We start from the raw sequence: 56412 nt of genomic DNA, 5'->3' as shown, positions 1-56412 counted from the left end.
ACGGCTTCGCCCTGGCCGAACTCGACCTAGCCCAGCGCCGCGAGGGCGACGTGCTGGGCGCCGAGCAGTCCGGCGGGCGCAGCTCCCTGCGGCTGCTGCGCGTCCTCGACGACGCCGACGTCATCGCCCGGGCCCGCACCGTCGCCGAGCGCTTCGCGGCCGCCCCCGTCGACGAGCTGCCCGACGGGCCCGCCGACATGCTCCGCAGGGGCCGCGGGCTCAGCGCCGACGAATGGCTCGAGCGCGACTGACCGCGCCCCGAACGGCCCCGGGCCCCGACGCGGGCCGACGGCCGCCGCCCGGTCCGTCAGTCCTGCGGCTCGGGGCCGAAGGCGAAGCGGCGGGCCGTGATCCTCGTGGGGGTCACGCGCACCCAGTTCCTCTTCACGGTGGGCACCCAGGGGCGCAGCGGGGCCTTCGCCAGACGGGCCAGCTCGTCGGCGTCCTCGATGAGCGCGGCGGTGCCGCGCACCAGCACGCTCCAGCCGCCCTCGTCGGTCCAGCCGTCCGCCTCGAAGGCGACGTGGGAGTCGAGCACGAGCTTCTCGAGCTTGCTGCCGGGGGCGCTGCGGAAGACGACGCTCTCGCCGTCGAGGCAGAAGTTCACGGGGTAGATCTCGGGCGTGGAGTCCGAGAACACCGCGATGCGGCCCACGTCGACGCTGGCGAGGTAGCCCCAGGCGCTCTCCTCGGGGATCTCAGACACAGGATTCGTAGTCTCAACCATGGACCCATCTAACCCCAGAGGGGCTCCGCGGCGCCGGGGGAGGACCCTCTGAGAGCGTCACACCGCTAACCTTGAGCTGTGGGCAGAATCATCGCGGGCGGCGCGCGCGGCACCAGTCTGGTCGCCCCCGACGGCAGGGCGACCCGGCCCACCACGGACAGGGTCAGGGAGGCCCTGTTCAACGCGCTGGCCGCCTGGAACGGCACCGCCGGGGGGCCCGCCGAGGACCAGTGCCGGGGCCTGGCCCTGCTCGACCTGTTCTCCGGCTCAGGCGCCGTCGGCCTCGAGGCCGCCAGCCGGGGCGCTGACCCGGTCCATCTCGTCGAACGCGACCGTCGGGCCGCCGGCGTCATCTGCCGCAATCTCGCGGCCACCGGCCTGGGCGCCCGGCTGCACGTGCGCGACGTCGCGGCCTTCCTGGCCGCCCCGGCACCGGTCGTCTTCGACGTCATCGTCGCCGACCCGCCCTACGCGCTGCCCGGCGACGAGCTCTCGGAGCTGCTCGGGGCGGCCGTCTCCGGCGGCTTCCTCGCCGACGACGGCCTGCTCGTCGTCGAGCGCTCGAGCCGCGATCCCGAGCCCCGCTGGCCGGACGGCTTCGGGCCCGGTGCCCGCCGGGACTACGGTGAGACCGCCCTGTTCCTCTGCCGACCAGCGAAGAGGTGAACCGATGACACTGGTGCGCGCCGTCGTCCCCGGCTCGTTCGACCCCATCACCCGGGGACATCTCGACATCATCACGCGCGCCCGCGCCGTCTTCGGCGGGGTCGTCGTCGCCGTGGGCCGCAACACGACGAAGAACTACCTCTTCGACCCGGACGAGCGCCTGGGCCTCGTGCGCGACGCCGTCGCGGAGCTGGCCGGGGTGAGCGTCGAGCCGATCGACGGGCTGCTCGTCGACTTCTGCCGCGACCGCGGCATCTCCGTCGTCGTCAAGGGCGTGCGCTTCGGCTCGGACTTCGACTACGAGCTGCAGATGAGCCAGCTCAACCGCATGCTCTCGGGCCTCGAGACCGTGCTCCTGCCGGCCGGCCACGAGTACGGCACCGTCTCGAGCTCGATGCTGCGCGAGGTGGCCGCCAACCACGGCGACATCGGCCCCTTCGTGACGCCCGCCGTCGATGCGGCCGTGCGGGCCAGGATCGGCTACTGACGGGCGCCCGCCGTCCGGATTGGCGCAGGGCCCTAGGCTGGCGGGGTGAGCACTCATCTGGACGCCCGCGACCCGCTCGTCGTCAACACCCACGAACTGGTCCGCCGGGCCGGGGCGACGAGGCCCTTCCACGGCACCGCCCCGGCCCCCGCGGACCTGGGCATCGAGGTCATCGGCGTGCCCGAGGGCGCCCCGCTGAGGCTCGACCTCGACCTCGAGTCCGTCGTGGAGGGCGTCCTCGTCGTCGGCACCGTCCGGGCGCCGCTGGTCGGGGAGTGCTCCCGCTGTCTGGAGCCCGTCTCCGACGAGGGCGTCCACCGGATCACCGAGCTCTACAACTACCCTGGCCGCGAGGCCGACGAGGACGAGCTCTTCCTCGACGACGAGCTCCTCGACCTCGAGCCCGCCGTCCGAGCCGCCATCGTCCTCGACCTCCCGTTCAGCCCCCTGTGCCGGCCCGACTGCCGGGGCCTGTGCCCGCGGTGCGGCCTCAACCTCAACGAGCACCCCGAGCACGAGCACGCCGACGACCCCGATCCTCGCTGGAGCGGGCTCTCCGGACTCGACCTCGGCGGGGACCGGGCCGCCGACGAGGGCCCCGCCGCGGGGGATTAGGCCGTTGCGCCGGGCCGGGGTATGATGACGCGTCGCGTGCCCGTGCCAGGCGTGCCCAAACGACCATTGACCGAGGAGAACTAACGTGGCTGTCCCGAAGCGGAAGATGTCCCGCAGCAACACGCGGTCGCGCCGCTCGCAGTGGAAGGCTGCGCCGGTGACACTGGTGACCTGCCCCAATCCGGCGTGCCGTGCCCAACACCTTCCCCACACCGCGTGCCCGAAGTGCCACCAGTACGGCACCGGCCGCAACGCCCGCACGGTGACGGGGAGCCTGAACATCCGTGAGTTCGAGTGAGTCCCCGAGTCGATTCATCGCACTGATCAAGGAGCTCGGCATCCACGTGGACGCCGAGCTCCTTGAGCTTGCGCTGACGCACCGCTCCTACGCCTACGAGAACGGGCAGATCCCCCACAACGAGCGGCTGGAGTTCCTCGGCGACGCGGTGCTCGGCGTCAACGTCACCGACTACCTGTACAACGCCTTCCCCGATTTCCCCGAGGGCCGCCTGGCCAAGGTCCGCGCCTCCGTCGTGAGTGCCGTGAGCCTCGGCGAGGTGGCGCGGCTCCTGGGGATCGGCGGGCTCGTCAGGCTCGGCCACGGCGAGCTGACGACCGGCGGGCGCGACAAGACGAGCATCCTCGCCGACACGACCGAGGCCCTCATCGGCGCCGTGTACCTCACCGACCCGGCGGGCGCGGCCCTGTTCGTTCACCACATCTTCGACCCATTGGTCGACCGGGCGGTCCGCACCGGCGCCGGGCTCGACTGGAAGACCTCCCTCCAGGAGATCTGCGCCTGTCTGGGCGCCGAGCCGCCGGAGTACGAGATCGAGGAGTTCGGCCCCGACCACAACAAGCACTTCGTCGCCACCGCCCTGGCGGCCGGCCAGCGGTTCAACGCCGGCAAGGGCCACAACAAGAAGCAGGCCGAGCAGCGCGCTGCCGAGTACGCCTTCAAGGCGCTCGAGCGCGGCTGTCGGCGGGCCGAGGCGGACGAGGGCTGATGCCCGAACTGCCCGAGGTGGAGGTCGTCCGGGCCGGGCTCGAGCCCTTCCTGACCGGCCGGCGCATCGCCGGCGTCGACGTCCTCGACGAGCGCGCGGTGCGCCGCCACGAGGCTGGTGCGGCCGACTTCGTCCGGCGTCTGACCGGACTCGAGCTGGGCCGACCCGCCCGTCGCGGCAAGTACCTGTGGCTGCCCGCCGTCGGCGGCGACGCTGTCCTGGCCCATCTGGGCATGAGCGGGCAGTTCCGCGTCGACGCGCCCGACGCCCCGCTGGCGCGCAACACCCGCGTCCTGGTCGACCTCGACGACGGCACCCAGGTGCGGTTCGTCGACCAGCGCCTCTTCGGCGGGCTCTCGTTCAGCCCGGGCGGGGCGCAGCTGCCGCCGGAGATCGCCCGCATCGCCCGCGACCCCTTCGACGAGCGCTTCGACCTGCCCGCCGTCGCGGCGGCCATGACGGCCCGCCGCTCCACCGTCAAGCGCGCCCTGCTCGACCAGCGGCTCGTCTCGGGCATCGGCAACATCTACGCCGACGAGGCCCTGTGGCGCGCCCGCACCCACCCCGGGACGCCGACCCGGCTGCTCGGCGCCCGCAGGGCCCGCGCCGTGCTGCGCGCCGCGCGGGCGGTGATGGCCGAGGCCTTGGCCGCCGGCGGCACGAGCTTCGACGCGCTGTACGTCCACGTCGACGGGGAGCGCGGCTACTTCGACCGAGAGCTGGCCGTCCACGGGCGCCTCGGGGAGCCCTGCCCCCGCTGCGGGGCGACGATCGTCCGCGAGGCCTTCATGAACCGGTCGAGTCACCTCTGCCCCCGCTGCCAGCGCGGGCCGGGCACGGCGGCGATCCGTCCCGGAAAAGCGTCGTCGACGCCGGGCCGGGGCCGCGGGGAGTAGGTTGAGCAACCATGAGCGTCCAGACCGTCAGCGCTCGCGGGAGCCGGATCGGCCGCCTGCTGGGCCAGTTCGTCCGATTCGCCGTCGTCGGTGGCTCGGGCGTGGTCGTCAACATGGCCGTCGCCGTCGTCATGAACAAGATGCACGGCGGTTCCGCGAACGCCACACGGGTCATGTTCCCCATTCCGGGCACCGACCTCAACTTCCGCTTCAGCTCGCTGGTGTGGATCGTGTCCTTCCTCATCGCGAACACCTACAACTACCAGCTCAACCGCAGCTGGACCTTCCGAGGCACCGGCCGCGGCTGGTGGAAGGGCTTCTGGCAGTTCCTGGCCATCGGCGCCGTCGCCGCCCTCATCGGCATGGTCCTCAAGGCCCTCATGATGAGCCCCGGCAATCCCCTCAGCTTGCGCGGCCCCTGGTTCGACGCCTGGACCTGGCGTCACGGCGGCAGCCTCCTCGCCCAGCTCGAGGACGCCTGCCACTCGCCCGAGTACGTCGCCCACGCCGCCTCGATCCTCATCACGATGCCGATCAACTTCATCGTCAACAAGGTGTGGACCTTCCGGGGCAGGGGGGCGGCCGCTGCGGACGTCGTGGCCCCCGAGCCGGCGGACGGCCCGGCCGGCGCCGTCGACGAGGCGCCGCAGGAGCGCGTGTGAGGGCCGCCGTCGGCGCGCCGGGCCCGGGGATCGGGGCGGCATGTACCTGAAGTCGCTCACGCTCAAGGGCTTCAAGTCCTTCGCCTCGGCCACCACCCTCACCTTCGAGCCGGGCATCACGGCCATCGTCGGCCCGAACGGCTCGGGCAAGTCCAACATCGTCGACGCGCTCGCCTGGGTCATGGGCGAGCAGGGCGCCAAGCACCTGCGCGGCGGCAAGATGGACGACGTCATCTTCGCGGGCACCGCCGGCCGCGCCCCCCTCGGCCGCGCCGAGGTCACCCTGACGATCGACAACACCGACGGCGTGCTGCCCATCGACTACACCGAGGTGACGATCTCGCGCACCCTGTTCCGCGCCGGCGGCTCGGAGTACGCGATCAACGGCCAGACCGCCCGTCTGCTCGACGTGCAGGAGCTGCTGTCCGACACCGGCATGGGCCGTGAGATGCACGTCATCGTCGGTCAGGGCCAGCTCGACCAGATCCTCCAGGCCACGCCCGAGATGCGCCGGGGCTTCATCGAGGAGGCCGCCGGCGTCCTCAAGCACCGCCGCCGCCGGGAGAAGGCGGTCCGCAAGCTCGACTCCACCGCCGCGAACCTCGACCGGTTGAACGACCTCATCTCCGAGATTCGCCGCCAGCTCAAACCGCTCGGCCGCCAGGCCGCCGTGGCCCGCCGGGCGGCCGTCGTCCAGGCCGAGCTGCGCGACGCGCGGGCCCGTCTCATGGCCGACGACCTGACGGCCGCCACGCTGGCCCTCGAGTCCGGGACCGCCTCGGCCGCCACCCGCGAGGAGCAGAGGAGGCGGGCCGAGGAGCGGCTGGAGGCCGCCCGCCGCGTCCAGGCCCGGGCCGAGACGGAGGCCGCCGCCGCCCAGCCGGCGCTCGCGAGCGCCCAGGAGCGGTGGTACGCGGCCTCGACGCTGCGCGAACGCGTCGCCACCGTCGTCTCGATCAGCGCCGAGCGCATGCGCCACCGCGTCGACGACCGGCCCGGCACGAACGGTCGCGATCCCGACGAGCTCGACGCCGAGGCCGCGCGGGTCCGCGAGGCCGAGGCCGACCTGCGCGCCGAGATCGAGGCCGCCCGCTCGCGGCTCGCCGACGCCGGGGACGAGCGCTCCCGCCTCGAGGACGAGCACGCCGAGGCCGAGAAGGAGTACGCGGCCCGGCTGCGCGCCGTCGCCGACCGCCGCGAGGGCCTGGCCCGGCTCGGGGGTCAGGTCTCGGCGCTGCGCTCCCGCCTCGAGGCCGGGGCCGAGGAGACCGAGAGGCTGAGCGCCCGCCGCGACGAGGCGCTCGAACGCGCCGCCGAGGCCGACCGCCGGTACCTGGCCCTCGAGACCCGGATCACCGGCCTCGGCGAGGGCGAGTCCGATCTGGACGCCGCCTACGAGGACGCCGACTCCCGGGTCGCGCAGGCCCGGGAGCGGGTCGAGCGCTGCGAGGCCGAGCGCGTCGGGCTCGACCAGCGGGTCGCCACGCTGAGCGCCCGCATCGACGCCCTGGAGCTGGGCCTGGAGCGCGGGGACGGCGCCGCGGCCCTCGCCGGGCGCGACGGGCTGGGCGTCCTCGGCCCGCTCGACGGGCTGGTCGCCATCGAGCCCGGCTGGGAGGCGGCCCTGGCCGCGGCCCTCGGCCCGGCGTCCGAGGCACTGGCCGTCGCGGACCTCGACGGCGCCCAACGGGCCCTGGCCCTGCTGGGCGACGAGGAGCTCGGGACCGCCTCGCTCCTCGTCGCCGACGCCCCCGACGGGGGCCGGGGCCCGCACGGGCCGGTCGCCGGGGCGCGCCGCCTCGACGAGCTCGTCACCGCCGGCCCGGAGGTGGGCGCCTCCCTGCGCAGGCTGCTGGCCGGCGTCGTCGCCGTCGAGGACCTCGCCGGGGCGCGCGCCGTCGTCGAGGAGCACCCCGATCTGGTGGCCGTCACCCGCTCCGGCGAGCTGCTGAGCAGCTGGTTCGCCGCGGGCGGCTCGGGCCCCGGCAAGAGCGCCATCGAGCTGCGGGCCGCCGTCGCCGCGGCCCGCGAGGAGCTCGAGGAGGCCCGCCGCGAGGCTGAACGGGTCCGCTTCTCCGCGGCGCGCGCCGACGAGGCCCTGGCGGAGGCCGAACGGGCCGCCGACGAGGCGCTGGCCCGGCTCAACGAGTCGGACGCGGCGATGTCGGCCCTCGCCGAGCAGATCTCCCAGGCCGGCCAGGACGCCGAGAGCTCCCGCGCCGAGGCCGAGCGGCTCGCCGCGACGATCGACCGGACTGCGGCGGGCCGCGAGGCGGCAGAGCAGGAGCTGGAGGTCCTCACCGAGCGGCTGGCCCGCGCCGGCGACGAGGCCGAGCTGACCGAGCCCGACCCGTCCGTCCGCGACGAGCTGGCCGCCGCCGCCCGCCTGGCCCGGCAGAACGAGATGGAGGCCCGTCTGGCGCTGCGCACCGGTGAGGAGCGCGCCCGCGCCCTGGCCGGCAGGGCCGACTCCCTGGCCCGCTCCGCCGCCCGTGAGCGGCGCAGCCGGGCCGAGGCCGCCGCCCGCGCCGAACGGGCCCGCCGCGAGGCCGCCGTGGCGGCCTGCGTCCACGAGGCCGCCGTCTGGCTCGCCGCGCGGGTCGCCGCCGCCCGCGAGGCCGCCGACGCCGAGCGGCGCCGCGCCGACGCGGAGCGCGTCGAGGCCGAGACGGCGCTCGTCACCGCCCGCCACGAGGCGCGCGACCGCGCGGCCGAGCTCGACGAGCTCGTCGAGGGCTCCCACCGGGATGAGATGGCCCGCATCGAGCAGCGGATGCGCCTGGAGCAGCTCACCGAGAAGGCCATGTCGGAGCTCGGCATGGAGGCCGGGACCCTCCTCGCCGAGTACGGCCCCGACAAGCTCGTCCCCGTCCTCACCAGGCCGGACGGCTCCGCCCTCACCGCCGACGACGAGGTGCCCGAACCGGTGCCTTTCGACCGCGAGGAGCAGACCCGTCGCGCCCGCCGCGCCCGGCGCACCCTCGACCAGCTGGGGCGCATCAACCCGCTGGCCCTCGAGGAGTTCGACGCCCTCAACGAGCGCCACCAGTTCCTCGCCACCCAGCTCGAGGACCTCAGGAAGACCCGCAAGGACCTCCAGGACATCATCACCGAGATCGACGACCGCGTCCAGGAGGTCTTCACCCGGGCCCACGCCGACGTGGCGCGGGCCTTCGACGAGGTCTTCCCCCGCCTGTTCCCCGGTGGCGAGGGCCATCTGGTCCTCACCGAGCCCGACGACATGCTCGCGACGGGTGTCGACATCGAGGCGCGCCCGGCCGGCAAGAAGGTCAAGCGCATGTCGCTGCTGTCCGGCGGCGAGCGCTCCCTCGTCGCGGTGGCCTTCCTGTTCAGCCTCTTCATCGCCAGGCCCAGCCCCTTCTACATCCTCGACGAGGTCGAGGCGGCGCTGGACGACATGAACCTCTCGCGCCTGCTCGGCATCTACGAGGAACTGCGCAAGGACTCCCAGCTGCTCGTCATCACCCACCAGAAGCGCACGATGGAGAAGGCCGACGCGCTCTACGGCGTGACCATGCGCGGCGACGGCGTCACCACCGTCATCTCGCAGCGGCTGGCCGAGTGAGTCCGAGCCGGTGCGGCACGCGGGTCGAAGGCCCGCTCGTCGATGTGGTGCGCATGAGTGAGTCCACGCCGGCGCGGTGCGCGGGGGTCACCGGTGCGGCGCGGTGCGCGGTTCAGCGGCAGGTGGGCACTAGGGTGGACGCGTCCGCTCTGACGACCGGCGCTGGAGGCCCACCGTGTTCCTGTTCATCATCGTCACGATCCTGATCCTGGCCATCGCCCTCGGCATCGGGCTGGTCGTCGTCGTGGGCATGCAGGGCTACCGCCGCGAGGAGAACAGGAAGCTCTACGAGCGCCTCAACCGGATCGCCGTGCGGATGAACGGCGATCTGCCGCGCGAGCGGCCCTGAGCCCCGGCCGCGCCGCCGCCTGTCCGGCGCGTCACGGCACCGGCGCCCCGACCCGGTGGCGGGCTCCGCGCAGAGGCCCGCGGGGGACGGCCCGTCTCCGGAGGGCGGATCGGCCGGGGCCGGTCGGTAGACTCGCCCTGTGAGTCCAACGATCTGGGTAGTCATCGTCACCCTCGCCTGTGCGCTCGTCATCGGCGGCGTCGTCGGCGGGGTCCGCCGCGCGCGCCGCTCCAGGGGCGAACTGGCCCCCTCGGCCGAGCCGTCCACGATCCCCGCGCCCGCCCCGCCGCCTGCGCTCGGCGGGGCCGAGGGGGCGCCGGGGGCCGGCGAGTCCGAGGAGGCCCCGTCCGAACCGGCCGCCCCGCAGCTCGAGATCCCGGAGGCTCCCGCCGGCCGCATGGTGCGGCTGCGACGCAGACTGGCCGGTTCGAACAACCATCTGGCCCGTGCGCTCGCCGATCTGCTGAGCGCCGACCGCCTCGATGAGGACGTCTGGGACGACTTCGAGACCACCCTCATCACCTCCGACCTGGGCGTCGGCCCCACCGCGGAGCTCGTCGAGAGGCTGCGCCGCGAGCTGGCCGTCGAGGGCATCAGCGAGCCCGCCCGGGCCCGCGAGCTGCTGCGCCGCGAGCTCATCGGGCTCGTCGACCCGAGCCTCGACCGGGGCCTGGCCCTCGAGCACGCCGAGGGCGTGCCCGCCGTCATCATGCTCGTCGGAGTCAACGGCACCGGCAAGACCACCACCGTCGGCAAGCTCGGCCGCATGCTCGTCGCCCAGGGCCGCAGCGTCCTGTTCGGCGCCGCCGACACCTTCCGCGCCGCCGCCGCCGAGCAGCTCGGGACCTGGGGCGAACGCGTCGGCGTGCGCACCGTCCGGGGCGCCGAGGGCGCCGATCCCGCGTCGGTCGCCTTCAACGCCGTCGACGAGGGCATCACCGAGGGCGTCGACGTCGTCCTCGTCGACACCGCCGGTCGGCTGCACACCAAGGTCGGCCTCATGGACGAGCTCGGCAAGGTCAAGCGCGTCATCGAGAAGAAGGCCCCCGTCGGCGAGGTCCTGCTCGTCCTCGACGCCACGACCGGCCAGAACGGGCTGGCGCAGGCCCGCGTCTTCGCCGAGGCCGTCGACGTCACCGGCATCGTCCTCACGAAGCTCGACGGCTCCGCCAAGGGCGGCATCGTCGTCCAGGTCCAGCGCGAGCTGGGCGTTCCCGTCAAGTTCATCGGCCTCGGCGAGGGGGCCGACGACCTGGCCCCCTTCGACCCGGAGGGCTTCGTGGACGGCCTGCTGGGCGAGTAGCCCGCCCGGCCCCGGCGGGCGGGGACCCCACGTATTGTTGACCCCACATCCGCAACCGAGGAAGAGCCAGTGTTCGACACCCTGCAAGATCGTCTCGCCGCCACCTTCAAGTCGCTGCGCGGCAAGGGCCGCCTCACGGACGCCGACATCGACGCCACGACCCGCGAGATCCGCATCGCCCTGCTCGAGGCCGATGTCGCCCTGCCGGTCGTCAAGGAGTTCGTCTCCCACGTGCGCGACCGCGCCAAGGGCGCCGAGCTGTCGAAGGTCCTCAACCCCACCCAGCAGATCGTCAAGATCGTCAACGAGGAGCTCATCGCGATCCTCGGCGGCCAGGAGCGCCAGATCCGCTTCGCCCCCGCGCCCGGCCCGACGGTCATCATGCTCGCCGGCCTCCAGGGCGCCGGCAAGACGACCCTGGCCGGCAAGCTCGGCCACTGGCTGTCCGAGCAGGGGCGCAGTCCGATGCTCGTCGCCGCCGACCTCCAGCGGCCCAATGCCGTCGAGCAGTTGCGGATCGTCGGCGAGCGCGCCGGCGTGCCGGTCCACGCCCCCCAGCCCGGCAACGGGGTCGGCGATCCGGTGGAGGTGGCCCGGGGCTCCCTCGAGGAGGCCCGCCGCGGCCTCCACGACGTCGTCGTCGTCGACACCGCCGGCCGGCTGGGCGTCGACGAGGAGATGATGGCCCAGGCCCGCGACATCAAGGCCGCCATCGCGCCCGACGAGACCCTCTTCGTCGTCGACGCGATGATCGGCCAGGACGCCGTCAACACGGCGCGCGCTTTCGAGGAGGGCGTCGGCATCGACGCCGTCGCCCTGTCCAAGCTCGACGGCGACGCCCGCGGCGGCGCGGCCCTGTCCATCGCGCGAGTGCTCGGCAAGCCGATCATGTTCGCCTCCAACGGCGAGCAGCTGACCGACTTCGACCTCTTCCACCCCGACCGGATGGCCAGCCGCATCCTCGGCATGGGCGACATGCTCACCCTCATCGAGCAGGCCGAGAAGGCCTTCGACGAGGAGCAGGCCCGCGCCAGCGCCGAGAAGCTGCTCGCCGGCAACGGGGAGTTCGGCCTCCAGGACTTCCTCGACCAGCTCAAGCAGCTGCGCACGATGGGCCCGCTCACGAAGATCTTCGGGATGCTGCCGGGCGCGGGCGGCCAGATGAAGGAGGCCCTCGACAACCTCGACGAGCGCGAGGTCGACCATCTCGAGGCCATCATCCTCTCGATGACCCCGGCCGAACGCGCCGACGTGGGCATCCTCAACGGCTCGCGGCGCGCCCGCATCGCCAGGGGCGCCGGCGTCACGGTGCACGACGTCAACTCCCTCGTCAACCGCTTCGTCGACGCCCGCAGGATGATGCAGTCGATGGGGCCGATGATGGGCATGGGGGGCGGCGCCCGCAGGCCCCGCCCGCCCAAGACGGAGCGCTCATCCCTGGCCATGGACCGCTCCGCGAAGAAGGGCAGGGGCAAGAAGGGCAGGAAGAAGAAGGGCACCGGCCAGCAGGTTCCCGCGCAGCTGGCCGGGGGGGTGCAGAACCCCTTCGCCCAGGCGGGTCCGGCCCGGCCCGGCGCCCAGGCGGGCGACTTCGAGCTGCCCGGCGAGCTGCGCGGCATGTTCGACGGGTGAGCCGACGATGAGTGGCCGCGACGATCGGGGCGTCTGGCGCCTGCGCGGCGTGCTGCTGCCGGCCGGCGAGACGGCGGAGCTGTGGGTCGCCGACGGCGTGCTCGTGCCCGGCCCCGTCGACGGGGCCACGACCCTGTGCGACGGCGGCTGGATCATGCCCGGTCTCGTCGACGCCCACTGCCACGTCGGGCTGGGCCGTGGCGGCGCCGTGAGCATGGACACGGCCCGCGAGCAGGCCCTCGCCGACCGCGACGGCGGCGCCCTCCTCCTGCGCGACGCCGGCTCGCCGACCGACACCCGTGCTTTCGACGACGACCCGGAACTGCCGCGCATCATCCGCGCAGGACGCCACATCGCCCGCCCCAGGCGCTACATCGCCGGGTACGCCGCCGAGATCGAGCCCGGCGAGCTCGTCGCCGAGGTCGAGCGCCAGGCCCGCGCCGGGGACGGCTGGGTGAAGATCGTCGGCGACTGGATCGACCGCTCGCTCGGCGACCTCGCGCCGCTGTGGGACCCCGCGGAGGCCGCCGAGGCGATCGCCCGCGCCCACAGGCTCGGTGCCCGCGTCACCGCGCACTGCTTCGCCGAGGAGTCCGTCGCCCAGCTCGTCGACGCCGGCATCGACGGCATCGAGCACGGCACCGGTATGAGCGAGGACGTCATCGGCGCGATGGCGGCCCGCGGCGTCGCCCTCGTGCCCACCATGATCAACCTGGCCACCTTCGGGCGCATCGCGGACGCCGGCCAGGCGAAGTACCCCCGATACGCCGCCCACATGCGCGTGCTTGGCGCCCGTCACCGGCGGGTGCTCGCCTGCGCCCGAGAGGCCGGGGTGCCGATCTACGCGGGCACCGATGCCGGGGGCACCATCGTCCACGGGCGCATCAGCGACGAGATCGCCGCCCTGGCGACCATCGGCCCGGCCGAGTTCGCGCTCGGCGCGGCGAGCTGGCGGGCCCGCTCCTGGCTCGGCCGCTCCGGGCTCCAGTACGGCGCCAGCGCCGATCTCGTCGTCCTGGGCGCCGATCCGCGCCGTGACGTGGGCGTCTGCGCCCATCCGGAGCTCATCGTGCTGTGCGGGACGCCCCGGCGCCCATGAACCCGCCGCGCCCCGCCGCCGGCCGACGGCGCCCGTCCATGATCCGGCCCCGGCGGAGGCCGTGGCGGCCCGTGAAAGAATCGGTTCATGAGTGAGCGCCCTGAGTTCGTTGGACCCGCCGACTCCGAGGAGTCCGTCTTCTCCCGCGGCGGGCAGGATGCGTCGGTGCCGCAGGACCCGCCCCCGCCCGACGAGGGCGACCTGCCCGAGACCGTGCTGGCCTCCCGGCAGAATCCCCCCGCCGGGCCGGACGGCCCCGATGCTCCGGCGGCTCCGGGGTCGCAGGAGGCCCCTGCCGGGGCGGACGGGCCTGCCGCACAGGGGCCCTCGGCCGCCCCGGCGGCTCCGGAGACCCCGGCCGGCGGCGCCCGGGACGTCCCCGACGAGCCGACTGCCCGGGCCTCCAGGATCATGCCGCCGTGGACCGCCCAACCCTTCCCGAATGCGAGCAACTACCGCCGCGACCCGGCTGCCCGGGAGGCCCCGTCGTTCGTCGATCCGGGCGCGTCGGGTGCGCCGGTCGCGCCGCCGGGGAACCACTGGCAGCCCCGGCAGGCCTCCTCGAACCGGTTCCAGACCGGCGCCCCGGGTTGGTACGGCGCCCCGGCGACGAACCCGCCTCCGCCGTCGGCCGGACGCGCCACCGGCCACGCGCAGGGCGCCGATCCGGCGGCGGGGGGCTACGCGGGGTGGCCCCAGGGCGGCTACGCCGGGCAGGCCCCCGTGCCGGTCGTCCCATCCCCGGCGGCCCCGGGCCCCTGCTACGAACTCGGCCCCATCCTCATCCGAGGTGACAGGGTCATCACGCCGAACGGCACGATCCCGCTGTCGCAGGCCCAGTTCTCGTTCCAGGACATGTCGCAGACCGTCAAGAGCACGCCGACGTGGGCGATCGTCCTGGCGATCGTCCTGGTTTGGTTGCTGCTGCTCTCGCTGCTGCTGCTCATCGTCCAGGAGGAGCGGACCACCGGCCAGGTCGTCATCTCGGTGGTGGGCGGCGAGGGGGCCTTCACCATGACGGTTCCGGTGACCAGCCGGGCTCAGGTCGGCGTCTGGGCCCAGCAGGTGCAGTACGCCCAGATGATCGCCGCCCGGGCGCGCGGCTGAGCCCCGTCCCGCATCGGGCGTTTTCACGATGATCCCGCCATCTGGCACAATGGACGCCGCGTCTGCGTCGCGGTGCCCTCTCACGCCGCCCCGCCGACCCCGTCGAGCGGCATCGCCGTGTCCCCACGCGCGCGAGGCCCGCCCATCCACCAGCCCCGGGCGCGTCCCGGGCATTCGTACAGGAGAGAACCACATACCGTGGCCACCAAGATTCGTCTGAAGAAGCTCGGCAAGATCCGCGAGCCGCACTACCGCGTCGTCGTCATGGACTCGCGCAAGAAGCGCGACGGCCGCTCCATCGAGGAGATCGGCCAGTACCACCCCAAGGACGACCCGTCGGTCATCGCCATCGACTCCGAGCGCGTTCAGTACTGGCTGTCCGTGGGCGCCCAGCCCACCGAGGCCGTCGTCGCCCTGCTCAAGCGCACCGGCGACTGGCAGAGGTTCACCGGCGACGACTCCGTCCCGGCGGGCCTCGACGTGAGGGCCCCGAAGGCCGACAGGCTCGAGCTCTTCAACGCCGCCCTCGCCGAGGCCGATGGCGAGCCCGTCACGAGCGCCGTCACCGCCAAGAGGGGCAAGGAGGCCGACGGCGAGAAGGCCGAGGCCTGATCGTGCTCGCCGACGCTCTGGAGCACCTGGTTCGGGGCATCGTCACCCATCCCGAGGATGTGCGCATCCGCGACAAGGAGCTCCGTCGTGGCCGCATGCTCGAGGTCCGGGTCAACCCCGAGGACATCGGCAAGGTGATCGGCCGTCAGGGCCGCACCGCGACGGCGCTCCGCACCGTCGTGTCGGCCCTCGCCGGGCCCGAGCAGGTGCGCATCGACTTCATCGACGTCGACCGCCGCGGGCCCCGTCGCCGCTGATGGACGGGGCAGCGGCGACCGTCGAGATCGTCGTCGCCACCGCGGGCAGGCCCCGCGGCGTGCGCGGCGAGGTCACTCTGCGGCTGCGCACCGACGAGCCCGGGCGCCGGCTGGCGCCCGGCTCGTGCTGCCGGGCGCGCCCCGGCGGGCACCGGCTCACCGTGCGCACCGCCCGGTGGGTCGGGGGCCGCTTCGTCGCCTCCTTCGACGAGGTGGGCGACCGCGACGGCGCCGAGCGGCTGCGGGGCGCCGAGCTCGTCGTCGACGCGCCCGCCGACGAAAGGCCCGCCGACGGGGACGAGTACTACGACCGCCAGCTCGTCGGGCTGCGCGTCCACGACGCCGCGGGCCGTGACGCCGGAGAGCTCGTCGACGTCCTCCACAACCCGGCGCAGGACCTGCTCGTCGTGCGCACCGCCGACGGGGAGCGCCTCGTGCCCTTCGTCGCCGCGCTCGTGCCCGAGGTCGACCTCGACGCCGGACGCGTCCGCCTGGCCGATGTGCCCGGTCTCCTCGACGAGCCCGCCGAGGCCGCGGACGGCGCCGGGGAGGACGGTTCGTGAGCGCCGGCCCGGGGGCGGCGGACGGGCCGGCCATGCGTCTCGACGCCGTGACGATCCTCCCCGAGTACTTCGAACCGCTCCGCCTCAGCCTCATCGGGCGGGCCGTCGAGAGCGGGCTGCTCGAGCTGCACGTCCACGACCTGCGCGAGTACACCCACGACCGCCACCGCACCGTCGACGACACCCCGTACGGTGGGGGAGCGGGCATGGTCATGAAGCCGGAGCCCTGGGGCGAGGCCCTCGATGCACTGCTGGCCGATCTCGGGTCGCGCGAGGACCGGCCGGTCCTCGTCGTGCCCACCCCGTCCGGGCGGCCGTTCACGCAGGCCGAGGCCGCCGACCTCGCCTCCCACCCGTCGATGGCCTTCGCCTGTGGACGGTACGAGGGCATCGACCGCCGCGTTCTCGACTGGGCCGGCGGGCTCTTCGACGTGCGCGAGCTCAGCCTGGGCGATTACGTGCTCAACGGCGGCGAGGTCGCGGCGTTGGCCATGATCGAGGCCGTCGTCCGGCTCGTCCCCGGTGTCATCGGCAACCCCGACTCGCTCGTGGAGGAGTCGTACTCCGACGCCGACGACCCCCTGCTCGAGTACCCGGTCTACACGAAGCCGGCCAGCTGGCGGGGCCTCGAGGTGCCGCCGGTCCTGCTGTCCGGCGACCACGGCAGGGTCGGGGCCTGGCGCGCCGAGCGCTCCCTCGAGATCACCCGCGCCCGCCGTCCCGACCTGCTCGGGCGGCCCGCCGCCGAGTGATGAGGGGCAGGACGACCCGCCGCCGGGGGCCGGGCCGCTCCCCGTCGCGGCGTTTGGCCCGGGGCGGTGAGTGTGCCAGAATGATTTGCTGTTGCGTCCGGTCCGGCTCCTGCCACGGGGGGATCGTCCGGCCGGGGGCTCCCACCGATCTTTCATGACGAGGCGACCCGTGGCGCCGGCGAGGACGAGAGCATGACCAACAGTCTCATCAGCAGCATCGATCGGGCGTCGCTGCGCGATGACGTCCCCGAGTTCCGCGTGGGCGACACGCTCCGCGTCCATGTGAAGGTCGTCGAGGGCAACAAGTCCCGCGTCCAGATGTTCACCGGCGCCGTCATCTCCCGCACCGGCGCCGGCGTCCAGGAGTCCTTCACCGTCCGCAAGGTCTCCTACGGCTGTGGCGTCGAGCGCACCTTCCCCCTGCACAGCCCGATCATCGACCACATCGAGGTCGAGCGCCGCGGCGACGTGCGCCGCGCCAAGCTCTACTACCTGCGCGGTCTGCGCGGCAAGGCCGCCAAGATCAAGGAAAAGCGCGATCACGCGTGAGCGGGGCAGACAAGGACCCGGACGCCTCCGGCAGGACTGGGAAGACGAAGGACCGCGGCGGACGGTCCACCCGGTCGGGTTTTCTGGGCTTCCTCGGCGAGTTCGGGATCATCGTTCTCGTGGCGCTGATCCTGTCGGCGCTCCTGCGCACCTTCCTGGTGCAGCTGTTCGTCATTCCCTCCTCCTCGATGGAGCACACGCTCGACATCGGTGACCGGGCGGTGGTCGTCAAGACCGTGGACTTCCACCGCGGCGACGTCGTCGTCTTCCGGGACCCCGGCGACTGGCTCTCCGAGAACTCGATCACCACGACGAGCCCGGTGCGCAGGGTCTTCGAGTTCCTCGGGGTCATGCCCGCCTCGTCGGCCGACCACTTGGTCAAGCGCGTCATCGGCATGCCGGGCGATCACGTCGTCTGCTGCACCGACAACGGCCGCATCGAGGTCAACGGCACGCCCTTGGACGAGGACCCCTATCTCTACGAGGCGAACGGCTCGATGGTCTCGCCGAGCGACATCCCCTTCGACCTCGTCGTGCCGGCCGACCGCGTCTTCGTCATGGGCGACCACCGCAACGACTCTCGCGACTCCCGCTACCACCTGTGCGACAGCGCCCCCGGTGAGGCCGAGGGCACGGGGGCCTTCGTCCCCGTCGCCGACGTGACGGGCCCCGTCGTGGCGATCGCGCTGCCGTTCTCCAGGGCGACGAGGCTGCACATCCCCGGCACCTTCGCCTCGGTCCCGGACGCCGGCGCGGCGCCGGCCCAGCCCGTCATCAACCTCAGTCCCTGCAAACCCTCGTGAGTGTGCGGGCCGAGCGCCCGTACGGCTACGAGCGCGCCCTGACCGAGGCCGGTCTCGGCCCCGTCGCCGGTGCCGACGAGGCGGGGCGGGGCGCCTGCGCGGGCCCCCTCGTCGCAGCAGCCGTCATCCTCGACGACTCCCCGGCCGGTCTCATCGAGGGTCTCGACGACTCCAAACGGCTCACCGCGCGGGCCCGCGAGCGCCTCTACGAGGAGATCACCGCCCGCGCCCTGGCCTGGTCGTGCGTCCGCGTCGAGGCCGATGAGTGCGACCGCTTGGGCATGGCCGAGGCGGACCTCCAGGGGCTGCGCCGCGCCCTGCTGCGCCTGGACCCCGGGCCCCGATTCGCCCTCATCGACGGCTTCGAGGTGCCCGGGCTCCCCGTCCCCGGCCTGGGCATGTGGAAGGGCGACCGGGTGTGCGCCTGCGTGAGCGCGGCCTCGATCATCGCCAAGGTCACCAGGGACCGCATCATGGTCGGCTACGACGAGCAGTACCCGGCTTACGGCTTCGCCACCCACAAGGGCTACGTCACGGCGCTGCACCGCGAGCGCCTCGAGCGGCTCGGGCCGTGCGCCATCCACCGGCTCGGCTACGCGAACGTCCGGGCAGCGGCTAGGCTGGTCCAATCATGAGCAGCGCCGATGATCTGGATGCCTACGAGAGCAGACTCGAGCTCGATCTGTACCGCGAGTACAAGGACGTGGTGAACATCTTCGCCTACGCCGTCGAGACCGAACGGCGCTTCTACCTGTGCAACGCGGTCGACCTCAAGGTGCGCACCGAGGGCGGCGACGTCTACTACGAGGTCTCCCTCGGCGACGCCTGGGTCTGGGACATGTACCGGCCCAGCCGCTTCGTGAAGTCGGCCAAGGTCCTCACCTTCCGCGACGTCTCCATCGAGGAGATCCAGCACACCGACCTCGAGGTGCCGGAGACGAAGTGAGTCCGGCCCCGGACGGACCTGTGGACAACTGATCGGAACGGCCCGCGCCGACCACACTCCCAACGGAGGTGGTGGTGATGAGCACCAGATCGACGGGCAGAGGAACGACGGGGGCATCGCGGGGAGCCGTGCCGGTGGGCGCCCGGCGCACGGGCGATGGGCGCACCGACGGGGGCCCGGCGGGTCACTGGGCGGCGGCGCCGAACGGCGCGGCGAGGCGATGCCCGGCCTCGAACGGCCCCTCGGAGCGCGGCGCTGCGGCATCGGGCCGCGACGAGGGGCGGCCGCTGGGCACCGGCGGCACCGCGGCATCGGGTCGGCGGGGCGAGGCCTTGGCCGCCGAGCACCTGGAGCGGCTGGGCTGGCGCGTCCTCGACCGGAACTGGCGGTGCAGTGCCGGCGAGATCGACCTCGTCGTCCACGATCCTCTCGAGGACGCCCTCGTCTTCGTCGAGGTGAAGTACCGCACCGGCACCGGCTACGGGGCGCCGCTCGAGGCGATCACGCACGCCAAGAGGATGCACCTGCGCGCCGTGGCCGCCGTCTGGCTGCGCGAGCACGGCATGTCGCTGCCCGTCGGGACGCGGGTGCGCATCGACGGGCTCGGCATCGTCAAGCTGCCCGGCCGCCGCGCCGAGTTCACCCATGTGCGGGGGCTGTCATGAGCGCCGCGCCGAGCACGGCGTCGGCGTGGTCGGTCGCGCTCATCGGCGTGCAGGGCACCCCGGTCGAGGTCGAGGCCGCACTCGGCCCGGGTCTGCCCCGCACCGTCCTGGTGGGGCTGCCCGACGCCGCCCTGTACGAGGCCCGCGACCGGTGCCGCGCCGCCGTTGCGGGAGCCGGCCTGGCCTGGCCCGACAGGCTCCTCACGATCAACCTCACCCCGGCCAGCCTGCCCAAGGCGGGCAGCCACTACGACCTGGCGATCGTCGCCGCCGTCCTCGCGTGCTCCGAGCTGGTCCCGCGAGGCATCGCCTCGTCCTCGGTGCTGCTCGGCGAGCTGGGGCTCGACGGCAGGGTCAGACCCGTGCGGGGCATCCTGCCGGCCCTCCTCGCGGCGCGGGCGGCCGGCCTCGGGCGCGCCGTCGTGCCCGCCGGTCAGACCGGTGAGGCGCAGCTCGTCACGGGGCTCACCGTGTGGGGTGTGCGCGACCTCGCCGATCTCGTCGAAGTGCTCCACGGTCGGCCGGTGCTCACCGGGGCGGGGCCCCGATCCGTGCCGGCGCCCCTGGCTGTGCCCGACCTGGCCGACGTCCTCGGTCAGGAGCAGGCCCGCTGGGCCCTCGAGGTCGCCGCGGCCGGCGGCCACCACATCTTCTTCCACGGGCCGCCCGGCACCGGCAAGACGATGCTCGCCCAGCGTCTGCCGGGGCTCCTGCCCCTTCTCGACGACGAGCAGGCTCTCGAGGTCTCGGCCGTGCACTCGCTGGCCGGCGAGGACCTCGGCGGCGGCCTCATCCGGCGCGCCCCGTTCGCCGATCCGCACCACAACGCGACCGTCGCGGCGATGGTCGGCGGCGGCGCCCGCGTCGCACGGCCCGGGGCCGTCTCGCTGGCCCACCGCGGGGTGCTCCTCCTCGACGAGGCGCCGGAGTTCTCCCCCCGGGTGCTCGACGCCCTGCGCACCCCGCTGGAGTCCGGTCGCATCACCATCGCGCGCTCGGCGGCGTCGGTCACCTATCCGGCGCGCTTCCAGCTCGTCCTGGCCGCCAACCCGTGCCCCTGCGGGAACCACGGCGTCCCGGGGGTGCAGTGCCGATGCACTCCCATGGCGGTGCGCCGGTACGCCCAGCGGATCAGCGGCCCGGTGCTCGACCGCATCGACATCCACGTCCGGGTCACGGGCGAGGGGACCGCCGGGCTCACCGCCGGTCCCGATGCGCAGCGGGGCGAGGACTCCGCGTCGGTCGGAGGCCGCGTCATCGAGGCCCGGCAACGCCAGCGAGCGCGCCTGTCCGGGACGCCGTGGACGCTCAACGCCCACGTCCCCGGCTCCCACCTGCGCCGCGGGCTGCCGCCGGTCCAGGGCGTCGAGCTCATCGACCATGCGCTGGCTCGGGGTCTCGTCTCGGCCCGGGGCATCGACAAGATCCTGCGCGTCGCGTGGACCGTCGCCGACCTCGCCGGTCACGACGAGGTCACGCGGGCCGACCTCGCCGCGGCCGTGGGGCTGCGGCGGGGCGAGCTCTGGACGGGGGCGGCGGCATGAGCACGACGGGAACGGCCTGGACCCCCGAACGCCGCGCCCGGGCGGCGCTCACCTTCATCTGCGAGCCGGGCAGGCCCGATCTGTCCCGGTTCGTCGCCGAGCAGGGGGCGCCGGACGTCGTCGAGGCGCTCCTCGCTTCGAGCGGCACCGCGGCATGGTCGCGGCGGGCGCGCTGTCTCGACCTCGACGCCCTCATCGCGCGCGCGGAGGCTCTCGGCGCGCGTCTGGTCGTCCCCGGCGACGACGAGTGGCCTGCCCCGCTGGCCGAGCTCGACCGCATCGAACCGGTCGGCGGCATGTGCGGGGCGCCACTGGCCCTGTGGGTCGCGGGCCGCCGGCGGCTCGACGAGATCCTGCGACCGGGGTACGGGGCGCTGGCGATCGTCGGGGCCCGGGCCTGCACGCGCTACGGTCAGGCGCTGGCCACCGACCTGGCCTCGCGCCTGGCGGGCCAGTTCCCCGTCATCAGCGGGGGCGCCTACGGCATCGACATCGCGGCCCACAGGGGGGCCCTCGCCGCCGGGGCCCCGACCGTCGCCGTCATGGCCGGCGGCCTCGACGAGTGGTACCCGAAGGGCAACACCCGGGTCTTCGAGCAGATCCTCGACGAATGGGCGGTCGTCTCCGAGCTGCCGCCGGGCATGCGCCCCACCCGGCCCGGCTTCCTCGCCCGGAACAGGCTCATCGCCGCCCTCTCCGCGGGGGTGCTCGTCGTCGAGGCCGCGATGCGCTCCGGCGCGGTCAACACGGCGCACTGGGCGGGTGCGCTGGGCCGGATCGTCATGGCCGTCCCCGGGCCCGTCACGTCGGGCATGAGTGAGACACCGCACCGGCTCATCCGCGACCACGAGGCCGAGCTCGTCGCGGGGCCGGCCGATGTGCGGGCCCTGCTCTGCGCGCCCGGCGAGCAGCTCGAGGGGCCGTGGATGACACCGACCAGACCCCTCGACGGGCTCGACCCGCGGCTGCTCGCCGTCCGCGAGGCCCTGCCCGGGCGGGGGAGCCTCACCGTTGACCAGCTGGCCTCCCGAGCCCGCTGCACCAGCGCCGCCTGCGACGGCGCCCTCGTCGAACTGGAGCTGCTCGGCCTGGTCGAGCAGGACGAGTCGGGGCGCTGGCGGCTCCGTAGGCCCCGTTGAGCGACGGTCCGTGGCCGACTCTCGGCCGTCCCGGCAGTCGCCCCCGTTCCCCGGGAGCGTCCTCCTGCGGGCCCGGGACCCGGCTCGATAGCCGGCTTCGAGCCGTTCCTGTTGAAGCCGTTCCCCCTGCGGGCCCCGGGGCCCGCAGCGCGGGGGCAAGGGCCGCGACCGCGACGCGCAGCGTCCCTCTGCGGGTCCGGGCCCCGGGTTCCGCGGGACGCGAGCAGCGCGAACGGGCCGTTGTGACTCCGATGTCCCCGTGCGGGGCCCGGGCGCGTCGGACAGGCGGGGTGGGCGGCGGAGCGCCCGCCGGTTAGGATGAGCTGCCGGCGGCGCACTCCGGCGCGCATCCGAAGATGGCGGTGCGCGCCCAGCGCGCCAGGACGACGACGTGCCCGTGCCCAGCGACGAGTCCGGGGACCGGAAGGAGCATCACGGTGAACCAGACCACCCGGCAGGAGGCCGGGGCCCGCCCCGGCGGCCCCGGCCTCGAGCTCGGCATCGAGGTGCCCTCACGGGTGCCCACGCACTGGTACAACCTGAACGCCGACCTCCCCGAGCCCGCGCCGCCGCCGCTCGACCCGGCCACCGACGAGCCGATCCGTCCGGCCGATCTCGAACCCCTGTTCGCGAAGGCCCTCATCGCCCAGGAGCTCAGCACCGAGCGCCGTCTCGAGATCCCGCGGCCCGTCCGGGAGGTCTACTCCCTGTGGCGTCCCAGCCCGCTGCGACGCGCGGTCCGGCTGGAGCGGGCCCTGGGCACCCGGGCCCGGATCTACTACAAGTACGAGGGCGTCAGCCCCTGCGGCTCCCACAAGCCCAACAGCTCGGTGCCGCAGGCCTACTTCAACCTGGTCGAAGGCATCAGGAGACTGACCACCGAGACCGGGGCCGGCCAGTGGGGCGCCTCGCTCGCCTTCGCCTGCGCCCTGTTCGGCATGAGCTGCGAGGTCTGGCAGGTCCGCTCCTCCTACGAGCAGAAGCCCTACCGGCGCCTGCAGATGGGCGTCTACGGCTCGCAGTGCCACGCCTCGCCGTCCGAGCTGACCGAATCCGGGCGCCGGATGCGCGAGCGCTTCCCCGACACCACCGGCTCACTCGGCATGGCCATCTCGGAGGCCGTCGAGGTCGCGGCGAAGGACCCCGGCACCCACTACGCGCTGGGCAGCGTGCTCAACCACGTCATGATCCATCAGAGCGTCATCGGGCTCGAACTGCTCGACCAGCTCGCCGAGGCGGGGGAGGAGCAGGCCGATGTCGTCTTCGCCTGCGCCGGCGGCGGTTCGAACGCGGCGGGCATCATCTTTCCGCTGCTCGGCCGGAACCTGCGCGAGGGCTCGACCACCCGGTTCGTCGCCGTCGAGCCCGCGGCCTGCCCGTCGATGACCAGGGGCGAGTACCGCTACGACTTCGGCGATGTCGCCGGCATGACTCCCAAGCTCAAGATGTACACGCTCGGCACCGACTTCGTGCCCCCGGCCATCCACGCGGGCGGTCTGCGCTACCACGGCATGAGCCCGATGGTCAGCCATGCCGTCCACCTCGGACTCATCGAGCCGATCGCCGTCGAGCAGGACCGCTCCTTCGAGGCGGGCGTCCTCTTCGCCCGCACTGAGGGCATCGTCCCGGCCCCGGAGTCCACGCACGCCATCGCCGGCGCCCTCGACCACGCCACCAGCGCCGGGGTCGGGGACGGCGAGGTCATCGTCATCGGCGTCTCGGGCAACGGGGTGCTGGACCTGGCGGCCTATGACGGTAGGTTCTGAGACATGACCGAGAACACGAGCACCACTGCCGGGCGCCGCGTCGTCGCGCTGGCCCTGACCGTCGACGGCGCGCCCTGCGGTCTCGGCCGGGCCCCGCGGATGGCCGTCGCCGCCGTCGAGGACGGCAGGATCGCCGACTGGCGTGTCGCGGAGACCGACTGGGACGTCCTCCACGACCAGGGCGGGCACGGCCAGCACCACGCCCGGATCGTGCGCTTCATGCGTGAGAACGGCGTCGACGTCGCTGCCGCCGGTCACATGGGCCCGCCCATGGTCAACACGCTCGACAAGCTCGGGCTCGCCGTCGTGACCGGTGTGCCGTCCGACATGGACGCCGAGCAGGCCGTCCTGGCGGTCGTCGAGCGTCTCGTCGAGGGCTGAGAGGCCCCGGCGAGACGCCGTCGGGCCGGAGACACGGGTGCGCGCCGGGCTCAGGCGGTGACCGCGTCGAGCATGAGCAGGACGATGATCACCGCGGCGAGGACGACGCGGTAGACGATGAAGCCGGTGAACTTGTTGCTCGAGACGAACTTCAGCAGCCAGGCGATCGAGAAGTAGGCCACGACGAGCGAGACGAGCGTCGCGACGATGGTGGGCAGCCAGCCGATCGCGACGCCGCCGCTCGGCGCGGCCGTGATGTCGGACGCCGCGGTGACGGCCTCGTAGATGCCAGCGGCCACGAGCGCCGGGATGCCCATGTAGAACGACAGCCGCGTGGCGGTCTCGCGCGTGTAGCCCCGGAAGAGTCCCGCGGAGATCGTCGCGCCCGAGCGGGAGATGCCGGGGAACAGTGGGGCGAGGGCCTGGAACAGGCCGATGACGAGGGCGTCCTTGATGCTGACGTCGCCCATCTCGCGCGTCAGGTTCCGGCGCCGATCGGCCACGGCCATGGCGATGCTCCAGCCCAGCAGGGCCGCCACGATGATCCACAGCGAACTCAGCGCGCCTTCGATGAGGTCCTTGAACACGAGGCCGACGACCGCGACGGGGATGGAACCGATGATGATGCCCCAGCCGAGCGTGTAGTCGGGATCGCTGCGCTCGTCCTTGTGGGCGAGGCCGCGGCACCACGCGGCGATGATCCGGACGATGTCCTTCCAGAAGTAGATGATCGCCGCGAGGATGGCGCCCACTTGGATGATGGCGGTGAAGGCGGTGATCCCGACGCCCTGGATGTCGTAGCCGAGCAACTTCTCGACGATGCGCAGATGACCGGTGCTGGATATGGGCAGGAACTCCGTGATGCCCTCGACGATGCCGAGGATGATGGCGTGGAGAAGGTTCATGACTGCTTTCGCGGATCGGGGTGCCGTTCGACGGCCGGGCCTTCCAAAGCCTAGCCCGACCGTTCATGTGTCGGAGCGGGCGACCACATCGGTCCTCCCGGGCCGATCCTCGGAGTCCCCGGACGGCGGTCGGCCCGGGTCCTGCGCATCGACTGCGCGGCCCGGGCCGATCTCGACCTACGAGGATTCGTGGTCATGCTGTGAACAGTGCTCGGCGAACGAGGGTGGCGCCTCGCCCGCCGCGCTGGGGGTGGGCCCCGATGGGGGCGCCCGACGAATCACCGAGGGGGAGCGCCGGCGGTGGGGGTGCACGCCTGGCGCATTCGGTGTCCTGCCGGGTGCACGATCCCACCGGGGTCATGCGCGACGGACGTGGGGGTGGGTGACGCAACGCCAAGCACCGCTCACAGCTTCAGGATGCGATCTTCTTACGAAAACCACAGGAATCAGTGTAGGCGATCCGCGGGGCGAATGCCAGTCGGAGAGCATGGTCTGGGGGTTCAGTAAGGGTAAGTCTGTGTCACTCAAGGTATCGCGAGCTAGATGCAGGAAGATTTGTCGCGAATGCGAGGAAGTACAGAAACAAGTCCTGTGAGATTCCTGGGGGTCCGTCTCAGGGAGTGGACAGTTCGCAGTGTGGAGCTGTGAGTCGCTCACAGCTTCCTCACCACCGGCGTCGCCGATCGGTTGCCCGTCGAAGAGAGGCCCCGCCGCAACGGTGGGGTCCTGAGGGGGTGTCCGAGAGAGGACTTGAACCTCCATGGCCTGAAAGCGGCCACTAGCACCTCAAGCTAGCGCGTCTACCAATTCCGCCACCCGGACTCGCTGCGGCTGCCCGCATCGAACATGATCTTAGCAGAGCCCGCGGCCTCGACGCGAATCGTGTGCTCCACGGGTGCCGTCGACGGGGTGCCGCCGTCACGACCGGCCGTCCCCGCCCGCCACCGGCGGGCGCATACCATCGGTGACACGATCGTGAACGGGGCACCGGCGAGCGGGGCAGGAGGCAGCGTGGACGACACGATGGACCGCATCACCTCGACGGGGCTCGCCCGCCAGACACTCGGTGGCGTCGAGTACGAGGTGCAGCGGATCGGGTTCGCCCGTTGGTTCACCCGCACCCAGACGCGCCGCATCCTCACCGAACGGGCGCAGCACGAGGGCTGGGAGCTGTGGAGGCTTCGCCGCTACCGGGACGGTTCGCGCGAGGCCTGGCTGCGCCGCAGGATCATCCGCGCCCGCCTCACCGTGTTCGTGTGAGGGCCGTTCCTGAGCGGTGAGGGGTCCCGCGCGGGCGGCGCTCCCCGGCCCGGGTCGGCACGGATTCAGTCCGTCGTCCCGGCGGTCGTCCTGCGGTCGCTCCGCGCCTGGTTCGGGCCGCCCGTCACGTCGTCGAGCGCGGAGACGATCGGTTCGGGCAGCGTCGTGTCATCGAGGTCGAGGTAGGGCTCAAGCTGCTGGACAGTGCGTGCGCCGAGCAGGGGCGCCGTGACGCCGGGGGCGTCGCGCACCCACAGCATCGCGACCTGCGCCGGGGCGAGCCCCAGCCCGTCCGCGGCGCGCGTCACAGCGTCGACGACGGCGCGGCTGCGCGACTCGAGATAGGGCTCGACGAACCAGCTGAAGTGCTCCCTGGCGCCCCGCGAGTCGCGCGGCACGCCCCGTCGGTACTTGCCGGTGAGCACGCCCCGCCCGATGGGGGACCAGGCGAAGAGCCCCATGCTGTGCGCGGCGAGCGCCGGGACCACCTCCACCTCGGCCCGCCGGGCCAGGAGGGAGTACTCGACCTGGCCGCTCACCAGACCGGAGCGCCCTGGGACGGCCCGCTGCCAGGCGGCCGCGGTGCCGATCTGCCAGCCGATGTAGTTGCAGACGCCGACGTAGCGCGCCATGCCGGAGCTGACGGCCGTGTCGAGGGCGGCCAGCGTCTCCTCGTACGGGGCGCGCCCCCAGGCGTGCACCTGCCACAGGTCGACGTGGTCGGTGTGGAGCCGACGCAGGGAACCGGTCAGGTCGTCGAGCATCGCCTTGCGGGAGGTGTCGACCGTCCGGCGGCCGTTGCGCAGGCCGAAGCCCGCCTTCGTGGCGATGACGAGCTCGTCCCGGCGCACGTGGGTCCGGGTGATGCGGCCGATCATCTTCTCGGCCGCTCCGCCGCCGTACGCCGGGGCCGTGTCGATGAGCGTGCCGCCGGCCTCGACGAAGCGGGCGACGAGCCGCTCGGCGCCGTGCAGATCGGTGTCGCCGCCCCAGGTCATGGTGCCCAGACCCAGTCCGCTGACCTCCAGCCCGGAGGCGCCAACCCTGTGCGTCCTCACCCCGACGTCCTCCGCCCCACGGGCCAGCGCGCCCGCCATGTGTGCTTCCGGGCGCCAGCCTAGTGGGCGCGGGTAGTTTTGGGGCATGCGAGCATGGCCAACCGTCGAGGTCCCCACGATCCCCGCCACCCCGGGCAGCTACCAGGTCCCCGAGCGGGTGAGTCTGGTCACCACCAATGACAGGGCGCTGACGGCGGTCGGCCCGGAGCGGGGGGCGGCCGGCCTGTACGTGTGCGGCATCACCCCCTACGACGCGACCCATCTGGGGCACGCGTTCACCTATCTGTCCTTCGACCTGCTGAACCGCGCCTGGCGCGACGCCGGTCTCGAGGTCCGCTACGCGCAGAACGTCACCGACGTCGACGATCCCCTGCTCGAACGGGCGATGGACACCGGGGTGGACTGGCGCGAACTGGCCGACGGCCAGATCGACCTGTTCCGCTCCGACATGACCGGCCTGCGCGTCCTGCCCCCGGACTGGTACGTGCCCGCCACCTCGGTCACCGGCGAGGTCGCCGACCTGGTGAACGAGCTGGTCTCCCGCGGTTTCGTCTACCAGGTGGACGACCCCGAGCACCCCGACTGGTACTTCCGCAGCGCACAGGCCCCCGGTTTCGGCGCCGAGAGCCACCTCGACCGCGAGGCCATGCTCGCCGAGTTCGTCGAGCACGGCGGCGACCCCGACCGCCCCGGCAAGGAGGACGCCCTCGACTGCCTGGTCTGGCGTCTGGAGCGCCCGGGCGAGCCCGCCTGGGAGTCCCCCCTGGGGCGGGGGCGCCCCGGCTGGCACATCGAGTGCACGGCCACCGCGCTCAACCGCCTCGGGGCCGCCTTCGCCGTCCAGGGCGGCGGCCGCGACCTGGCCTTCCCGCACCACGAGATGTGCGCCGCCGAGGCCGTCGTCGCCACCGGCGGCGAGCCCTTCGCCAGGGCCTACGCCCATGTCGGCATGGTCGGCCTGGACGGGGAGAAGATGAGCAAGTCGCTCGGCAACCTCGAGCTCGTGAGCCGGCTGGTCGCCGGCGGGGCCGACCCGATGGCCATCCGGCTGGCCCTCCTGGACCATCACTACCGCGCCGACTGGGAGTGGACCGCCGGGCAGCTCGGCCGGGCCCAGCGCCGCCTCGACGCCTGGCGGGCGGCCGTCCGGGCCGACCGCGGTACGAGCGCCGTGCCCGTCATCGCCGACCTGCGCCGCGCGCTGCGCACCGACCTCGACGCCCCCACCGCCCTGGCCGTCGTCGACGAGTGGAGCTCGGCGGTGCTGGCCGGGGACGGCCAGGACGAGGAGGCCCCGGGCCAGGTGGCCGCCGCCGTCGACGGCCTGCTCGGCATCGAGCTGGGCTGAGCCGAACCGCCCCGGGCGCCCGCCCTGCTCCGGGCGCCGTCGTCTGCGCGCCCCCGCGGAGGCTCCTGCCAGTCCGGCCAGGAGCCGCAGTCGGACGAGCAGGAGCGATGACGGATCGCGCCCGTTGCCCGCAGTGCCCGGCCCCGCGCCATGATCCGGTGCACCGTCGGCGGTGAGCCGTCCGGGTCCTCTCCCGGGCCCCGCGGCGAGGGGCCGGCGCGTCAACCGATCGGCGGCAGCTGGTGGCGCGTCTCGTCGGGCCCACCGGGCGCGGACGGATCGGCCGGGGGAGGAAGCGTGGCGAGGTCGTCATCGCTCGGCCCGGCCGACTCAGGGCCGGGGACGTCCTTGGTCGGACGCTCGATGCCGGCGGCCTCGTAGACCTCCGCCTCGTCGAGGGTCTCCTTCTCGAGCAGACGGCGGGCGATCGCGTCGAGCTGGGCCCGGTGCTCGCGCAGCATCGTCACGGCCTGGGCGTGGCACTCCTCGATGATGCGGCGGACCTCGTCGTCGACGGTGGCGAGCGTCGCGTCGGAGATGCCGAGCTGGTGCGGGTCGGCGTCGTGGGGGAGCACCGTCACCGGGCCGACCTTCTCGCTCATGCCCCAGCGCCCGACCATCTGGCGGGCGATGGCGGTGGCCTGGTTGAGGTCGGACTCGGCGCCGGTGGTGACGACCCCGAAGATCGCGTCCTCGGCCGCCATGCCGCCGAGGGCGCCGACGATGCGCCCGCGCAGATAGGCCTCGTCGTAGCCGTACTTGTCGGTGTCGGGCGTCGACAGCGTGATGCCGAGGGCCTGACCGCGCGGGATGATCGAGACCTTGCGCACCGGGTCGGCGCCCTTCTGGAGCATGCCGAGCAGGGCGTGCCCGCCTTCGTGGTAGGCCGTGCGGCGCCTCTCGTCGTCGGGGATGACGACGGAGCGGGCCACGCCGAGCTGGATCTGCTCGAGCGCATTCGTGAAGTCGCGCTGGTGGACGATCTGATCGGCGCGCCGCGCCGCCTGGAGCGCCGCCTCGTTGGCCAGGTTGGCCAGGTCGGCGCCGGTCATGCCCGGTGTGGAGGCCGCGATCTGCGCCAGGTCGACGTCGGACGCCATGGGGATCTTCCGGGTGTGCACCCGTAGGATCGACTCGCGGCCCTTCTGGTCGGGGGCGCTCACCGTGATGACGCGGTCGAAGCGGCCCGGCCGGGTGAGCGCGGGGTCGAGCACGTCGGCGCGGTTGGTGGCCGCCATGACGATGACTCCCTCGGTGCCGTCGAAGCCGTCCATCTCGGTGAGGATCTGGTTGAGCGTCTGCTCGCGCTCGTCGTTGCCCCCCATGGCGCGGTTCGAGGCCCGCGAACGGCCGATGGCGTCGATCTCGTCGATGAAGATGATCGAGGGGGCCGTCTTGCGGGCCTCGTCGAACAGCTGGCGCACGCGCTGGGCGCCCACGCCGACGATCATCTCGATGAACTCGGCGGCAGAGGCGGAGTAGAAGGGCACGTCGGCCTCGCCGGCGGTGGCCCGGGCCAGCAGCGTCTTGCCGGTGCCGGGCTCGCCCTCGAGGAGGACCCCCTTGGGGGCGCGGGCCCCGACCCGGCGGTACTTGTCGGGGTTGCGCAGGAAGTCGACGATCTGGCCGACCTCCTCCTGCACCTCGTCGATGCCTGCGACGTCGGAGAAGTTCACCCGGACGGTGTCCTTCTGGACCGGTTTCACGTCACGACCCATGCCCCCGAAGGCGCCCAGGCCGCCGCCCTTGGACATGCGGTTCATGAACCACAGGTAGATGCCGAAGAGCAGCAGCCAGGGCCCGAAGGCCATGATGAGGCTCATGAGCGGGCTGGTGGTCTGGACCGTGGAGTTCGCCGAGACGGTGACGCCCTGGTCGTTGAGCATCGTGAGCAGGTCGTCCTGGGCCCAGGTGGGGCGCTCGGTGGTGAACTGCGTGTACTGCTGGCCGGCCTTGGAGTCGGAGTCGTCGGGGACGGTCGCGGCACTCCTCAGCTTGCCGTCGATCGTGTCGCCGGTGGCGTGGACGACGTCGACGTTGCCGGCCCGGACCTGGGTGATGAACTCGTTGTAGCTGATCTTCGGGGGCTGGCGCGAGTCGTTGTACCAGCTGACAGCGGCCATCATGACGACGAGCAGGACCACCCACGGCACGATGCGCACCCACAGCGGGCGCTTGGGCTTCTCGGGCCCGCCGTTGGGCAGACCCTCGGTGTGCCAGGGCTTGGGGGAGTCGAGTGGCGGGGGCCCGGAGGGGGCCTCGCTGCGCCACTTCTTGGGCGTGTCGGGGTCACGCGGGGGATCCTGAGCGGACAGGCCATCCTGCCCCGGACCCCCGGCGCGCTCGGCTGAGGGCGACGACTCTCGTGCCATGAACACCTCCTGTTGCTGCAATAGATAGTAGGTGCGCCCGCCGACGAATTCCTGTCGCGCGCCCCTGACATCGCCCCCGAGGGGCGCCCGGGCCCGCTCGTTCCGATTCACGGAGGCCGTTGAAGGCGGGATCGCCCCCGCGGCCGCGGCGTCCGGGCCGTCGCCCGGCCGCCCGGCCGGGCTGGGTTAGGCTTGTGCGGTGAGCAAGAGTTTTGAGCAGCTGTTCGCCGAGCTGGCCCGGACGGCGGCCGAGCGCCCGGACGGCTCCGGAACCGTCGCCAAGCTGGACGAGGGGACCCACGCCATCGGCAAGAAGGTCGTCGAGGAGGCCTCCGAGGTGTGGATGGCCGCCGAGCACCAGTCCCGGCAGGAGCTCGCCGAGGAGATCAGCCAGCTCCTCTACTGGACGCAGGTCATCATGCTCGACCGGGGGCTCGACCTGGAGGACGTCTACCGCTACCTGTGAGTCGTCCCACCGCCCTGCACCGCGGCCCGTCCGGCCGCGTCCACCGTCGAAGGATCCCGTTGTGAGTGAAGAGAAACTGATGCGCATCGCCGTGCCCAACAAGGGCGCCCTGTCGGCTGCCGCGGCGCAGATGCTGACCGAGGCCGGGTACGCGCAGCGCAGCGACTCCAAGGAGCTCGTCCTCGTCGACGAGGAGAACGGCGTCGAGTTCTACTACCTGCGTCCGCGCGACATCGCCGTCTACGTGGGGGAGGGCACCCTCGAGCTGGGCATCACCGGCAGGGACATGCTCATCGACTCCGGCGCGGCCGCCGACGAGATCCTCGCGCTCGGCTTCGGCGTGAGCCGCTTCCGCTTCGCCGCCCCGAAGGGCTCCGGCTACCGCCTGGCCGACCTCGAGGGCAAGCGCATCGCCACCAGCTATCCCGGCCTGCTCGGTCGCTACCTGTCCGAGCACGGCATCAGCGCCCGACTCGTCCACCTGGACGGCGCGGTCGAGTCGAGCATCTCCCTCGGCGTCGCCGATGCGATCGCCGACGTCGTCGAGACGGGCACGACCCTGCGCAAGGTCGGGCTCGAGCTCTTCGGCGAGCCGATCCTGCGCAGCGAGGGCATCCTCATCCGCCGCTCCTCGGGCGGGATCGACCCCGTCATCCTCGACCACGTCACCCGCCGCCTGTCGAGCGTCCTCGTGGCCCGCGACCACGTCCTCATGGACTACGACTGTCCGAGCCGGGTCCTCGAGGAGGCCACCCGGCTCACGCCGGGCTATGCGGCCCCCACGATCACCGAGCTCGCCCGCCCCGGCTGGGTCGCCGTGCGCGCCATGGTGCGCCGCGACGACGCCCAGCGCCTCATGGACGAGCTGTGGGACCTCGGCGCCCGCGCGATCCTCGTGACCGAACTCGGGGCCTGCCGCCTGTGAGGCCGGCCGGCGCGCCCCCGGGCGGGTCGGGGCGGCGGCTCACCGGATGCCGCGGCGCTCCAGGATCGCCGTGACCTCGTCCTCGTCGAAGTCGTCCGGTGCCTTGTCCGCCGCCTCCGCGGCCGGCGCCCCGTCGGGCCCGGCGGGCTCCCGGGGGGCGGGCGCACCGGTGACGCCCAGGCGCTTCTGCATGGCGGCCTCACGGCGCTGCCTGCCCTCGGCGCGGCTGACGCCGGACAGGAACGAGGCGATGACGTAGAGGACGACGCCGAGGCCGGCGCAGACGATGCCGGCCCACATCATCGCGTCCAGTCTCTGCCCGCGGGTCCAGTCGACGAGGCCGTGCGCCGCGTTCGCGAGGAGCTCCATCACGCCGGTCAGCCATGCCCCGACGAAGAAGACGGCGACGGCGATGCCGTGGAGGAGGGCGCGGGGACTGCGGCGCCGGCGCCACCCGAGGACGGCGTACAGCAGGCCGAGGACGGCCAGTGCGGCGGAGACGACGAGAGCGAGGGTCTGGGCGTTCATGCCCCCAGACTCTCACACGAACCCCCTTCCGCCGCATGGATGCGTCCCGCGTCGCCGCGCCCGGCGTCGCGCACCGGCCGGATTTCACCCGCGCGGCCCGCTGGTCTAGACTGGCCGAGTTGACCGGCGTCCGAGGGCGCCCTCAGCACGCAAGTGGAGGCCCGATCTCCCACCCTGCCGCGGCAGCGCGGCGGGTCAGTTCCAGTGCAGGACGCCTGGCCGTGCGGCCGGGCGGGACATCGTCCCCGTCGGCGTCCGGTCGGGTCATGACCAGGCCTCCGCCCGCGGGCGGAGGCCTTTCTCGTGCGCCGGTCCCGACGGTCACACATTGGAGGACACAATCAGCAACGAACTGCGCATCAACGAGCGCATCCGCGTCCCCGAGGTCCGCCTGGTCGGGCCCAACGGCGAGCAGATCGGCATCGTCCGCGTCGAGCAGGCGATGCAGCTCGCCCGCGAGCACGATCTCGACCTCGTCGAGGTCGCGGCGACCGCGCGCCCGCCCGTCTGCAAGCTCATGGACTACGGCAAGTTCAAGTACGAGAACGCCCAGAAGGCCCGCGAGTCCCGACGCAACCAGTCCAACACCGTCATCAAGGAGATGAAGCTCCGTCCCAAGATCGACGAGCACGACTACGAGACCAAGAAGGGTCACGTCGTCCGCTTCCTCCGCGGCGGTGACAAGGTGAAGATCACCATCATGTTCCGGGGCCGGGAGCAGTCCCGCCCGGAGCTCGGGTTCAACCTGCTCAAGCGGCTGGCCGACGACGTCGTCGCCGACGGTGTCATCGAGCAGAACCCGAAGCAGGAGGGCCGCAACATGCACATGGTGCTGGCGCCCACCCGCAAGAAGAGCGAGGCCCGCACCGAGCAGGAGGCCGAGAAGGCGCGCCGGCAGGCCCGGCGCGCCGACGAGGCCGCCGCCGAGAAGGCCGAGGAGGCCCGCCTGCGCGAGGCCGCCAAGAAGCAGCCCCGGAAGAAGAAGCGGGGCCCCGCCGACAACATGGATCCGGACATCGACCTGTGAGCCGCCGGCCCGCAGGCCGATCCGAGGAGCAGCCGGCGTCGGTGGACGCCGGACGAAGTGAATGGAGCGACAGATGCCCAAGATGAAGACGCACACCGGTGCGAAGAAGCGTTTCAAGGTGACCGGCAGCGGCAGGCTCGTGCACGCTCGCGCGGGCAAGGCCCACCTCAACGAGCACAAGCCCACCAGGCGCACCCGTCGCCTCTCGGTCGACGCGACGCTCGCCAAGGGCGACGCCAAGAAGGCCCGCAGGATGCTCGGCATCTGAGGCCGCGGCCCCCATCTGATCCCAAGCAAGGAGTAGAACCATGGCACGCGTCAAGCGCGCAGTGAACGCGAAGAAGAAGCGCCGCGAGATCCTCGAGCAGGCCTCTGGCTACCGCGGCCAGCGGTCGCGCCTCTACCGCAAGGCGAAGGAGCAGGTGCTGCACTCGGGCACCTACTCGTTCCGCGACCGCAAGGCCCGCAAGGGCGACTTCCGCTCGCTGTGGATCCAGCGCATCAATGCTGCGACCCGCGCCGAGGGCATGACCTACAACCGCTTCATCAGCGGTCTGAGGACCGCTGGCATCGAGGTCGACCGCAAGATCCTCGCCGACCTCGCCGTCAGCGACCCCGCCGCCTTCTCGGCCCTGGTGAAGGTCGCCAAGGAGAACCAGCCCGCCGCCAGCGCGGCCTGATCCGGCCGTGCCGACGGAGGCCGTGGACGACGGGCCGGGCGCCGATGCCCCTCCTCTCTCGAAGGGGGCGCTGCGCTCGACTCGTCGTCTCCTGCAGCGGCGGGCCCGCGCCGAGACGGGCCTGTTCCTCGCCGAGGGCGCCCAGCCGGTGCGCGAGGCGCTGCGCCGCCCGGGCACGGTCGTCCGGCTCATCGTCGACGACCCCGGGCACCACGGCGAGCTCATGGCTCTGGCCCGCGGGGTCGAGGTCGTGCGGGCCGGTCCCGAGGAGCTGCGCTCGCTGTGCGGCACGGTCACGCCGCAGGGCGTCGTGGCCGTCTGCCGCTGGCCGCGGGCCGTGCTGTCCGAGCTGGTCCGGCCGCGTCTCGTCGTCCTCTGCGCGCAGGTCCGAGACCCCGGCAACGCCGGCACCGTCGTGCGCTGCGCCGACGCCTTCGACGCGGACGCCGTCGTCCTCACCCGGGGCTCGGTCGACGTCACCAATCCCAAGACCGTGCGCGCCTCGGTCGGCAGCCTCCTCCACCTGCCGGTCGTCACCGACGTCGAGGAGGACGAGGCGATCGCGTGGGCGCACGCCCACGGCATGAGGGTCCTGGCCGCCGACGCGGCGGGGGAGCCCCTCGACGAACTCGACGCCCGCGGCGAGCTGGCCCGCCCGACCGCCTGGCTGCTGGGCAACGAGGCGTGGGGCCTGCCCGACGCGCTGCTCGACGCGGCCGACCGGACGGTCGCCGTGCCGATGTGGGGCCGCGCCGAGAGCCTCAACCTGTCGACGGCGGCGGCGATCTGCCTGTACGCTTCAGCCGGCGCGCAGCGGCGGGCGGCGCGGCGATGAGCGCGTTCGTCAACGTCCTCGTGGCGGTCCTGCTCGTCGCCTCGGCCGTCGCCGCGGGCTGGCTGTTCTGGCTCGGGCGCAGGCAGTCGACGCGCCGGCCGGGGGATCCGGGCCGCGGCGGACCCGCCGGGGACTGAGGACGGTCCCGCTCCCCGAGTCGGGGCGGTGGCCTGCCGGGCCGGCCCCTAGACTTGTCGGGTGCGGCCGGCCCGCGCCGGCCCGTTCGGAACGAAAGAGGGGAGCCCATGGCAGGGCCAGACAGCACCAGCGAGTCGCTGGACCCGGAGCAGATCGAGCGGATGGTGGACGACGCCCTCGGGGCCATCGCCGCCGCGGCCGACTCGGCGCAGCTCAAGGCGGTGCGCCAGACGCACGCCGCGGACAGGTCGCCGCTGGCGCTCGCCAACCACAGCATCGGCTCCATGCCCAAGGAGCGGCGCAAGGACGCCGGCCGGCTCATCGGCAGGGCCCGCGGCCGCGTCAACGAGGCCCTGGCGGCCCGCGCCGCCGAGCTCGAGGCCGCCGAGCTGGCGGCCAGGCTGGAGGCCGAGCGCGTCGACGTGACCCTCCCGGTGGTCGAGCACCCGGTGGGCGCCGAGCATCCGCTGACCGCCCTCATCAACCGCATGTGCGACGTCTTCGTCGCCATGGGCTGGGAGGTCGTCGAGGGGCCCGAGCTCGAGGCCGAGTGGCTCAACTTCGACGCCCTGAACTTCACCCCCGATCACCCGGCGCGCTTCATGAGCGACACGCTCTTCGTCGATCCGCCGAGCGGTCACACGATCATGCGCACCCAGACCTCGCCGGTGCAGGTGCGCACCCTGCTCGACCGCGCGCTCCCGGTCTATGTCGTGAGCCCCGGCAAGGTGTTCCGCGCCGACGAGTACGACGCCACCCATCTGCCCGTCTTCCACCAGCTCGAGGGCCTGGCCGTCGACCGGGGCATCACGATGGGGGACCTCAAGGGCACCCTCGACCACCTGGCCAAGGCCATGTTCGGCGACATCCGCACGCGCCTGCGCCCGCACTACTTCCCGTTCACCGAGCCGAGCGCCGAGGTCGACCTCGAGTGCTTCGTCTGCCACGGCTCCTCGGTCGGGGACCCCGAGCGCCCCTGCCGCGCCTGCCGCTCCGAGGGGTGGATCGAGTGGGGCGGCTGCGGCGTCGTCAACCCGCGCGTGCTCGTCGCCGCCGGCATCGACCCGAACGTCTACTCCGGCTTCGCCTTCGGCATGGGCGTCGACCGCACCGTCATGTTCCGCAACAACGCCCCCGACCTGCGCGACTTCGTCGAGGGCGACGTGAGATTCAGTCGTTCGCTGGTGGGGGGTGCGCGATGAGGGCGCCGATGAGTTGGCTCCGCGATCTGGTGGAGCTCCCGCACGGCGTGACCTGCGCCCAGGTGGCGGACGCCTTCACCCGGATGGGTCTGCAGGTCGAGCACGTCGAGACCGTCGGCGCCGACGTGAGCGGCCGGGTCGTCGTCGGCCGCGTCCTGGACTTCGTCGAGGAACCCCAGCGCAACGGGAAAACCATCCGCTGGTGCCGCGTCGACGTGGGCCCGTTCAACGACTCCGAGGTCAACCCCGAGATCGAGAACGCCCGCGGCATCGTCTGCGGCGCCAGCAACTTCGCCAAGGGCGACCACGTCGTCGTCTCGCTGCCCGGCGCGATGCTGGCCGGCGGTTTCGGGATCAGCGCCCGCCGGACCTACGGGCACATGAGCGACGGCATGATCTGCGCCGCCGACGAGCTGGGCATCGGCGAGGACCGCACCGGCATCATCGTGCTCCCGCCGGCGGAGGCGGCCCGGGCCGGTCTCGGCTCCGACGCGATGGCGCTGCTCGGCGTTCCCGACGAGGTCCTCGACATCGACGTGACCCCCGACCTGGGCCATGCACTGTCGATGCGGGGCCTGGCCCGCGAGGCCGCGCAGGCCTTCGATGTGCCCTACAACGACCTCTACTCGCGTCGCGTGCCCGACCCGGCCCAGGACGCCTACCCGGTGCGCGTCGAGTCGGACGACTGCCAGCTGTTCGTCGCCCTGTGCGTCAACGGCATCGATCCGCACGCGCCCACCCCGACGTGGATGCGCCACCGGCTCGAGGCCGCCGGCATGCGCGCGATCAGCCTGCCCGTCGACATCACCAACTACGTCATGCTCGAGTCGGGCCAGCCGCTGCACGGCTACGACGCCGACGCGCTGCTGGGCCCGATCGTCGTGCGCAGGGCCGCCGCCGGCGAGCGGCTCACCACGCTCGACGACGTCGAGCGCACCCTGAGCGCCGAGGACCTGCTCATCACCGACGACTCGGGCCCCATCGGCCTGGCGGGCGTCATGGGCGGCCGGACCACCGAGCTGAACGACGGGACGACGAACGTCGTCATCGAGGCGGCCCACTTCTCGCCCGGCACGATCGGGCGCACCTACCGGCGCCACAAGCTGCCCTCGGAGGCCTCCCGTCGCTTCGAGCGCATGGTCGACCCGGGCGTGGCCTGCGCCGCGGCACGGATGGCCGCCCGACTGTTCGCCGAGTACGCCGGCGGCACGATCGCCGAGGGCGTCACCGTCGTCGGCCGAGTGCCCCAGCCGCCGTCCCTGACGATCGACGCCGGTCTGCCCGCGCACATCCTGGGCGCCCGCATCGACGCCGACCGCGTCGTCGAGGTGCTCCGCGCCGCCGGCGTCGAGGTCCGCAGGCGGGGCTCCTCACTCGCCCTGACCCCGCCCACCTGGCGCACCGACCTGCGCGATCCCTACGACTACGTCGAGGAGGTCGGCCGCAAGCTCGGCCTGGACGTCATCGAGCCGAGGGTGCCCCGCGCCGTCGCCGGCCGGGGCCTCAGCCCCGCCCAGCGCGCCCGCCGCGCGGTCAGCGCCGCGGTGGCCGGGGCCGGTTTCGTCGAGGTCATCACGCTGCCCTTCCTCTCCGACTCCGAGCTCGACGGCCTCGGGCTGCCCGACGACGACGAGCGGCGCCGCCTCGTGCGGCTGGCCAATCCGCTCGCCGACACCGCCCCGTACCTGCGCACGACCCTCCTGCCGGGGCTGTTCGCCGCCGCCCGGCGCAACATCTCGCGCAGCCAGGACGACCTGGCCCTCTTCGAGGCCGGCTCGGTCTTCCGGGGCGGGCCCGCCCCGGCGGCCCCGATGCCCGAGGTCGACCATCGTCCCTCCGACGCCGAGATCGCCGCGATCCGCGCGGCACTGCCCGACCAGCCCCGCATGATCGCCGCGGTGCTCACCGGCCAGTGGCTGCCCGGCGGCTGGGACCACGCCGCCGTCCCGGCGGACTGGACCCATGCGGTGCACTTCGCCCAGACCGCGGCCGCGACGCTCGGCCTGACGCTGGAGCGCAGGGCCGCGTCGATCGCCCCCTGGCACCCCGGCCGGTGCGCCGAACTGTCGGTGCGCGGCGCGGGCGGCGAGCGGGTCGTCCTCGGCGCCGCTGGCGAGCTGCACCCCGAGGTCATCAGGGCCCACGGGCTGCCGGAACGGACCTGCGCCGTCGAGCTCGACCTCGACCTGCTCGTGGCCTGCGCGCCCGGCGGCGGCGAGGTCACCGCGCTGAGCGGCTTCCCGCTGGCCAAGGAGGACGTCGCCCTCATCGTCGACGAGCGGGTCCCCGCGTCCGAGGTCGAGGCCACCCTCGTCGAGGGCGCAGGCGAGCTGCTCGAGTCGATCGCGCTCTTCGACGTCTTCCGGGGCCCGCAGATCGGCGAGGGCCGCAAGTCGCTCGCCTACGGCCTGCGCCTGCGCGGGCCCGACCGGACGCTCACCCAGGCCGAGGCGGCGGCGGCCCGCGACGGCGCCGTGCGGCTCGCCGTCGAGCGCCTCGGCGCGGTGCCCCGCGAGGCGTGAGCCCCGCGGTCGAGGGTTCCGGGAGGCGTGAGCCTCACGGGCGCCGTCCGGCGCCCCCGTCCAGCGCTCGCCCCGGGTGAGTGCCCGATCGCGGGCGTCCGGCGTGCGGGGGCGGCGGCAGCTGGTACTCTGCTGTCGCGAAGCAAGGGTTGCTGCGCACCCCCGTGCGCAGCGCCCCCAGGTGCCCGGCCGGCCCGACGGGTCGTCCGGGAGAATAGGGAACCGCGTGGGAATCGCGGACGGGACCGCCGCTGTGAGCGTCCCGGGTCCTCATCGGCGTGAGCCGGCCACCGTCCGTCGGGAAGGTCGAGGGCCCGTCGGGGCAACCGCCCCGGGGCGCGAGTCAGAAGACCTGCCTGGGAACCGTTCCGCGTCGCCGCGGCACTTGGCGACCGGGCGCCCCTCGCGGGGTCACGAGAATCCGGTTGTGACGAACGGCACTCGTCATGATCGTGAGGTGACTTCGACCCGTGGACCCCAGATGGCTGGCCCGACGGCTGGGCCAGATCCTCATCGTGCTGGTGGGCATCAGCTTCATCACCTTCACGCTCGTCTGGCTGGCGCCCGGCGATCCCGCTCAGGCCGTGTACACCAGTCAGGGGATCACGCCCACCCCCGAGATGGTCGATCAGATGCGGGTGCGCCTCGGCCTCGACAAGCCCTTCCTCGTGCAGTACGTCACCTGGCTCGGCAACTGCCTGCACGGCGACTTCGGCACCTCGTACTCGCTGAACAAGCCCGTCGCCGATCTCATGCTCGTCCGCCTGTGGCCGACCATCAAGCTCTCGCTGGCCTCCCTGCTGCTCATGCTCGTCGTCGCCGTCCCGCTGGGCATGCTCGCCGCGGTGCGCCGGGGCGGCATCGCCGACCGCCTCGTCCGCGGCTTCAGCTTCCTGGGCATCTCGATGCCGAACTTCTGGTTCGGCCTGCTCCTCATCTGGGCGGTCGCCCTCAAACTCGGCTGGCTGCCGGTCGTTTCGACGGGGCAGGGCCTCGACAGGCTCATCCTGCCGGCCGCGACCCTGGCCTTCGCGATGATCGGCAAGTACACCCGGCAGGTGCGCACGGCCGTCCTCGAGGAGCTCGGCCAGGACTACGTCGTCGGCGCCCGGGCGCGCGGCCTCTCCGAGCGCGCCATCCTCACCCGGCACGTCCTGCCCAACGCCCAGCTGCCCCTCATCACCCTGCTGGGCCTGTCGCTCGGCTCGCTGCTGGGCGGCACGGCGGTCGTCGAGGTCGTCTTCTCCTATCCCGGTCTGGGCAACATGGCGGTCACCGCCGTCACCTCGTACGACTACCCGCTCGTGCAGACCTATGTGCTGTGGATCGCGCTGATCTACATGGTCATCAACCTGGTGGTCGACGTCTCCTACGCCCGACTCGATCCCCGCGTCCGCCGAGGAGCCCGGTCATGAGCCCATCGCACCGCATCCGTCGCTTCCTCGGCGCGCACCGGGCGTTCTGCGTCCACGCGGCGCTGGCCCTGGTCATCGTCCTGGTCGCCCTGCTCGCCGGCGTCATCGCCCCCATGAGCCCCTACGAGGCCAACCTGGCGGAGGCCTTCCAGGGGCCGAGCGCGCAGCACTGGTTCGGCACGGACAAGCTCGGCCGCGACATGGCCTCGCGCGTCATCTACGGCACCCGCGTCTCGCTGGCCGCCTCGATCGTCCTCGTCCTCGTCATCTCCGTCGTCGGCTCGCTGCTCGGCGTCATCGCCGGCTACGCGGGCGGCCTCGTCGACGCGGTCATCATGCGGGTCTCCGACATGATGATCTCCTTCCCCGGGATCGTCCTGGCCATCGCAGTGGCCGGCCTCATGGGGGCCAGCATCCGCAATGCGATCATCGCCCTGGCCGTCGTCAGCTGGACCAAGTACGCCCGGCTGGCGCGCAGCCTCGTGCTGAAGATCCGCCACAGCGACTTCGTGACGGCCGCCGAGCTCACCGGTGCCCGTCCGGGCCGCCTCATCCGCCGGTACCTGCTGCCGAACGCCCTGCCGACGCTCGTCATCACCGCCGCGACCGACATCGGCACGATGATGCTCGAGCTGGCCGGCCTGTCCTTCCTCGGCTTCGGCGCCCAGCCGCCGCAGGCCGAGTGGGGCCTCATGCTCAACGAGGGCCGCGCCTACCTGCTCGACTCGCCCTGGCTCATGATCTTCCCCGGCGCGGCGATCTGCGTCACCGTCATCGTCTTCAACCTGTTGGGCGACGCGCTGCGCGACGTCCTCGATCCCCGCCATGCCGGCCCCGACGAGGCCGTCGTGGAACTCACCACGGCCCCACTGGCCTGACCCACCACCCACCACCGTGAAGGAGCGCATTGAGATGCAGGGAATCATCGTCACCCGCCGCGGCCTGCTGGCCGCCTCGGCGGCCGGAACCGTCGTCGCCGGCCTCGGACTGACCGGCTGCTCGTCGTCCGACTCCGGCGGTTCGAGCGGCACCGAGCTGAAGTTCGGCTGCACCAACTTCTCCAAGGAGTCCCTCGACCCGTCGAACCAGCCCAACGCCGCCTGGGCGTGCATGCGCTACGGCATCGGCGAGTCGTTGTTCAAGTTCGACGAGAAGATGGTGCCCCAGCCGTACCTGGCCGAGTCCTGCACGCCCGACGACGAGCACCTCACGTGGACGATCGCGCTGCGCGAGGGGCTCAAGTTCTCCACCGGCACCGAGGTGACCGCCACGAAGGTCGCCGAGTCCCTCCAGCACATGTTCGACAAGGAGGGCTCCGAGGGCTCGTCCGCGCCGTCGACCTTCATGAAGCCGGTCTCGATCACGCCCGACGACGGCGCCCGCACCGTGACCATCGTGACCGGGAGCCCGTCGGCCGACCTCTCGGCGGCCCTGGCCAATCCGCTGTTCGAGATCCTCGACATCGCCGGCAGCGAGAACCTCGGCGAGAAGCCGATCGGCACCGGCCCCTACGCCGTCACCGAGTTCAACTCGGGCCAGGACGTCAAGCTCGTCCGCAACACCAACTACTGGAACGGCGAGGTGCCCTACGAGAGCGTCCACGTCATCTTCATCGACGACTCCTCGAGCCTCACCAAGTTCATGGCCCTGCAGTCCGGCGACGTCGACGTCACCGAGAACATCACGGCCATGTCCGACCTCGAGACGCTGCGGAACGACTCCACCTACTCGGTCTCGCAGACGATCGGCATGCGCACGGGCTTCTCGTACCTCAACGCCGCCGAGGGCCGCCCGCTCGCCAACAAGGACCTGCGCAGGGCCGTCCTCATGGCGGTCGACGACGCGACGATCACCGGGACGACGGTCGGCGGCCTGTACACCGCGGGCTGCTCGGTCGTCCCCTCCTCGCTCGACTTCGGCTACGACCAGCTCACCGACGCCACGCCCCACGACCCCGAGAGGGCCAAGCAGATCCTCGACGCCGCGGGCATCGTCGACTCCGACGGCGACGGCTTCCGCGAGCTCGACGGCACGAAGATCAACCTGGACTACCTCACCTACGAGTCCCGGAACCTGTCGGTCATGGCCGAGGCCGTGGCCAGCCAGCTCGCCTCGATCGGCATCCAGGCGACGGTCACCAAGCTCGACGCCGACACCGAGTGGAACAAGCTCGTCGCCGGCGAGTACGACCTCAACTCCAGCAACTGGATGACGGCCCAGGAGGGCGAGCCCTACAGCTACCTGGCCAACTGGTACTCCAGGAGCGGGGCCAACTACTGCGCCTACCACAACGACGAGTACGACTCGCTGTACGAGCAGCTGGCCACCCAGCTCGACACGGCCGAGCGCAAGAAGATCTATGTGCGCCTCCAGCAGATCCTCATCGACGACGCGGCGGTCCTCGTGCACGGCTACTACAACAGCAACATGTGCTCGAACACGAAGGCCGTGAGCGATGCGAGCGTCTCGACCGCGGACTACTACTGGATCACGAGCGCCTTCAAGCCGGCGAAGTGAGTCGGCGGCGATGACGGGCAGCGGGCCTGGGCCGGAGGGGCCCTCGGGGAGGGGCGCGGCGGACGATGCGGCGTCGCGCGGCGGCGCGGCGCGCGACGAGCTGCTCCGCGTCTGCGGGATGACCGTCAGCTACGACGGGGCGCTCGCCGTCGTCGACGTGAGCGTCGACGTGGCGCCCGGGGAGATCGTGGCCGTCGTGGGGGAGTCCGGCTCGGGCAAGACCACGGTGATCCGCTCCGTCCTCGGCCTGCTGCCGGCCAGCGGCAGGATCAGCGCCGGCGACGTCGTCTTCGAGGGGCGTTCGCTGGTCGGCCTGGGCCGGGCGCAGTGGCTCGACCTGCGCCGGCACCGCATGGCGATGGTCTTCCAGGACACCGGGGCGATGCTCAACCCCGTGCGGCGCATCGGCGGCCAGTTCGTCGAGTACATCCGCACGGCCGAGCCGGGCTGCTCGGCGGCGCGGGCCCGGCAGCGCGCCGAGACCATGCTCGGGCGCATGGCGCTGCCGGACCCGCACCGCGTCATGGGCTCCTACGCCTTCGAGCTGTCCGGCGGCATGCGCCAGCGGGTCGGCATCGCCATGGCGATGACCTTCAGCCCGGCCCTGCTCCTGGCCGACGAGCCGACGAGCGCCCTCGACGTGACGATGCAGGCCGAGATCGTCCGCCAGATGCTCGCCCTGCGCCGCGAGGAGGGCACGGCGATCATGATCGTCACCCACAACCTCGGCGTGGCCGCCCACATGGCCGACCGGATCATGGTCATGCGCGCCGGGCGCGTCCTCGAGCTCGGGCCGACCGAGCGGGTCATCGACCACCCCACCCATGAGTACACGGCATCGCTGCTGGCCAGCATGCCGTCGCTGTGAGGAGACGAACGTGTCCACGCCTGCGATGAGCGCCGAGGGGCTCACCAAGACCTTCCGCACCCCGGGCGGCGGGAGCCTCACCGCCTGCGAGGACGTCTCCGTCGAGCTGACGCAGGGCCGGACGGTCGCGATCGTGGGGGAGTCCGGCTCGGGCAAGAGCACCCTGCTGCGCATGCTCACCGGCCTCGAGAGGCCCACGAGCGGCCGGGTGCTCCTCGGCGAGCAGGAGATCCAGGACGTGCGCGGCTCGCTCCTGCGCGAGGTGCGCCGCCACGTGCAGATGGTCTTCCAGGACCCGCTGGGCTCCTTCGCCCCGCGCATGCGCATCGCTGAGGCGGTCTGCGCCCCGCTCATCAACTACGACGCGATCGGGCGCCGCGAGGTCGTCCCGCGGGCCCGTGAGATGCTCCGCCTCGTCGGCCTGTCCGAGCACCTCGTGACGCGCCGCCCCCACCAGCTGTCCGGCGGCCAGCTCCAGCGCTGCGCCATCGCCCGGGCGCTCACCCTCGACCCGCAGGTGCTCCTGTGCGACGAGGCCACCAGCGCGCTCGACGTGAGCGCCCAGGCCGAGATCATGGCCCTGCTGGCCCGGCTGCAGGACGAGCGCGGCATCGCCATCGGCTTCGTCTGCCACGACCTGGCGCTCGTCGCCCACTTCGCCACGACGATCCTCGTCATGCACCGCGGCCGCGTCGTCGAGCAGCTGCCCGCCGAGGGCCTCGTCGAACGGGCCCGGCACCCCTACACGCGCAGGCTCCTGGCGTCCGTGCTCGACCTGCGCGACCGCGACGGCCACCTCGGCCGGGAGCCCGGGGGCGGATCCCGCCCCCGGCCGCAGGACGAGGCCGCCGACGGCCCGCTCGTCGAGATCGCCCCCGGGCACCTCGTGGCCCGTCCCGCGTCCGGCGCCGGGGACGGTCGATGACGGCGGCGCCGGGACTCGGCGGGCGCCGGGCCCGGGTCGTCGACCTGACGGCCGGTCCGCTGGCGCCGGGGATCGTCCTCTTCGCCCTGCCGCTGCTCGGCGCCGCGCTCATCCAGCTGCTCTACAGCACCGTCGACCTCATGTTCGTCGGCCACGTCCTGGGCACCGGGGCGGCCGCCGCGGTCGGCGCCAGCGGCCTGGTCGTCACCTGCCTCGTCGGCATCTTCACGGGGCTCGGCACGGGCACCGGCGTGCTCATCGCGGGGCACTTCGGCGCCGGCCGGCACAACGAGGTCGAGCGCGTCATGCACACCGCGCTCACCTTCGGCCTCGCCGGCGGCCTCGTCCTCATCCCCGTGATGATCGCCCTCGCCCCCGCCCTCATGGCCCGGCTCGGCACGCCGCCGGAGATCGTGCCGTCGGCCGTGGTCTACCTGCGCATCTACCTGCTCGGCCTGGTGAGCGTCGTCCTGTTCAACATGGGATCGGGGGTCCTGCGCGCCCTGGGCGACTCGCTCACCCCGATGCGCTGCCAGCTCGTGGGCGGCGTGGTGAACGTCCTCGTCGACGCCCTGTTCATCGTCGTCCTGCGCTGGGGGATCGGCGGTGCCGCCGTGGCGACGCTCCTGTCGCAGACGCTGGCGGCCGGGCTCGTCCTCCTCGCGCTGCGCCGCCTCGACGAGCGCTACCGGCTGCGCCTGTCGCGCTTCCACCTGCACCCGGTCACGCTGCGCGAGATCCTCGCGATCGGCCTGCCGGCGGGTGCGCAGGCCCTCGTCATCACGCTGAGCAATGTCGCCGTCCAGTACCGGATCAATGCGCTGGGCATCTGGGACATCGCGGCCTTCACCGTCTGGTTCCGCGTCGAGAACTTCATGTACATGCCCATCATGGCCCTCGGCCAGGCCGCCTCGACCTGCGTGGCCCAGAACCTCGGCGCCGAGGACCGGCCGCGCACCCGGCGCGCGGTGCGGGCCTGCTGCCTCATCGGGGCGGTCGTGACGGTCGTCCTGGCCGGGGCTCTGCTCGTCGGCGTGCGCCCGGTCCTCGGCCTGTTCACCGCCGACCCCGAGGTGATCGCGCGCGGCACGACGATCGCCCGCATCGTCGCGCCCTGCTACGTGCTCTTCGCCCTCATGGAGGTCGTCTCCTCGTCGATCCGCGGCGCCGGGCGCGCCCTGCCCCCGATGATCATCGTCGTCAGCGCCCTGTGCGGCCTGCGGGTGGTGCTGCTCATGGCGCTGCCGCGGGTCTTCGGCACGGTCGGGCGCGTGGCCCTGCTCTACCCGCTGTCCTGGGTCGTCACCGACACGGCGCTGCTGGTCTACCTGCTGGCGCGCCGCCGGCTGCTGTGGGGCGATGCGCCCGCCGCGAGGTGAGGACGGTCGGGGCGGGGCCGGGCGCTCAGTCGCGGCGGGTCTCCTCGCAGTATTCGGCGAGGCGGGCGAGGGCCTCGCGCAGCACCTTCTCCTCGGGCAGCGCCACGAGGCGGAAATGGTCCGGGTCGGGCCAGTTGAAGCCGCGCCCGTGGCTGATGAGGATCTTCTTGCGGCGCAGCAGGCCCAGTGCCCACTCCTCGTCGTCCTCGATGGGGAAGCGCTCGGGGTCGAGGCGGGGGAACAGGTACAGCGCGCCGTCGGCCGGTACGCAGCTGACGCCCTCGATCCCGTCGAGCAGCCGCTGCGACAGCATGATCTGGTCGTGGAAGCGTCCGCCGGGGGCCACGAGGGCGTCGATCGACTGGTAGCCGCCCAGGCAGGTCTGGATGGCGTGCTGGGCGGGCACGTTCGCGCACATGCGCATGTTGGCCAGCAGGTGCAGGCCCTCGAGCAGGTCCTCGGCCGCGGCCAGCGGACCGGTGACCGCCAGCCAGCCGGCGCGGAAGCCGCAGGCGCGGTAGGCCTTCGACAGGCCCGAGAAGGTGAGGCACAGGACGTCGTCGCCGGCCGGGCCCGCCGCGTGGACGTGCTCGCCGTGGTAGATGATCTTCTCGTAGACCTCGTCGGAGAGGACGATGAGCCCGTGCTCGCGGGCCAGCTCGACGATGCCCCGCACCGTCTGCCCGCTGTAGACGGCGCCGGTCGGATTGTTCGGGTTGATGAGCACGATCGCCTTCGTGCGCGGAGTGATCCTCGCGGCGATGTCCGCCGGATCCGGGTTCCAGCCGTTCGACTCGTCCGACAGGTAGTGCACCGCCCGGCCCCCGCACAGGGTCACCTGGGCGGTCCACAGCGGGTAGTCGGGGGCGGGGATGAGCACCTCGTCATCGACGTCCAGCAGGGCCTGCAGGACGATCGAGATGAGCTCGCTCACGCCGTTGCCGAGCATGACCTGGTCGACGTCGACGTCGAGGCCCTTGGACTGGTAGTAGTTCGCCACGGCGGTGCGGGCCGAGTAGATCCCGCGCGAGTCCGAGTAGCCCTCCGACTCGGGCAGGTGGGCGACCATCGAGCGCACCACCGAGCCGGGCGTCTCGAAGCCGAAGGGGGCGAGGTTGCCGATGTTGAGCTTGAGGATGCGCTGCCCGGCGGCCTCCATGCGCTGCGCCTCGATCATGTTCCTGCCCCGCACGTCGTAGCGCACGCCGCGCAGTCTGGAGGCCTGGTTGTATGTGGTCATCGGAGCATCCTCGTCAGTCGGAACGGACTGCGCTCCACCCTAATCCGTCCCGCCACGGACGAGATCGCATAGTTATTTTCACCGTGGCATACTTATGCTCATGTCGTACACAGCAGCAGTCGCCGGGTGCACCGGCTACGCCGGGGGAGAGGTCCTCCGGCTCCTCGCCGGGCACCCGATGATCGAGATCGGCGCGCTCACCGCCGGGGCCAGCGCGGGGACCCTCCTGGGCGAGCACCACCCCAACCTCCTCGACCTGTACGACCGGCCCGTCGTGGAGACCACCGCCGAGAACCTCGCCGGCCACGACGTCGTCTTCCTCGCCCTGCCGCACGGCGCCTCGGCCGCCGTCGCCGACCTGCTGCCCGCCGAGACCCTCGTCATCGACTGCGGCGCCGACCACCGCCTCACGAGCGCCGAGCGCTGGAGGGCCTTCTACGGCACGCCCTACGCCGGCGCCTGGCCCTACGGCCTGCCCGAGCTGCCCGGCCAGCGCGAACGGCTGAGGGGCGCCCGGCGGATCGCCGTGTGCGGCTGCTACGTCGCCACGAGCACGCTCGGCCTGCTGCCGGCCCTCACCGGCGGCCTCATCGCCGGCCGTGACATCACGATCGCCGCGGCCTCCGGCACGAGCGGGGCCGGGCGCAACCCCCGGCCGAACCTGCTCGGCTCCGAGACGGCCGGCTCGGTGAGCGCCTACGGGGTGGGCGGCACGCACCGCCACATCCCCGAGATCCTCCAGAACCTCGAGCTCCTGGGGGCGCGATCGCCCTCGATCAGCTTCACCCCGCTGCTCGCTCCGATGCAGCGCGGCATCCTCGCCGTCATCACCGCGCCGGTCGACCCGTCGATCACGGCGGAGCAGGTGCACGAGAGCTATCGGAGCGCCTACGCCGACGAGCCCTTCGTCCGGGTGCTGCCGCCGGGCGTCTGGCCCGCCAGCGGCTCGGTGCTCGGCTCGAACTCGGTCGTCGTCAACGCGACCGTCGACGAGGCGGCCGGCCGGCTGGTCGCCGTGTCCGCCCTCGACAACCTCACCAAGGGCACGGCGGGCAGCGCCGTGCAGTCCATGAACCTCGCGCTGGGACTGACCGAGACGACCGGCCTGTCCACGATGGGAGTCGCACCGTGACCGTCACCGCACCCAAGGGCTTCCGCGCCGCCGGCGTCGCCGCCGGCCTCAAGGCGGGCGACCGGCCAGACTTGGCGGTCGTCATCAACGACGGCCCCCACGACGTCGCCGCTGGCGTCTTCACCTCGAACCGGGTCTGCGCCGCGCCGGTCATCTGGTCGCGACAGGTCCTCGCCGACGGCGCGCTGCGGGCCGTCGTCCTCAACTCCGGAGGCGCCAACGCCTGCACCGGAGAGGAGGGGCTGGCCGACTCGGCGGCCACGGCCGACGCGCTGGCCGGCCTGCTCGGCACGGCGAGCCACGACGTCGCCGTCTGCTCGACGGGGCTCATCGGCGAGCGCCTGCCCATGGACCGACTGCTGCCGGGAGTCGGGACGGCCGTCGCCGCGCTGTCCGCCGACGGCGGCGCCGATGCGGCCCGCGCCATCATGACCACCGACACCCGGCCGAAGACGGCCGTCCTCTCCGGCGACGGCTGGTCGATCGGCGCCATGGCCAAGGGCGCCGGCATGCTCGCCCCGGCCCTGGCCACGATGCTCGTCGTCATCACGACCGATGCCGTCCTCGACGCCGAGCAGGCGCGCACCGCGCTGCGCGCCGCCACCGAGGTCTCGTTCAACCGCCTCGACTCCGACGGCTGCCAGTCGACGAACGACACCGTGCTGCTCCTGAGCTCCGGCGCCTCCGGGGTGTCGCTCGACACGAGGGAGTTCGCCGCCGCCCTCACGACCGTCTGCCTCGACCTCGGCGCCCAGCTCCTGGGCGACGCCGAGGGCAGCGGGCACGACATCGAGATCCTCGTGCGCGGCGCCGCGAGCGAGGCGGACGCCCTCGAGGTGGGGCGCGCCGTCGCCCGCTCGAACCTGTTCAAGTGCGCCGTCTTCGGCAACGACCCGAACTGGGGCCGCGTGCTCTCCACGGTCGGTACGACGAGCGCAGCCTTCGAGCCGGACGAGCTCGACGTCTCCTTCAACGGCGTCATGGTCTGCCGTGGCGGCGCGATCGGCGAGGACCGCTCGCTCGTCGACCTGCGCCCGCGCCGGGTCGAGGTCGTCATCGACCTGCACGCCGGCGGCGAGCAGGCCCTGGTCTGGACCAACGACCTGACGTACGGCTACGTCAAGGAGAACGCGGAGTACTCCTCATGAGCAGGGTGCGCAGCATCGACCGGGAGGCGGCCATCGGCAAGGCGGGCACGCTCATCGAGGCCCTGCCGTGGCTCGAGCGCTACGCGGGGCGGACGATCGTCATCAAGTACGGCGGCAACGCCATGGTCGACGACGACCTCAAGCGAGCCTTCGCCGAGGACATCGTCTTCATGCGTCGCTGCGGGGTCAAGCCGGTCGTCGTCCACGGCGGTGGCCCCCAGATCAGCCGGATGCTCAAGCGCCTCGACATTCGCAGCGAGTTCCGCGCCGGGCTGCGCGTCACCACGCCCGAGGCGATGGACATCGTCCGCATGGTGCTCGTCGGCAAGGTGGGACGCGAGCTCGTCAACCTCATCAACGACCACGGCCCCTACGCGGTCGGGCTGTCCGGCGAGGACGCCAGGCTGTTCACCGCCGTACCGAAGAAGGTCAGGGTCGACGGCGTGCCGATGGAGCTCGGCCAGGTCGGTGAGGTCACCACCGTGCACCCCCAGGCCGTCCAGGACCTCATGGCCGCGGGCCGCATCCCGGTCGTCGCGACCGTCGCTCCCGGCGAGCACGAGGAGGTCTTCAACGTCAACGCGGACACCGCGGCGGCCGCCCTGGCCGTCGCGCTGGGCGCCGAGCGCCTCGTCATGCTCACCGACGTGGCCGGCCTCTACTCGGACTGGCCCGCCAGCGAGGACGTCATCACCCAGATCAGCGCGGGCGAGCTGCAGGAGCTGCTGCCCGGCCTGGTCTCGGGGATGCGCCCCAAGATGGAGGCCTGCCTGCGGGCCGTGCAGGGCGGGGTGAGACGCGCCACGGTCATCGACGGGCGCGTCGAGCACTCGCTGCTGCTGGAGATCTTCACGAACGACGGCATCGGCACGATGGTCCGGGCCGAGGAGGACGAGGAACTGTGAACGATGAGGTCACCGGGAGGGACTCCGACGCCCCGGCCACCAGCCAGCGGGCCTGGGGCGAGCGCTACGACAGGACCCTCATGAACACCTTCGGCCATCCCCGGCGCGTCTTCGTGCGCGGGCGGGGCGCCGACGTGTGGGACGCCGACGGCAGGCACTACACCGACCTGCTCGCCGGGCTCGCCGTGCACGCGCTCGGCCACGCCCACCCGGCCGTCCTCGAGGCGATCTCCGGGCAGGCCGCCACGCTCGGGCACATCTCGAACCTCTTCGCCTCCCCGCCCCAGATCGAGCTGGGGGAGCGGCTCGTCGGGCTGGCGACCCTCGATGCGCCCGGGACGCCCGCCCGCGTCTTCTTCGCGAACTCCGGCACCGAGGCCAACGAGGCGGCCTTCAAGCTGAGCCGCCGCACCGGCCGCGGCAGGATCGTCGCGATGGAGGGCTCCTTCCACGGGCGCACGATGGGCGCCCTGGCGATCACCCACAACGAGCACTACCGCGAGCCCTTCGAGCCACTGCCGGGCGAGATCGTCTGGGTCCCCTACGGCGACGTCCCCGCTCTCGAACGGGCCGTCGACGAGACGGTCGCCGCCGTCGTCCTCGAGCCCGTCCAGGGCGAGAACGGCGTCGTCGAGCCGGGCCCGGACTTCCTGCCCGCGGCCCGGCGCATCACGGCCGCCCACGGCGCCCTGCTGTGGATCGACGAGGTCCAGACGGGGCTGTGCCGATGCGGCCGGTGGTTCGCCCACCAGCGCGCCGGCATCGCGCCCGACGTCATCACCGTCGCCAAGGGCCTCGCCAACGGCTACCCGATCGGCGCCTGCATCGCTCTCGGCGACGCGGCGGGCCTGTTCGGCCCGGGCCAGCACGGCACGACCTTCGGAGGCAACCCGATCGCCTGCGCGGTCGGGTGCGCCGTCCTCGGGGTCATGGCGGATGAGCGGCTCGCCGACCGGTCCGAGGAGCTGGGCGCCCACTTCGCCGGGGCGGTCATGGCCCTCGGCGATCCCCGCATCGACCTGGTGCGCGGACAGGGGCTGCTGCGCGGCATCGTCCTCAACCGGCCGATCGCCGCCGGGGCGGCCGATGCCGCCCTCGACGCCGGCTGGATCATCAACGCGCCGCGCCCCTCGGTGCTGCGCCTCGCCCCGCCGCTCATCGTCACCGCCGGGCAGCTGGACGCCTTCGTCGCCGCTCTGCCGGGTCTGCTCGACACGGCCCAGGAGCGCTCATGAGGGGGCGACCGTGAGCGCGAGCGCCTCGGAACGGGCGGGATCCAGCAGGGTCGCGCGCCAGGGCCTCATCCTGGAGCTGATCCAGGCCCATGAGATCGGCTCCCAGAACGAGCTGGCCGACATGCTGGCCGAGCACGGGATCAGGGTCAGCCAGGGCACCCTCAGCAAGGACCTGCTCGACATCGGCGCGGTGCGCGTCCGCTCGTCGGCGGGCGTCCTCGTGTACGCCCCGCCGGGCCTCGACGTCGCCTCGGACCGGACGCTGCGCGAGCAGCGGCTGGCCCGGATCTGCGCCGAGGTGCTCGTCTCGGCGGAGGCCTCGGCCAATCTGCTCGTCATCAAGACGCCGCCGGGCGCCGCCCAGTACGTCGCCTCGGCCATCGACCGCGTGAGCCGGCCTGCGATCCTCGGCACCATCGCCGGGGACGACACCGTCGTGGTCGTCACCCGGAGCCCGGACGGCGGCCAGGCGGTCGCCCAGTACTTCCTCGCGATGGCCCGGACCGGCCGTCCGCCCGCGTACCGGGGGTGAGTCGTCGGCACCGACGACGCCCGCGCGCCGGGGCGGGCCGCCGGGCCGACGACGGGCGGCGCGCACCCGTGCCCGAAGGGGCTGCGGCCCGTCCGGGCACGGCGTTCCCACGGCGCCCGGTCGATGGCGCCGCCTCTTGGAGGAGCGCGTGCCTGCGGACGGGCGGTGCGGGCCCGGGCGGCGTCCTCGGACGTCCGCTCCGCCGGACCCGCCTCCGGGCGAGCGCGTGCGGGGCCGGGGCGCCGGCCCCGTAGAATCCACTGCGGTGCGACGGGACGCGCCGTACGACGAGCACGAGAGGCGAGGGCATGAGCGAGGGTCATCAGCAGGGTTTTCTGTGGGGCGGGCGTTTCTCCGGCGGTCCGGCCGAGGCGATGTTCGCCCTGTCGGTCTCCACCCGGTTCGACTGGCGCCTCGCCCCCGATGACATCGCCGGCTCCCGCGCCCATGCCCGCGCCCTGCACGCCGCCGGCCTGCTGACCGATGCCGAGCACGCCACGATGGACGCCGCCCTGGCGAGGATGGCCGAGGAGCTGGCCGACGGGCGGCTGCACCCGGCCCCCACCGACGAGGACGTCCACGGGGCCCTCGAGCGGATCCTCACCGAGCGGGTCGGGCCCGAGCTCGGCGGCCGGCTTCGGGCCGGCCGCAGCCGCAACGACCAGATCGCCACGCTCATCCGCAGCTACCTGCGCCGCGAGATCCGCTCCCTCGCCCTCGACGTCTGCGGGGTCGTCTCCGCCCTGTGCGCCCAGGCGCACGCCCATCCGTCGGCGATCATGCCGGGTCGCACCCACATGCAGACCGCCCAGCCCGTCCTGCTCGCCCACCAGCTGCTCGCCCACGCCTGGCCGCTGCTGCGCGACGTCGACCGTTTCCGGGACCTCGACCGCCGGTTGGCCGTCAGCCCCTACGGCTCCGCCGCCCTCGCCGGCAGCTCGCTCGGACTCGATCCCGAGCAGGTCGCCCACGACCTCGGCTTCGAGGACTCCGTGCTCAACTCCATCGACGGCACCTCGGCCCGCGACCTGGTGAGCGAGACCGCCTACGTCCTGGCGCAGATCGGCGTCGATCTCTCGCGCCTGTCCGAGGACGTCATCGCCTGGACGACCCCGGAGTTCGGCTTCGCCCGGCTCGACGACGCCTGGAGCACCGGCTCGAGCATCATGCCGCAGAAGAAGAACCCTGACGTGGCCGAACTGGCCAGGGGCAAGGCCGGCCGGCTGATCGGCAATCTCACCGGCCTCCTGGCCACCTTCAAGGGCCTCCCCACCGCTTACGACCGCGACCTCCAGGAGGACAAGGAGCCGTTGTTCGACGACATCGACCAGCTCCACGTCCTGCTCCCGGCCGTCGCCGGTCTGGTCGGCACCCTCGCCTTCGACGAGGGGCGTCTGGCGCTCGCCGCCCCGCGCGGCTTCTCCCTCGCCACCGACATGGCCGACTGGCTCGTCCGTCGCGGCGTCCCCTTCGCCCGCGCCCACGACATCACCGGTCGGGCCGTCCAGTTCTGCGAGGCTCACTCGTCGGAGCTGTCCGAGCTGAGCGACGAGCAGCTGGCCGGCATCGACCCGCACCTCGAGCCGTCCGTTCGCGACGTCCTGACGATCACCGGCTCGGTCGCCTCGCGCTCCGGCCGCGGCGGCACGGCCCCGCAGCGGGTCGCCGAGCAGCTCGCCGCCGTCGAGGACGCCGTCCGCGACGCCGCCGCATGGGGCGGGCGGGCCTGAGCCCCGCCCGGGCGGGGCTCAGGCCCGCCCGCCCCGTCCGCCCGGCCCGACGCCCTGGCATAGGCTGACCGGGTGAATGCGCTCCTCGACGACCTGGCATGGCGTGGCCTCATCTCGACGACCACGGACGAAGCGGCACTCGCCGCCCACCTCGACGAGGGGATGGTCACGAGTTATGTGGGCTTCGACCCCACCGCGCCGAGCCTGCACATCGGCCATCTCATGCAGCTCATCCTCGCCCGCCGGCTCCAGGAGGCCGGCCACCGCCCGCTCCTGCTCGTGGGCGGCGCCACCGGCCTCATCGGCGATCCCAAGATGACCGGCGAGCGCGTCATGAACACCAAGGAGACGGTGGCGGGCTGGGTCGAGTCGCTGCGCGACCAGGTGAGCCGCTACGTGAGCTTCGAGGGGGCCAACGCCGCCCAGATCGTCAACAACCTCGACTGGACGGCTGAGATGTCGGCCCTCGACTTCCTGCGCGACGTCGGCAAGCACTTCAGCGTCAACAGGATGCTGGCCCGCGACGTCGTGGCCCGCCGGCTCGACGAGGGCATCAGCTACACGGAGTTCAGCTACGTCCTGCTCCAGTCCCTCGACTACGCCGCCCTGCACGAGCGCTACGGGTGCACCCTCCAGACCGGAGCCCAGGACCAGTGGGGCAACATCACCGCCGGCATCGACTACATCCGCCGCACCACCGGGGACGTCGTCCACGGCCTCGTGACGCCCCTTCTCACGAAGGCCGACGGCACCAAGTTCGGCAAGACCGAGAGTGGAGCCGTCTGGCTCGACCCCGAGCGAACCTCCCCGTACGCCTTCCACCAGTTCTGGCTGAACGCCGAGGACGCCAAGGTGGTCGACTACCTCAAGATCTTCTCCTCGCGCAGCCGCGACGAGATCGGCGAGCTCGAGGCGCTCACCCGGGAGGCGCCCTTCAAGAGGGCGGCCCAGCACGCCCTGGCCGACGACGTCACCGACCTGGTCCACGGCGTCCGGGCCCGCGAGGCCGCCGAGGCCGCCGCCGCGGCGCTCTTCGGCCGCGGCGAGCTGCGGGCCCTCGACGAGGGGACCCTCGCCATGGTCATGGCCGAGCTCGGGGCCGTCGAGCTCGGCCCGGTCGACGGCCGGCTGCCGCTCGTCACCGAGGCGCTCGCCGCCAGCGGAGTGGTGCCCTCGAGGTCCGCCGCCCGCCGGGCCGTCGCCGAGGGCGGCGCCTATCTGAACAACCGGCGGATCACCGACGTCGACGCGCGCCTGGACGAGGACGACCTGCTCGTCGGCAGGTACGTCCTGGTGCGCCGCGGCAAGCGCACCGTTGGGGGCCTCATCGTGCCCTGACAAGGCACGACGGATCCCTTCCGAGGTCCATGACCCATGGACTTGCACGGTGCCACGCTCGAGGGTATCGTTCTCTCTCGCCCCTCGCGAGGCGGTCTTTCCCGAGACCCGCCGAGCAGGGGCCGTCCGACCGGATGACCGACGGCCATGAGTCATCGGTTCCGGTGGGGTGGGAGGTCGACAACGACATCCGAACTCCGTGCGGCCGACGGTGTCGGTCCCCGGGGCAGGAGTCGACTTGACTTCCACCGGTCGGTTCCCTAGAATTGATCGAGCTGCCGCAGGGCGGTGGTGTGAAGTGGGGATTCGGGTGGCCTGCTTTTTGGTGGGTTGTTCGGGTCGTGTGCGTGGCTGGGGCTTGTGTGGTTCTGGTTGTGTTGTGCGGTTGTTTCTTGATAACTCAACAGCGTGTTTTTCAGTCAGTGTTTTCTGTGTTGGCCTGTTGTGGGCTGGCATGGTTTTTCTTTGAGTGGACTTTTCTGTCCTGTCTGGTTTTTCTGGATGGGGTCGGGGTTGTTCTCTTGTTGTTTTTGTCGGGCCGGGTTCTTCGTGGGTCTGGTCCGGTGGTTTTTACGGAGAGTTTGATCCTGGCTCAGGACGAACGCTGGCGGCGTGCTTAACACATGCAAGTCGAACGGTAAGGCGCTTTCGGGCGTACACGAGTGGCGA

The 56412-nt window shown here is 72.7% G+C and carries 57 protein-coding genes, 1 tRNA gene, 1 rRNA gene and 1 riboswitch (1 of these 60 only partly in view); of the genes, 52 read left to right on the top strand and 7 right to left on the bottom strand.

From position 1 onward, the window contains the following. On the top strand, positions 1 to 251 hold the end of the coding sequence (locus tag K336_RS0105925) for an ATP-dependent DNA helicase RecG (RefSeq protein WP_233418731.1). Its footprint begins 2014 nt before the window's first position; only the last 251 of its 2265 coding nucleotides appear in the window; its start codon lies beyond the left edge, outside the window; its stop codon occupies positions 249 to 251. Positions 252 to 307: 56 nt separating this feature from the next. Here the strand turns inward: K336_RS0105925 and K336_RS0105920 are convergent, their stop codons facing one another. Continuing rightward, complete coding sequence (locus K336_RS0105920) at positions 308 to 727, bottom strand: pyridoxamine 5'-phosphate oxidase family protein (protein ID WP_028706534.1); 420 nt, start codon at positions 725 to 727, stop codon at positions 308 to 310. 78 nt (positions 728 to 805) lie between these two features. Between K336_RS0105920 and rsmD the strand changes: the two genes are divergently transcribed. The 26 genes from rsmD (at position 806) to K336_RS0105795 (ending at position 24113) form a co-directional block, all read left to right on the top strand. Beyond that, a complete protein-coding gene (gene rsmD / locus K336_RS0105915) occupies positions 806 to 1393 on the top strand; it encodes a 16S rRNA (guanine(966)-N(2))-methyltransferase RsmD (RefSeq protein ID WP_021797633.1) in 588 nt (195 codons plus the stop codon). Between the two features lie 13 nt (positions 1394 to 1406). Beyond that, complete coding sequence (gene coaD, locus K336_RS0105910; RefSeq protein WP_028706533.1) at positions 1407 to 1880, top strand: pantetheine-phosphate adenylyltransferase; 474 nt, start codon at positions 1407 to 1409, stop codon at positions 1878 to 1880. A gap of 45 nt (positions 1881 to 1925) precedes the next feature. Next, on the top strand, positions 1926 to 2495 hold the full coding sequence (locus K336_RS0105905; RefSeq protein ID WP_021797638.1) for a YceD family protein: 570 nt from the start codon (positions 1926 to 1928) through the stop codon (positions 2493 to 2495). An 85-nt stretch (positions 2496 to 2580) separates the two neighbouring features. Continuing rightward, on the top strand, positions 2581 to 2793 hold the full coding sequence (rpmF, locus tag K336_RS17590; RefSeq protein WP_081660623.1) for a 50S ribosomal protein L32: 213 nt from the start codon (positions 2581 to 2583) through the stop codon (positions 2791 to 2793). After that, positions 2780 to 3502 (top strand): ribonuclease III, encoded by a 723-nt coding sequence (rnc, locus tag K336_RS14815; RefSeq protein ID WP_051245457.1) that lies wholly within the window; start codon positions 2780 to 2782, stop codon positions 3500 to 3502. The genes rpmF and rnc overlap by 14 nt, the downstream gene beginning before the upstream one ends. Further along, positions 3502 to 4398: a bifunctional DNA-formamidopyrimidine glycosylase/DNA-(apurinic or apyrimidinic site) lyase gene (gene mutM, locus K336_RS14810; protein WP_051245456.1), complete on the top strand. Its 897-nt coding sequence runs from the start codon at positions 3502 to 3504 to the stop codon at positions 4396 to 4398. The genes rnc and mutM overlap by 1 nt, the downstream gene beginning before the upstream one ends. A gap of 11 nt (positions 4399 to 4409) precedes the next feature. Beyond that, positions 4410 to 5060 carry a GtrA family protein gene (locus tag K336_RS0105890; protein ID WP_028706532.1) on the top strand — a complete coding sequence of 217 codons (651 nt, stop codon included), beginning with the start codon at positions 4410 to 4412 and terminating at the stop codon, positions 5058 to 5060. 40 nt (positions 5061 to 5100) lie between these two features. After that, the gene (gene smc, locus K336_RS0105885) at positions 5101 to 8646 is read left to right on the top strand and encodes a chromosome segregation protein SMC (RefSeq protein WP_028706531.1); all 3546 of its coding nucleotides are present in this window, start codon (positions 5101 to 5103) and stop codon (positions 8644 to 8646) included. Between the two features lie 175 nt (positions 8647 to 8821). Beyond that, positions 8822 to 8995: a hypothetical protein gene (locus K336_RS18470; protein ID WP_021798389.1), complete on the top strand. Its 174-nt coding sequence runs from the start codon at positions 8822 to 8824 to the stop codon at positions 8993 to 8995. A gap of 139 nt (positions 8996 to 9134) precedes the next feature. After that, a complete protein-coding gene (gene ftsY, locus K336_RS0105875; RefSeq protein ID WP_028706530.1) occupies positions 9135 to 10298 on the top strand; it encodes a signal recognition particle-docking protein FtsY in 1164 nt (387 codons plus the stop codon). A gap of 69 nt (positions 10299 to 10367) precedes the next feature. After that, positions 10368 to 11930, top strand: coding sequence for a signal recognition particle protein (gene ffh / locus K336_RS0105870; RefSeq protein ID WP_028706529.1), 1563 nt, complete (start codon positions 10368 to 10370; stop codon positions 11928 to 11930). A gap of 7 nt (positions 11931 to 11937) precedes the next feature. Next, complete coding sequence (locus K336_RS0105865) at positions 11938 to 13029, top strand: amidohydrolase family protein (protein WP_028706528.1); 1092 nt, start codon at positions 11938 to 11940, stop codon at positions 13027 to 13029. Between the two features lie 87 nt (positions 13030 to 13116). Next, the gene (locus K336_RS16900) at positions 13117 to 14136 is read left to right on the top strand and encodes a hypothetical protein (protein ID WP_155945004.1); all 1020 of its coding nucleotides are present in this window, start codon (positions 13117 to 13119) and stop codon (positions 14134 to 14136) included. Positions 14137 to 14334: 198 nt separating this feature from the next. After that, a complete protein-coding gene (rpsP, locus tag K336_RS0105855; protein WP_028706527.1) occupies positions 14335 to 14748 on the top strand; it encodes a 30S ribosomal protein S16 in 414 nt (137 codons plus the stop codon). Between the two features lie 2 nt (positions 14749 to 14750). Continuing rightward, on the top strand, positions 14751 to 15005 hold the full coding sequence (locus tag K336_RS0105850; RefSeq protein WP_021796658.1) for an RNA-binding protein: 255 nt from the start codon (positions 14751 to 14753) through the stop codon (positions 15003 to 15005). After that, positions 15005 to 15568, top strand: coding sequence for a ribosome maturation factor RimM (gene rimM / locus K336_RS0105845; protein ID WP_028706526.1), 564 nt, complete (start codon positions 15005 to 15007; stop codon positions 15566 to 15568). Before K336_RS0105850 ends, rimM begins: the two co-directional genes overlap by 1 nt. A 32-nt stretch (positions 15569 to 15600) precedes the next feature. Beyond that, positions 15601 to 16320, top strand: coding sequence for a tRNA (guanosine(37)-N1)-methyltransferase TrmD (trmD, locus tag K336_RS0105840; protein ID WP_028706525.1), 720 nt, complete (start codon positions 15601 to 15603; stop codon positions 16318 to 16320). 192 nt (positions 16321 to 16512) lie between these two features. Continuing rightward, positions 16513 to 16869, top strand: coding sequence for a 50S ribosomal protein L19 (gene rplS / locus K336_RS0105835; RefSeq protein ID WP_021798578.1), 357 nt, complete (start codon positions 16513 to 16515; stop codon positions 16867 to 16869). After that, complete coding sequence (gene lepB, locus K336_RS14800) at positions 16866 to 17672, top strand: signal peptidase I (protein ID WP_043150407.1); 807 nt, start codon at positions 16866 to 16868, stop codon at positions 17670 to 17672. The genes rplS and lepB overlap by 4 nt, the downstream gene beginning before the upstream one ends. Further along, the gene (locus tag K336_RS0105825) at positions 17669 to 18307 is read left to right on the top strand and encodes a ribonuclease HII (protein ID WP_028706524.1); all 639 of its coding nucleotides are present in this window, start codon (positions 17669 to 17671) and stop codon (positions 18305 to 18307) included. Before lepB ends, K336_RS0105825 begins: the two co-directional genes overlap by 4 nt. Next, a complete protein-coding gene (locus tag K336_RS0105820) occupies positions 18304 to 18618 on the top strand; it encodes a DUF2469 domain-containing protein (RefSeq protein WP_021798575.1) in 315 nt (104 codons plus the stop codon). Before K336_RS0105825 ends, K336_RS0105820 begins: the two co-directional genes overlap by 4 nt. Before the next feature lie 287 nt (positions 18619 to 18905). Then, on the top strand, positions 18906 to 19283 hold the full coding sequence (locus K336_RS20125) for a YraN family protein (RefSeq protein WP_028706523.1): 378 nt from the start codon (positions 18906 to 18908) through the stop codon (positions 19281 to 19283). Beyond that, on the top strand, positions 19280 to 20827 hold the full coding sequence (locus tag K336_RS0105810) for a YifB family Mg chelatase-like AAA ATPase (RefSeq protein ID WP_021796139.1): 1548 nt from the start codon (positions 19280 to 19282) through the stop codon (positions 20825 to 20827). The genes K336_RS20125 and K336_RS0105810 overlap by 4 nt, the downstream gene beginning before the upstream one ends. Further along, positions 20824 to 21966, top strand: coding sequence for a DNA-processing protein DprA (locus K336_RS14795; protein ID WP_021796151.1), 1143 nt, complete (start codon positions 20824 to 20826; stop codon positions 21964 to 21966). Before K336_RS0105810 ends, K336_RS14795 begins: the two co-directional genes overlap by 4 nt. Positions 21967 to 22403: 437 nt before the next feature. Continuing rightward, positions 22404 to 23732 carry a TrpB-like pyridoxal phosphate-dependent enzyme gene (locus K336_RS14790; protein ID WP_051245454.1) on the top strand — a complete coding sequence of 443 codons (1329 nt, stop codon included), beginning with the start codon at positions 22404 to 22406 and terminating at the stop codon, positions 23730 to 23732. 3 nt (positions 23733 to 23735) lie between these two features. Then, positions 23736 to 24113, top strand: a complete 378-nt coding sequence (locus K336_RS0105795; RefSeq protein WP_028706521.1) for a NifB/NifX family molybdenum-iron cluster-binding protein — start codon at positions 23736 to 23738, stop codon at positions 24111 to 24113. Between the two features lie 50 nt (positions 24114 to 24163). Here K336_RS0105795 and K336_RS0105790 read toward each other — a convergent pair whose 3' ends face one another. Together K336_RS0105790 and K336_RS0105785 are read right to left on the bottom strand one after the other, a co-directional pair. After that, positions 24164 to 25018, bottom strand: coding sequence for an undecaprenyl-diphosphate phosphatase (locus K336_RS0105790; protein WP_021796133.1), 855 nt, complete (start codon positions 25016 to 25018; stop codon positions 24164 to 24166). Positions 25019 to 25753: 735 nt separating this feature from the next. Next, positions 25754 to 25840 (bottom strand) — tRNA-Leu (locus K336_RS0105785). A gap of 189 nt (positions 25841 to 26029) precedes the next feature. On the opposite strand from K336_RS0105785, the gene K336_RS14785 reads away from it, so the two are divergent. Further along, positions 26030 to 26278: a DUF5703 family protein gene (locus K336_RS14785; protein ID WP_043150404.1), complete on the top strand. Its 249-nt coding sequence runs from the start codon at positions 26030 to 26032 to the stop codon at positions 26276 to 26278. A 65-nt stretch (positions 26279 to 26343) separates the two neighbouring features. Here K336_RS14785 and K336_RS0105775 read toward each other — a convergent pair whose 3' ends face one another. Next, positions 26344 to 27336 carry an aldo/keto reductase gene (locus K336_RS0105775; protein ID WP_028706520.1) on the bottom strand — a complete coding sequence of 331 codons (993 nt, stop codon included), beginning with the start codon at positions 27334 to 27336 and terminating at the stop codon, positions 26344 to 26346. Between the two features lie 85 nt (positions 27337 to 27421). Between K336_RS0105775 and mshC the strand changes: the two genes are divergently transcribed. Then, positions 27422 to 28684, top strand: a complete 1263-nt coding sequence (mshC, locus tag K336_RS0105770; RefSeq protein ID WP_021796147.1) for a cysteine--1-D-myo-inosityl 2-amino-2-deoxy-alpha-D-glucopyranoside ligase — start codon at positions 27422 to 27424, stop codon at positions 28682 to 28684. Positions 28685 to 28905: 221 nt separating this feature from the next. On the opposite strand, the gene ftsH is transcribed toward mshC, so the two are convergent. Then, positions 28906 to 31056: an ATP-dependent zinc metalloprotease FtsH gene (ftsH, locus tag K336_RS14780; protein ID WP_051245453.1), complete on the bottom strand. Its 2151-nt coding sequence runs from the start codon at positions 31054 to 31056 to the stop codon at positions 28906 to 28908. 199 nt (positions 31057 to 31255) lie between these two features. Here ftsH and K336_RS0105760 point away from each other — a divergent pair, with 199 nt between their 5' ends. Both K336_RS0105760 and hisG read left to right on the top strand, forming a co-directional pair. Next, entirely contained in the window at positions 31256 to 31522 is a 267-nt protein-coding gene (locus K336_RS0105760) for a phosphoribosyl-ATP diphosphatase (RefSeq protein ID WP_028706519.1), read from the top strand. 79 nt (positions 31523 to 31601) lie between these two features. Next, positions 31602 to 32447, top strand: coding sequence for an ATP phosphoribosyltransferase (gene hisG / locus K336_RS0105755; RefSeq protein WP_043119927.1), 846 nt, complete (start codon positions 31602 to 31604; stop codon positions 32445 to 32447). A 39-nt stretch (positions 32448 to 32486) separates the two neighbouring features. Here the strand turns inward: hisG and K336_RS14775 are convergent, their stop codons facing one another. Next, positions 32487 to 32975 (bottom strand): hypothetical protein, encoded by a 489-nt coding sequence (locus K336_RS14775; protein ID WP_021796135.1) that lies wholly within the window; start codon positions 32973 to 32975, stop codon positions 32487 to 32489. 328 nt (positions 32976 to 33303) lie between these two features. On the opposite strand from K336_RS14775, the gene infC reads away from it, so the two are divergent. From infC to K336_RS0105685, 13 genes are all read left to right on the top strand, one after another. Next, on the top strand, positions 33304 to 34002 hold the full coding sequence (infC, locus tag K336_RS0105745) for a translation initiation factor IF-3 (RefSeq protein ID WP_021796152.1): 699 nt from the start codon (positions 33304 to 33306) through the stop codon (positions 34000 to 34002). Positions 34003 to 34075: 73 nt separating this feature from the next. Further along, complete coding sequence (gene rpmI / locus K336_RS0105740) at positions 34076 to 34270, top strand: 50S ribosomal protein L35 (RefSeq protein ID WP_043119942.1); 195 nt, start codon at positions 34076 to 34078, stop codon at positions 34268 to 34270. A gap of 40 nt (positions 34271 to 34310) precedes the next feature. Continuing rightward, positions 34311 to 34682 carry a 50S ribosomal protein L20 gene (gene rplT / locus K336_RS0105735; RefSeq protein WP_021796136.1) on the top strand — a complete coding sequence of 124 codons (372 nt, stop codon included), beginning with the start codon at positions 34311 to 34313 and terminating at the stop codon, positions 34680 to 34682. 7 nt (positions 34683 to 34689) lie between these two features. Beyond that, the gene (locus K336_RS0105730; RefSeq protein WP_233418730.1) at positions 34690 to 35517 is read left to right on the top strand and encodes a TrmH family RNA methyltransferase; all 828 of its coding nucleotides are present in this window, start codon (positions 34690 to 34692) and stop codon (positions 35515 to 35517) included. Continuing rightward, complete coding sequence (locus K336_RS18465; RefSeq protein WP_021796143.1) at positions 35514 to 35654, top strand: hypothetical protein; 141 nt, start codon at positions 35514 to 35516, stop codon at positions 35652 to 35654. The genes K336_RS0105730 and K336_RS18465 overlap by 4 nt, the downstream gene beginning before the upstream one ends. Positions 35655 to 35762: 108 nt before the next feature. After that, positions 35763 to 36857: a phenylalanine--tRNA ligase subunit alpha gene (pheS, locus tag K336_RS0105720; protein ID WP_021796140.1), complete on the top strand. Its 1095-nt coding sequence runs from the start codon at positions 35763 to 35765 to the stop codon at positions 36855 to 36857. Then, the gene (pheT, locus tag K336_RS0105715) at positions 36854 to 39379 is read left to right on the top strand and encodes a phenylalanine--tRNA ligase subunit beta (RefSeq protein ID WP_028706516.1); all 2526 of its coding nucleotides are present in this window, start codon (positions 36854 to 36856) and stop codon (positions 39377 to 39379) included. Before pheS ends, pheT begins: the two co-directional genes overlap by 4 nt. A 162-nt stretch (positions 39380 to 39541) precedes the next feature. Next, positions 39542 to 39753: riboswitch (cobalamin riboswitch) on the top strand. Between the two features lie 96 nt (positions 39754 to 39849). Next, positions 39850 to 40794 carry a nickel ABC transporter permease gene (nikB, locus tag K336_RS0105710; protein ID WP_021796675.1) on the top strand — a complete coding sequence of 315 codons (945 nt, stop codon included), beginning with the start codon at positions 39850 to 39852 and terminating at the stop codon, positions 40792 to 40794. Beyond that, positions 40791 to 41672, top strand: a complete 882-nt coding sequence (nikC, locus tag K336_RS14770) for a nickel transporter permease (protein ID WP_081660621.1) — start codon at positions 40791 to 40793, stop codon at positions 41670 to 41672. The genes nikB and nikC overlap by 4 nt, the downstream gene beginning before the upstream one ends. Positions 41673 to 41706: 34 nt before the next feature. Next, positions 41707 to 43311, top strand: coding sequence for an ABC transporter substrate-binding protein (locus K336_RS0105700; protein WP_021796677.1), 1605 nt, complete (start codon positions 41707 to 41709; stop codon positions 43309 to 43311). 118 nt (positions 43312 to 43429) lie between these two features. Continuing rightward, positions 43430 to 44179 (top strand): ABC transporter ATP-binding protein, encoded by a 750-nt coding sequence (locus K336_RS0105695; protein WP_043120468.1) that lies wholly within the window; start codon positions 43430 to 43432, stop codon positions 44177 to 44179. Between the two features lie 10 nt (positions 44180 to 44189). Next, positions 44190 to 45104 (top strand): ABC transporter ATP-binding protein, encoded by a 915-nt coding sequence (locus K336_RS14765; RefSeq protein WP_021796673.1) that lies wholly within the window; start codon positions 44190 to 44192, stop codon positions 45102 to 45104. Further along, positions 45101 to 46483 carry an MATE family efflux transporter gene (locus K336_RS0105685; protein WP_028706514.1) on the top strand — a complete coding sequence of 461 codons (1383 nt, stop codon included), beginning with the start codon at positions 45101 to 45103 and terminating at the stop codon, positions 46481 to 46483. The genes K336_RS14765 and K336_RS0105685 overlap by 4 nt, the downstream gene beginning before the upstream one ends. A 25-nt stretch (positions 46484 to 46508) precedes the next feature. Here the strand turns inward: K336_RS0105685 and K336_RS0105680 are convergent, their stop codons facing one another. After that, positions 46509 to 47723 (bottom strand): pyridoxal phosphate-dependent aminotransferase, encoded by a 1215-nt coding sequence (locus K336_RS0105680; RefSeq protein WP_028706513.1) that lies wholly within the window; start codon positions 47721 to 47723, stop codon positions 46509 to 46511. A gap of 100 nt (positions 47724 to 47823) precedes the next feature. Between K336_RS0105680 and argC the strand changes: the two genes are divergently transcribed. From argC to K336_RS0105640, 8 genes are all read left to right on the top strand, one after another. Beyond that, entirely contained in the window at positions 47824 to 48855 is a 1032-nt protein-coding gene (gene argC, locus K336_RS0105675) for an N-acetyl-gamma-glutamyl-phosphate reductase (protein ID WP_028706512.1), read from the top strand. Next, on the top strand, positions 48852 to 50003 hold the full coding sequence (argJ, locus tag K336_RS0105670; protein ID WP_021796669.1) for a bifunctional glutamate N-acetyltransferase/amino-acid acetyltransferase ArgJ: 1152 nt from the start codon (positions 48852 to 48854) through the stop codon (positions 50001 to 50003). The genes argC and argJ overlap by 4 nt, the downstream gene beginning before the upstream one ends. Then, complete coding sequence (gene argB / locus K336_RS0105665) at positions 50000 to 50908, top strand: acetylglutamate kinase (RefSeq protein ID WP_028706511.1); 909 nt, start codon at positions 50000 to 50002, stop codon at positions 50906 to 50908. Before argJ ends, argB begins: the two co-directional genes overlap by 4 nt. Further along, on the top strand, positions 50905 to 52143 hold the full coding sequence (locus K336_RS0105660) for an acetylornithine transaminase (protein WP_028706510.1): 1239 nt from the start codon (positions 50905 to 50907) through the stop codon (positions 52141 to 52143). The genes argB and K336_RS0105660 overlap by 4 nt, the downstream gene beginning before the upstream one ends. Positions 52144 to 52153: 10 nt before the next feature. After that, on the top strand, positions 52154 to 52675 hold the full coding sequence (locus tag K336_RS0105655) for an arginine repressor (protein WP_028706509.1): 522 nt from the start codon (positions 52154 to 52156) through the stop codon (positions 52673 to 52675). A 308-nt stretch (positions 52676 to 52983) separates the two neighbouring features. Beyond that, positions 52984 to 54405: an argininosuccinate lyase gene (gene argH, locus K336_RS0105650; protein ID WP_028706508.1), complete on the top strand. Its 1422-nt coding sequence runs from the start codon at positions 52984 to 52986 to the stop codon at positions 54403 to 54405. A 72-nt stretch (positions 54406 to 54477) separates the two neighbouring features. Then, on the top strand, positions 54478 to 55743 hold the full coding sequence (gene tyrS, locus K336_RS0105645) for a tyrosine--tRNA ligase (RefSeq protein ID WP_028706507.1): 1266 nt from the start codon (positions 54478 to 54480) through the stop codon (positions 55741 to 55743). A 569-nt stretch (positions 55744 to 56312) separates the two neighbouring features. Then, positions 56313 to 56412: ribosomal RNA gene (locus K336_RS0105640) — 16S ribosomal RNA — on the top strand; the annotation flags it as partial.

Source organism: Propionibacterium acidifaciens DSM 21887, from assembly GCF_000426605.1.
Lineage (GTDB): Bacteria > Actinomycetota > Actinomycetes > Propionibacteriales > Propionibacteriaceae > Propionibacterium > Propionibacterium acidifaciens.
The sequence above is the reverse complement of the archived record's forward strand: the minus strand, read 5'-3'. Positions and strand labels throughout refer to the sequence as shown.

Bases quoted from the DNA above. Each gene is read 5' to 3' on its own strand.
- K336_RS0105865 (WP_028706528.1), top strand. From the start codon at position 11,938: ATGAGTGGCCGCGACGATCGGGGCGTCTGGCGCCTGCGCGGCGTGCTG.
- K336_RS14795 (WP_021796151.1), top strand. From the start codon at position 20,824: ATGAGCACGACGGGAACGGCCTGGACCCCCGAACGCCGCGCCCGGGCG.
- rimM (WP_028706526.1), top strand. From the start codon at position 15,005: ATGGACGGGGCAGCGGCGACCGTCGAGATCGTCGTCGCCACCGCGGGC.
- trmD (WP_028706525.1), top strand. From the start codon at position 15,601: ATGCGTCTCGACGCCGTGACGATCCTCCCCGAGTACTTCGAACCGCTC.
- rpmI (WP_043119942.1), top strand. From the start codon at position 34,076: ATGCCCAAGATGAAGACGCACACCGGTGCGAAGAAGCGTTTCAAGGTG.
- argH (WP_028706508.1), top strand. From the start codon at position 52,984: ATGAGCGAGGGTCATCAGCAGGGTTTTCTGTGGGGCGGGCGTTTCTCC.
- pheT (WP_028706516.1), top strand. From the start codon at position 36,854: ATGAGGGCGCCGATGAGTTGGCTCCGCGATCTGGTGGAGCTCCCGCAC.
- K336_RS0105795 (WP_028706521.1), top strand. From the start codon at position 23,736: ATGACCGAGAACACGAGCACCACTGCCGGGCGCCGCGTCGTCGCGCTG.
- argB (WP_028706511.1), top strand. From the start codon at position 50,000: ATGAGCAGGGTGCGCAGCATCGACCGGGAGGCGGCCATCGGCAAGGCG.
- K336_RS0105695 (WP_043120468.1), top strand. From the start codon at position 43,430: ATGACCGTCAGCTACGACGGGGCGCTCGCCGTCGTCGACGTGAGCGTC.
- hisG (WP_043119927.1), top strand. From the start codon at position 31,602: ATGCGCATCGCCGTGCCCAACAAGGGCGCCCTGTCGGCTGCCGCGGCG.
- K336_RS0105700 (WP_021796677.1), top strand. From the start codon at position 41,707: ATGCAGGGAATCATCGTCACCCGCCGCGGCCTGCTGGCCGCCTCGGCG.
- K336_RS0105790 (WP_021796133.1), bottom strand. From the start codon at position 25,018: ATGAACCTTCTCCACGCCATCATCCTCGGCATCGTCGAGGGCATCACG.
- rplT (WP_021796136.1), top strand. From the start codon at position 34,311: ATGGCACGCGTCAAGCGCGCAGTGAACGCGAAGAAGAAGCGCCGCGAG.
- ftsH (WP_051245453.1), bottom strand. From the start codon at position 31,056: ATGGCACGAGAGTCGTCGCCCTCAGCCGAGCGCGCCGGGGGTCCGGGG.
- nikC (WP_081660621.1), top strand. From the start codon at position 40,791: ATGAGCCCATCGCACCGCATCCGTCGCTTCCTCGGCGCGCACCGGGCG.
- mutM (WP_051245456.1), top strand. From the start codon at position 3,502: ATGCCCGAACTGCCCGAGGTGGAGGTCGTCCGGGCCGGGCTCGAGCCC.
- K336_RS14775 (WP_021796135.1), bottom strand. From the start codon at position 32,975: ATGAACGCCCAGACCCTCGCTCTCGTCGTCTCCGCCGCACTGGCCGTC.
- pheS (WP_021796140.1), top strand. From the start codon at position 35,763: ATGGCAGGGCCAGACAGCACCAGCGAGTCGCTGGACCCGGAGCAGATC.
- K336_RS0105890 (WP_028706532.1), top strand. From the start codon at position 4,410: ATGAGCGTCCAGACCGTCAGCGCTCGCGGGAGCCGGATCGGCCGCCTG.
- K336_RS16900 (WP_155945004.1), top strand. From the start codon at position 13,117: ATGAGTGAGCGCCCTGAGTTCGTTGGACCCGCCGACTCCGAGGAGTCC.
- rplS (WP_021798578.1), top strand. From the start codon at position 16,513: ATGACCAACAGTCTCATCAGCAGCATCGATCGGGCGTCGCTGCGCGAT.
- K336_RS0105920 (WP_028706534.1), bottom strand. From the start codon at position 727: ATGGTTGAGACTACGAATCCTGTGTCTGAGATCCCCGAGGAGAGCGCC.
- mshC (WP_021796147.1), top strand. From the start codon at position 27,422: ATGCGAGCATGGCCAACCGTCGAGGTCCCCACGATCCCCGCCACCCCG.
- K336_RS0105680 (WP_028706513.1), bottom strand. From the start codon at position 47,723: ATGACCACATACAACCAGGCCTCCAGACTGCGCGGCGTGCGCTACGAC.
- K336_RS0105685 (WP_028706514.1), top strand. From the start codon at position 45,101: ATGACGGCGGCGCCGGGACTCGGCGGGCGCCGGGCCCGGGTCGTCGAC.
- argC (WP_028706512.1), top strand. From the start codon at position 47,824: ATGTCGTACACAGCAGCAGTCGCCGGGTGCACCGGCTACGCCGGGGGA.
- K336_RS0105810 (WP_021796139.1), top strand. From the start codon at position 19,280: ATGAGCGCCGCGCCGAGCACGGCGTCGGCGTGGTCGGTCGCGCTCATC.
- smc (WP_028706531.1), top strand. From the start codon at position 5,101: ATGTACCTGAAGTCGCTCACGCTCAAGGGCTTCAAGTCCTTCGCCTCG.
- K336_RS18465 (WP_021796143.1), top strand. From the start codon at position 35,514: ATGAGCGCGTTCGTCAACGTCCTCGTGGCGGTCCTGCTCGTCGCCTCG.
- K336_RS0105820 (WP_021798575.1), top strand. From the start codon at position 18,304: ATGAGCAGCGCCGATGATCTGGATGCCTACGAGAGCAGACTCGAGCTC.